The sequence below is a fragment of the Moraxella catarrhalis genome, assembly GCF_001632285.1.
Lineage (GTDB): Bacteria > Pseudomonadota > Gammaproteobacteria > Pseudomonadales > Moraxellaceae > Moraxella > Moraxella catarrhalis.
This window is the reverse complement of sequence record NZ_LWAH01000013.1, coordinates 288,357-346,027: the sequence shown is the minus strand read 5'-3', so window position 1 is coordinate 346,027 and position 57,671 is coordinate 288,357. Positions and strand designations below refer to the sequence as shown.

50 protein-coding genes and 3 tRNA genes (1 of these 53 only partly in view) are annotated in these 57,671 nt (G+C 41.5%); 26 read left to right on the top strand and 27 right to left on the bottom strand.

The features are described from left to right. From A4U55_RS04715 to serB, 4 genes are all read right to left on the bottom strand, one after another. Positions 1-1,039: the 5' portion of an autotransporter outer membrane beta-barrel domain-containing protein gene (locus A4U55_RS04715; RefSeq protein WP_003672907.1), read on the bottom strand. The gene continues 914 nt to the left of window position 1, outside the view; 1,039 of the gene's 1,953 nt are visible here — the first part of the coding sequence; the start codon lies at positions 1,037-1,039; its stop codon lies off the left edge, out of view. 108 nt (positions 1,040-1,147) lie between these two features. Continuing rightward, complete coding sequence (gene bioB, locus A4U55_RS04710) at positions 1,148-2,188, bottom strand: biotin synthase BioB (RefSeq protein ID WP_003659038.1); 1,041 nt, start codon at positions 2,186-2,188, stop codon at positions 1,148-1,150. A gap of 113 nt (positions 2,189-2,301) precedes the next feature. Beyond that, complete coding sequence (locus tag A4U55_RS04705; RefSeq protein ID WP_063454067.1) at positions 2,302-2,790, bottom strand: hypothetical protein; 489 nt, start codon at positions 2,788-2,790, stop codon at positions 2,302-2,304. Between the two features lie 66 nt (positions 2,791-2,856). Continuing rightward, on the bottom strand, positions 2,857-3,972 hold the full coding sequence (gene serB, locus A4U55_RS04700; protein ID WP_063454066.1) for a phosphoserine phosphatase SerB: 1,116 nt from the start codon (positions 3,970-3,972) through the stop codon (positions 2,857-2,859). Positions 3,973-4,244: 272 nt separating this feature from the next. On the opposite strand from serB, the gene A4U55_RS04695 reads away from it, so the two are divergent. From A4U55_RS04695 to A4U55_RS04675, 5 genes are all read left to right on the top strand, one after another. Then, positions 4,245-5,501 (top strand): hypothetical protein, encoded by a 1,257-nt coding sequence (locus tag A4U55_RS04695; protein WP_003659042.1) that lies wholly within the window; start codon positions 4,245-4,247, stop codon positions 5,499-5,501. A 94-nt stretch (positions 5,502-5,595) separates the two neighbouring features. Next, positions 5,596-5,814, top strand: a complete 219-nt coding sequence (locus tag A4U55_RS04690; protein ID WP_003659044.1) for a PA3496 family putative envelope integrity protein — start codon at positions 5,596-5,598, stop codon at positions 5,812-5,814. Between the two features lie 102 nt (positions 5,815-5,916). Further along, positions 5,917-6,438 carry a UPF0149 family protein gene (locus A4U55_RS04685; protein ID WP_003659046.1) on the top strand — a complete coding sequence of 174 codons (522 nt, stop codon included), beginning with the start codon at positions 5,917-5,919 and terminating at the stop codon, positions 6,436-6,438. Positions 6,439-6,547: 109 nt separating this feature from the next. After that, the gene (locus A4U55_RS04680; RefSeq protein WP_003660823.1) at positions 6,548-6,910 is read left to right on the top strand and encodes a YbjQ family protein; all 363 of its coding nucleotides are present in this window, start codon (positions 6,548-6,550) and stop codon (positions 6,908-6,910) included. A gap of 25 nt (positions 6,911-6,935) precedes the next feature. Then, complete coding sequence (locus tag A4U55_RS04675; RefSeq protein ID WP_003659048.1) at positions 6,936-7,352, top strand: YbjQ family protein; 417 nt, start codon at positions 6,936-6,938, stop codon at positions 7,350-7,352. Between the two features lie 186 nt (positions 7,353-7,538). On the opposite strand, the gene A4U55_RS04670 is transcribed toward A4U55_RS04675, so the two are convergent. Together A4U55_RS04670 and epmB are read right to left on the bottom strand one after the other, a co-directional pair. Then, a tRNA-Val gene (locus A4U55_RS04670) sits at positions 7,539-7,615 on the bottom strand. A 30-nt stretch (positions 7,616-7,645) separates the two neighbouring features. Next, a complete protein-coding gene (gene epmB, locus A4U55_RS04665; protein ID WP_049166866.1) occupies positions 7,646-8,716 on the bottom strand; it encodes an EF-P beta-lysylation protein EpmB in 1,071 nt (356 codons plus the stop codon). Between the two features lie 129 nt (positions 8,717-8,845). On the opposite strand from epmB, the gene efp reads away from it, so the two are divergent. Further along, positions 8,846-9,421, top strand: coding sequence for an elongation factor P (gene efp / locus A4U55_RS04660; RefSeq protein WP_003659052.1), 576 nt, complete (start codon positions 8,846-8,848; stop codon positions 9,419-9,421). A gap of 276 nt (positions 9,422-9,697) precedes the next feature. Continuing rightward, positions 9,698-10,603, top strand: a complete 906-nt coding sequence (gene lpxC, locus A4U55_RS04655; RefSeq protein WP_003659054.1) for a UDP-3-O-acyl-N-acetylglucosamine deacetylase — start codon at positions 9,698-9,700, stop codon at positions 10,601-10,603. Positions 10,604-10,980: 377 nt separating this feature from the next. Here lpxC and A4U55_RS04650 read toward each other — a convergent pair whose 3' ends face one another. Then, positions 10,981-11,529, bottom strand: a complete 549-nt coding sequence (locus A4U55_RS04650) for a hypothetical protein (RefSeq protein ID WP_003659055.1) — start codon at positions 11,527-11,529, stop codon at positions 10,981-10,983. A 273-nt stretch (positions 11,530-11,802) separates the two neighbouring features. Between A4U55_RS04650 and A4U55_RS04645 the strand changes: the two genes are divergently transcribed. Further along, positions 11,803-12,480, top strand: coding sequence for a CHAP domain-containing protein (locus tag A4U55_RS04645; protein WP_003660818.1), 678 nt, complete (start codon positions 11,803-11,805; stop codon positions 12,478-12,480). Positions 12,481-12,570: 90 nt separating this feature from the next. Here A4U55_RS04645 and A4U55_RS04640 read toward each other — a convergent pair whose 3' ends face one another. Continuing rightward, positions 12,571-13,227 carry a DOMON domain-containing protein gene (locus A4U55_RS04640; protein WP_003659059.1) on the bottom strand — a complete coding sequence of 219 codons (657 nt, stop codon included), beginning with the start codon at positions 13,225-13,227 and terminating at the stop codon, positions 12,571-12,573. Positions 13,228-13,235: 8 nt separating this feature from the next. Continuing rightward, positions 13,236-13,553 (bottom strand): YhbY family RNA-binding protein, encoded by a 318-nt coding sequence (locus tag A4U55_RS04635; protein WP_003659060.1) that lies wholly within the window; start codon positions 13,551-13,553, stop codon positions 13,236-13,238. Between the two features lie 142 nt (positions 13,554-13,695). Here A4U55_RS04635 and A4U55_RS04630 point away from each other — a divergent pair, with 142 nt between their 5' ends. The 3 genes from A4U55_RS04630 (at position 13,696) to A4U55_RS04620 (ending at position 17,285) form a co-directional block, all read left to right on the top strand. Then, on the top strand, positions 13,696-14,328 hold the full coding sequence (locus A4U55_RS04630; RefSeq protein WP_063454065.1) for an RlmE family RNA methyltransferase: 633 nt from the start codon (positions 13,696-13,698) through the stop codon (positions 14,326-14,328). Positions 14,329-14,448: 120 nt separating this feature from the next. Beyond that, the gene (gene ftsH, locus A4U55_RS04625) at positions 14,449-16,344 is read left to right on the top strand and encodes an ATP-dependent zinc metalloprotease FtsH (RefSeq protein WP_003665239.1); all 1,896 of its coding nucleotides are present in this window, start codon (positions 14,449-14,451) and stop codon (positions 16,342-16,344) included. Between the two features lie 164 nt (positions 16,345-16,508). Further along, positions 16,509-17,285, top strand: coding sequence for a lysophospholipid acyltransferase family protein (locus A4U55_RS04620; RefSeq protein ID WP_003659065.1), 777 nt, complete (start codon positions 16,509-16,511; stop codon positions 17,283-17,285). A gap of 51 nt (positions 17,286-17,336) precedes the next feature. On the opposite strand, the gene A4U55_RS04615 is transcribed toward A4U55_RS04620, so the two are convergent. Beyond that, positions 17,337-19,697, bottom strand: a complete 2,361-nt coding sequence (locus A4U55_RS04615; protein ID WP_003659066.1) for a penicillin-binding protein 1A — start codon at positions 19,695-19,697, stop codon at positions 17,337-17,339. Between the two features lie 364 nt (positions 19,698-20,061). On the opposite strand from A4U55_RS04615, the gene htpG reads away from it, so the two are divergent. The 5 genes from htpG (at position 20,062) to fghA (ending at position 27,498) form a co-directional block, all read left to right on the top strand. Continuing rightward, positions 20,062-21,996, top strand: a complete 1,935-nt coding sequence (htpG, locus tag A4U55_RS04610) for a molecular chaperone HtpG (RefSeq protein ID WP_063454064.1) — start codon at positions 20,062-20,064, stop codon at positions 21,994-21,996. A gap of 160 nt (positions 21,997-22,156) precedes the next feature. Then, on the top strand, positions 22,157-23,671 hold the full coding sequence (locus tag A4U55_RS04605) for a C13 family peptidase (protein ID WP_003659070.1): 1,515 nt from the start codon (positions 22,157-22,159) through the stop codon (positions 23,669-23,671). Positions 23,672-23,981: 310 nt separating this feature from the next. After that, positions 23,982-25,322 (top strand): NADP-specific glutamate dehydrogenase, encoded by a 1,341-nt coding sequence (gene gdhA / locus A4U55_RS04600; RefSeq protein WP_049156084.1) that lies wholly within the window; start codon positions 23,982-23,984, stop codon positions 25,320-25,322. 223 nt (positions 25,323-25,545) lie between these two features. Further along, positions 25,546-26,655, top strand: coding sequence for an S-(hydroxymethyl)glutathione dehydrogenase/class III alcohol dehydrogenase (locus A4U55_RS04595; RefSeq protein ID WP_438616474.1), 1,110 nt, complete (start codon positions 25,546-25,548; stop codon positions 26,653-26,655). A gap of 12 nt (positions 26,656-26,667) precedes the next feature. After that, positions 26,668-27,498 (top strand): S-formylglutathione hydrolase, encoded by an 831-nt coding sequence (fghA, locus tag A4U55_RS04590; protein WP_003663309.1) that lies wholly within the window; start codon positions 26,668-26,670, stop codon positions 27,496-27,498. A 40-nt stretch (positions 27,499-27,538) separates the two neighbouring features. Here fghA and A4U55_RS04585 read toward each other — a convergent pair whose 3' ends face one another. The 4 genes from A4U55_RS04585 to A4U55_RS04570 all read right to left on the bottom strand — a co-directional run bounded on the left by A4U55_RS04585 (position 27,539) and on the right by A4U55_RS04570 (position 31,497). Beyond that, positions 27,539-28,399 (bottom strand): sulfite exporter TauE/SafE family protein, encoded by an 861-nt coding sequence (locus A4U55_RS04585; RefSeq protein WP_063454063.1) that lies wholly within the window; start codon positions 28,397-28,399, stop codon positions 27,539-27,541. Then, a complete protein-coding gene (gene ccoS, locus A4U55_RS04580; protein ID WP_003666384.1) occupies positions 28,396-28,578 on the bottom strand; it encodes a cbb3-type cytochrome oxidase assembly protein CcoS in 183 nt (60 codons plus the stop codon). Before ccoS ends, A4U55_RS04585 begins: the two co-directional genes overlap by 4 nt. A 150-nt stretch (positions 28,579-28,728) precedes the next feature. Beyond that, complete coding sequence (locus tag A4U55_RS04575; protein WP_003660803.1) at positions 28,729-30,225, bottom strand: protein adenylyltransferase SelO; 1,497 nt, start codon at positions 30,223-30,225, stop codon at positions 28,729-28,731. Positions 30,226-30,318: 93 nt separating this feature from the next. Next, complete coding sequence (locus A4U55_RS04570; RefSeq protein ID WP_003659082.1) at positions 30,319-31,497, bottom strand: fatty acid desaturase; 1,179 nt, start codon at positions 31,495-31,497, stop codon at positions 30,319-30,321. A 510-nt stretch (positions 31,498-32,007) separates the two neighbouring features. On the opposite strand from A4U55_RS04570, the gene A4U55_RS04565 reads away from it, so the two are divergent. After that, on the top strand, positions 32,008-32,598 hold the full coding sequence (locus tag A4U55_RS04565) for a TetR/AcrR family transcriptional regulator (RefSeq protein WP_227534380.1): 591 nt from the start codon (positions 32,008-32,010) through the stop codon (positions 32,596-32,598). A 116-nt stretch (positions 32,599-32,714) separates the two neighbouring features. Here A4U55_RS04565 and A4U55_RS04560 read toward each other — a convergent pair whose 3' ends face one another. The 6 genes from A4U55_RS04560 to A4U55_RS04535 form a co-directional block, all read right to left on the bottom strand. Next, entirely contained in the window at positions 32,715-34,103 is a 1,389-nt protein-coding gene (locus A4U55_RS04560; protein WP_003666391.1) for an APC family permease, read from the bottom strand. Positions 34,104-34,402: 299 nt separating this feature from the next. Next, positions 34,403-35,170: a pteridine reductase gene (locus A4U55_RS04555; RefSeq protein ID WP_003659088.1), complete on the bottom strand. Its 768-nt coding sequence runs from the start codon at positions 35,168-35,170 to the stop codon at positions 34,403-34,405. Between the two features lie 16 nt (positions 35,171-35,186). After that, entirely contained in the window at positions 35,187-36,356 is a 1,170-nt protein-coding gene (locus tag A4U55_RS04550; protein ID WP_003659089.1) for a tRNA nucleotidyltransferase, read from the bottom strand. Positions 36,357-36,460: 104 nt separating this feature from the next. Beyond that, the gene (locus A4U55_RS04545) at positions 36,461-38,791 is read right to left on the bottom strand and encodes an NADP-dependent malic enzyme (protein WP_063454061.1); all 2,331 of its coding nucleotides are present in this window, start codon (positions 38,789-38,791) and stop codon (positions 36,461-36,463) included. Positions 38,792-39,058: 267 nt separating this feature from the next. Continuing rightward, positions 39,059-40,057, bottom strand: coding sequence for a porphobilinogen synthase (hemB, locus tag A4U55_RS04540; RefSeq protein WP_003659091.1), 999 nt, complete (start codon positions 40,055-40,057; stop codon positions 39,059-39,061). 112 nt (positions 40,058-40,169) lie between these two features. After that, on the bottom strand, positions 40,170-40,682 hold the full coding sequence (locus tag A4U55_RS04535; RefSeq protein WP_003659093.1) for an MCR_0457 family protein: 513 nt from the start codon (positions 40,680-40,682) through the stop codon (positions 40,170-40,172). A 307-nt stretch (positions 40,683-40,989) separates the two neighbouring features. Between A4U55_RS04535 and ruvB the strand changes: the two genes are divergently transcribed. Beyond that, positions 40,990-41,979, top strand: a complete 990-nt coding sequence (ruvB, locus tag A4U55_RS04530) for a Holliday junction branch migration DNA helicase RuvB (RefSeq protein WP_003659095.1) — start codon at positions 40,990-40,992, stop codon at positions 41,977-41,979. Between the two features lie 104 nt (positions 41,980-42,083). Here the strand turns inward: ruvB and A4U55_RS04525 are convergent, their stop codons facing one another. Then, positions 42,084-43,367 (bottom strand): acetyl-CoA C-acetyltransferase, encoded by a 1,284-nt coding sequence (locus A4U55_RS04525; RefSeq protein WP_003663304.1) that lies wholly within the window; start codon positions 43,365-43,367, stop codon positions 42,084-42,086. Between the two features lie 321 nt (positions 43,368-43,688). On the opposite strand from A4U55_RS04525, the gene A4U55_RS04520 reads away from it, so the two are divergent. The 4 genes from A4U55_RS04520 (at position 43,689) to hpt (ending at position 47,986) form a co-directional block, all read left to right on the top strand. Further along, positions 43,689-45,056, top strand: coding sequence for a 3-oxoacyl-ACP reductase (locus tag A4U55_RS04520; RefSeq protein ID WP_003659098.1), 1,368 nt, complete (start codon positions 43,689-43,691; stop codon positions 45,054-45,056). A gap of 65 nt (positions 45,057-45,121) precedes the next feature. Beyond that, positions 45,122-46,018 carry a MaoC family dehydratase gene (locus A4U55_RS04515; protein ID WP_003673640.1) on the top strand — a complete coding sequence of 299 codons (897 nt, stop codon included), beginning with the start codon at positions 45,122-45,124 and terminating at the stop codon, positions 46,016-46,018. Positions 46,019-46,096: 78 nt separating this feature from the next. After that, positions 46,097-47,356, top strand: a complete 1,260-nt coding sequence (locus A4U55_RS04510; protein ID WP_003659102.1) for an EstA family serine hydrolase — start codon at positions 46,097-46,099, stop codon at positions 47,354-47,356. 93 nt (positions 47,357-47,449) lie between these two features. Then, positions 47,450-47,986, top strand: coding sequence for a hypoxanthine phosphoribosyltransferase (gene hpt, locus A4U55_RS04505; RefSeq protein WP_003659103.1), 537 nt, complete (start codon positions 47,450-47,452; stop codon positions 47,984-47,986). A 75-nt stretch (positions 47,987-48,061) separates the two neighbouring features. Here the strand turns inward: hpt and A4U55_RS04500 are convergent, their stop codons facing one another. Together A4U55_RS04500 and ilvD are read right to left on the bottom strand one after the other, a co-directional pair. After that, positions 48,062-48,466, bottom strand: a complete 405-nt coding sequence (locus tag A4U55_RS04500) for a hypothetical protein (RefSeq protein ID WP_227513426.1) — start codon at positions 48,464-48,466, stop codon at positions 48,062-48,064. A 125-nt stretch (positions 48,467-48,591) separates the two neighbouring features. Next, a complete protein-coding gene (ilvD, locus tag A4U55_RS04495) occupies positions 48,592-50,490 on the bottom strand; it encodes a dihydroxy-acid dehydratase (protein WP_003660784.1) in 1,899 nt (632 codons plus the stop codon). Positions 50,491-51,001: 511 nt separating this feature from the next. Between ilvD and A4U55_RS04490 the strand changes: the two genes are divergently transcribed. Together A4U55_RS04490 and A4U55_RS04485 are read left to right on the top strand one after the other, a co-directional pair. Next, the gene (locus tag A4U55_RS04490; protein WP_063454060.1) at positions 51,002-52,702 is read left to right on the top strand and encodes a BCCT family transporter; all 1,701 of its coding nucleotides are present in this window, start codon (positions 51,002-51,004) and stop codon (positions 52,700-52,702) included. 136 nt (positions 52,703-52,838) lie between these two features. Then, positions 52,839-54,086 carry an AI-2E family transporter gene (locus A4U55_RS04485; protein WP_003659110.1) on the top strand — a complete coding sequence of 416 codons (1,248 nt, stop codon included), beginning with the start codon at positions 52,839-52,841 and terminating at the stop codon, positions 54,084-54,086. 71 nt (positions 54,087-54,157) lie between these two features. Here the strand turns inward: A4U55_RS04485 and A4U55_RS04480 are convergent, their stop codons facing one another. After that, a complete protein-coding gene (locus A4U55_RS04480; RefSeq protein WP_003660780.1) occupies positions 54,158-54,808 on the bottom strand; it encodes a hypothetical protein in 651 nt (216 codons plus the stop codon). A 116-nt stretch (positions 54,809-54,924) separates the two neighbouring features. Between A4U55_RS04480 and A4U55_RS04475 the strand changes: the two genes are divergently transcribed. After that, positions 54,925-55,359 carry an HIT family protein gene (locus A4U55_RS04475; RefSeq protein ID WP_003671427.1) on the top strand — a complete coding sequence of 145 codons (435 nt, stop codon included), beginning with the start codon at positions 54,925-54,927 and terminating at the stop codon, positions 55,357-55,359. A gap of 49 nt (positions 55,360-55,408) precedes the next feature. Here the strand turns inward: A4U55_RS04475 and A4U55_RS04470 are convergent, their stop codons facing one another. Further along, complete coding sequence (locus A4U55_RS04470) at positions 55,409-56,182, bottom strand: ferredoxin--NADP reductase (protein WP_003659117.1); 774 nt, start codon at positions 56,180-56,182, stop codon at positions 55,409-55,411. A gap of 193 nt (positions 56,183-56,375) precedes the next feature. Here A4U55_RS04470 and tsaA point away from each other — a divergent pair, with 193 nt between their 5' ends. Then, positions 56,376-57,092 (top strand): tRNA (N6-threonylcarbamoyladenosine(37)-N6)-methyltransferase TrmO, encoded by a 717-nt coding sequence (gene tsaA / locus A4U55_RS04465; RefSeq protein ID WP_003659120.1) that lies wholly within the window; start codon positions 56,376-56,378, stop codon positions 57,090-57,092. Between the two features lie 103 nt (positions 57,093-57,195). Here the strand turns inward: tsaA and A4U55_RS04460 are convergent. Together A4U55_RS04460 and A4U55_RS04455 are read right to left on the bottom strand one after the other, a co-directional pair. Next, positions 57,196-57,282 (bottom strand) — tRNA-Leu (locus A4U55_RS04460). A 45-nt stretch (positions 57,283-57,327) separates the two neighbouring features. After that, positions 57,328-57,401, bottom strand: a tRNA-Cys gene (locus tag A4U55_RS04455). Between the last annotated feature and the right edge of the window lie 270 nt (positions 57,402-57,671).

Genomic DNA, 57,671 nt, shown 5'->3' with positions numbered 1-57,671 from the left:
TAATAGAGCGATAATATTGTGCCAAAATGCGATGCGTACGCCCTGAAGGGTGAATTTTATCAGCAAACGCATAAGTTTCATTAGCATTCGCAGCGGTTTGTTGCCAGTCGCTTGGTTTACATGCTAACGATGATAAATTGGCATCTAGGTTTTGGCAAGCAGGTTCGGTCACATTACTAAACCCAAATCCTGCTGGATTACTAACCGCCTCTTTGAGTAGGGCAAAGGTATTGGCAGCAATGACATTGGTGGTTTGGTTGTTTAAACTTTGATATAAAGTTTGGTTGTAGATATGAGCAGACAATGATGCTGTGGCAGATTTGGTCGGATCTTGGGCGTATTCTGGCGTGACGCCAACATCAGGAAGACTGGGTACTAAAATGTGTTTTGCACCTGCTTGCCCAAGCTGCCCAACCAAATTGGCTTGGTCATTGGCAGCGGTGGTAATGATTTCGGCTGCTTGCAACTGGGTTGGTGCTTTGGCTGCCTCAAACAAATCATTGGCACCTGTCCAAACAGTATACAATGCTTTGGGGTCGGCTTGATGATTATTTAAGGTCAGGTAGCGATTGATTTGGGTTTGTGCTGATGGGATGGTAAATAAAGGAATGGTGAAAAAAGGAACAGGTGCATTTTTGACCACATCTTCTTTAGTTCTTGCACCACCAACGGCATAGTTTGTACCAGTTAAGGTTGTTCCATCATTGGCATCGGCGGTATGTCCATAAGATTTTGCCAATATGCTTGACCAAACTGGATCGGTATTGGTCGTAAACGATGGTTGGGCTTGATTAAAAACAGAAGACGCCAGACTGTTTTTGCCAATCTGCACCAAGCGTCCTGTGTCAGTTAGGCTATCACCAAAAAATACGGTTTGGCTAAATTCTTGGGCGGTGGCGATGCTGCTTAAGCCCATCAGTGCAATCGCCATTGATAAAGGGCGGTATGTATGAGCCACCGCTTTGAGCGTTCTTTGGGTGATATTTTGAGTATGAATACTTTTGACCTCAGTCATTTTGGGAGAAAGATGATGAATCATCACGGTTTCCTTATTGGCTACATTAAATAAAATCTATCACAATCAAGCATGGTGATCTTTATTGCTATTTTTTATGATTTGGTTGCTGTTAAAGATAAACCATTAAAGCTATGCTGACAGTGGGCAATTATGGGGCATCTCGGCAGTCATCACCGCACCACTCATAGCATCAATAATTTTGGGCTTTGGGGCAGGTTTAGAGGGCGTTAACCCAAGCTCAGCCATCAGACGGTCATCGTGTGATGTGGACTGATTGCCTGTGGTGAGTAATTTATCACCATAAAAAAATGAGTTTGCACCTGCCATAAACGCCAATGCTTGCTCACCATCACTTAAACTTTCACGCCCAGCAGATAGGCGGACATAGCTTGTTGGGCAACAGATACGAGTTACCGCAATGGTACGAATCCATTCAATGACCGATAATCGACCTTCGGCAATGACTTTATCACCAAGTGGCGTACCAGCAATCGGTACAAGTAAATTAACAGGAATGGACTGCGGTGGAATGGGCATTTGGGTCAGCTCATACACCCAATCAATACGGTCTTCACGACTCTCACCCATACCAACAATAGACCCTGAACAAACATTAATACCTGCATCACGCACATGGCTAATGGTTGCCAACCGTTCATCATAAGTGCGTGTGCTTGTTACCGTATCATAGTAATTGCGAGAGGTATCAAGATTGTGGTTATAATAATCAAGGCCTGCATCTGCCAAAGTTTTGGCTTGTTCTGGCTTTAGCATACCTAAAGTCATGCAAGTCTCAAGTCCCATGGCCTTAACTTCACTGATTAAATCCACCAAATAAGGCATGTCTTTTTCGCTGGGGTGTTTCCAAGCTGCACCCATACAAAAGCGTGATGAACCTTGTGATTTGGCACGGCGAGCAGCGGCAAGCACTTTTTTGATTTCTAAACGCTTTTCGGCGGTCAGACCTGTTTTATCTCGGTAATGACCTGATTGAGAACAGTAGCCACAGTCTTCAGGGCAATTACCCGTTTTGATAGATAATAGCGTACTAATTTGTACTTCATTGGCGTTGAAATGCTCACGGTGTACCGTTTGTGCTTGCATCAGCAAATCCATCAAAGGTAGCTCGAATAAGCGTGCGATTTCTTCCTTTGAAATAAGTATCTTCATTAATCAATCTCGCTTAAATTTGGTAAACAATTGTACTCAAAAATTTGCCAAATAGCAACCGCATTTCATGGGCATGTCTCATGCACCTCAAAGCTGATGGTTTTTTAAGTCAATTATTTGGTCATTTTTTGCTTGATGCCGTCAAAAAAACCTTTGGTGCGTTTGGCGTATGGCTTAATGGCATCAATATATCCTTGATATTCTTTGGGAATGCTGGCGGCTTGTTTACCAATACCTGCAAGCCAAAGTACCAATTTGTAATCACCCATGATTTTAACATCACCATCTTGAATGGCGGTCATTAATGCTGCAACATCGCCTTTGGTGAATAATTTTGCACCTGTTAGTGAGTCTTTAAAGTCAATCGTCAAATCAGGATGACCAGCTTTACCTAAAGCCTGTCCAAAATACCCTTGCTCAAAGCGAAAATAACGCTCAACATTGGGTGCGGTAAATTGAATGCACAGCGATTTATCTTTGATAAGCTGGTTGAATGCTTCATTATTGCGTGATTTGGCAAGGTTTTGTAATCGCAAACCCATGATTGCCAATAATGCATCTAAAGGGTCAGTTTTTACATGAATGATAGGCAAGGTAAACATGATATTTCCTTAAATTTTTAAATTAAATTAATTAAATTAATTAAATTAAATTGTATAAAACACAAATCAAGATTGGTAATCTAGCCTGTGACCTAAGGCATAAATGACACCTTCAAGCCCTGTGATATTAACCGCAGCCGATGCCTTGGCTTGCACAATCGGCTTGGCATGATAGGCAATGCCAAGGTCGCTATTTGCCATCATGGGTAAATCATTGGCACCATCGCCAATGCAGATGACTTGTTGCATGGGCAACCCTAAGCGTTCAGCTACTTTTTTGACGATAAGGGCTTTTTGATGACCGTCTAAAATATTATCATCTACCATGCCTGTTAAGGCATTGCCATCGTGAAGTAAAGGATTGGCATAATATTCATCCATGCCAAGAACTTGGCTGATGTGTTTGGCAAAGGGTTCAAAGCCACCTGAAATGAGTACTGTATGATAGCCAATGGCCTTAAGTGCACGCATGGCAGCAACAGCACCTGGCTGAATGTGAATGTGTTTGGCGATAATCTCATCAATACTATCTAAAGGTATGCCCTCTAAAAGTGCAACACGGCGGGCAAAACTTGTGGCAAAATCAATCTCACCACGCATGGCTTGTTCAGTAATGATAGAAACTTGCTCTTCCATACCACAAAATTTTGCCAATTCAACAATCACCTCTTCTTCAATGAGCGTTGAATCCATATCAAAACATGCCAAGCGATGGCGTGTGAGCATTTTGTCTACTGATAAAATATGGACATCAGCACGAATAACATTTGATAAATAACTGGTGATTTGGTCATCAATGATATGTGCCGCCGCAGTTTTGCTGATTTGACCCATGTCATGCTTTGGTGCTAATAGATAACGATGAATATTCACTTTGGCTAATGGGTAATCGACACTGATCAGATGTGCGTGAGCCTTGGCAATATTATCATCTTCAACGACAGACAGTTGCCAATGAGCTTCGGTATCTACCCAGTTTTGCATCAAAGTATCAATATCGGCTTCTTGGCTTGATGGTGTCACCACAATGATAGCAAATAAAGGCAGTTGTGATAGTTTTGCTGTGATGTCATTGGCGGTAAAATCATAACCAATCACCTCATTTGGCAAATGATGAGCAACGGTATTTAAAGCGGTTTGCCATGCTTGGCTATTTTTTGGTAGAGCATAAGTAAAAGACATATCAAACCTTTGGGGTAGCTATTATGATTGAATAGAATTTTACATATTAGCAGTTAATCAGGTATTTTAAAAGACTTAAAGCGAATTTTCTAGGTGCAAGATGGGTTTAATCCATCAAACTGATTTTTTAATTTTTAAAAAATACTGAGATAGCCACGATGGTATTGCTCAAATTTTCATTGATAAGCTGATAAAATCCTGTCAAGCCCATAGCTATTGAAATAATTAATGCTATAATACTAGGATTTAATTTTTATGATTTGGCAACTCTCATGACATACTTAGCACCCAGACAGGGTATTTTTGCGGCAATCGTTTTGGCGAGCTTGGTTTTGCATTTATTATTTTTTGTCATCAGCACCGAGCGAGGCATCAGCACACAAAATCAACAGGCGGTTGAACGCAGTGTTATGATGCTAAGTCAGGAAATCGCAGCACCACTGGCAGCTTATGATCGTGTTAGTATGAGCGTCATTGCAGGGCCTTATGTTGATGAGCCTATGATTGCTTATGTGGGTATTTATGACAGCCAAGGCGGCGTATTGGTACCGCTTGGAGAATCGGCAGAAGGCTATCGTGCCGAAGAGGTGGTGATATCAGGGGATCAGGTGCTTGGCAAAGTGGTTGTACAAGCCAAAACAGTCAGCCGTGCCAAGATTTTGTCAGGCAATTGGGTATTTTTATTGAGCGTGATTGGGCTACATATCATCTTGTGGCTGATTTATGGCTATGTGGCGCGTCCAACCGAGGCACTTAAATCCCAAATTGCCAAAGAAGTGCGTACCGAGCTACTTTCTAAAGGTATTTTGCCCGAGCAAATTACAGACGAACCTGCGACACACATTCAATCAACTGAAGATGACGATGTGGTATCTGATGACGAGATAACCGCATCAACATCAACCGAAAACCAAAGCAATCCAAGTCATACCAAGCTTGAACTTGCTGCTGCTTATACCGTTCAAGTTCAGTTCCAAGATCCGTACAGCTTATTGACAACGGTCAGCATTGAGTCTAAAGATGCATATTTTGCTTTATGTGATCAGTTATTTGAAAGAGCGTGTCATGCATTGCTTGAGTTGCCTTTATTTGCAGGCGTGGCAATGATTGACCAAAACCCATTCACCGAGCAAGGAGCATCAGTGACACTTTATGCCACGGATGATCATGCCAAAACAGCGGCAGCGGCGGCGCTACTTTCTCAGCTTTTATTGATGGTCAATGAAGTGGTATATCAAAAGCACCGTGAACTAAAACGCTTTGCCTTACCCATCAAGACCGTTACCAGTGATTCAGAATTGTCAGATGTTGCCAAATCCATCTTAACCATCCGCAAAGAAAAGTCACTGATTATTTTTGCAGAGGCTGGGCGTAATCAAGCCGCCATGTATATGACTTTATCCGCCATCACGCACCCAAGTACGGTACATGAACGAGATAGCCGAGAAGTTGTTGGAATGACGAGCGCCACTGCTGATCGACTAAAAATTGCACGAGATAAAACGCTACTTGGTGATGATAATGCTTGACAAAATATTCAATTCGCTTTATAAGGCTACAGTAAAGACCTGATTTTTATAAAGCGTCAGGTCGTATACAAATTTCAACGCACTGGGAGTCATTATGAGTAATATTAATGATGATTTTGATGATGATAATTTTGATGAAGATGCTGATGCCATTTTGGTTGATGAAAGTAAGACAAAACCCCTTGAAAAACGCCTAAAAATTGATGCTTTGCTTGAAGAGCAGCGTCTAAATAAGTTAAAGCGTGCGCTTGAGGATGGTGATGACTTTACCGAATTTGACGATTTAGATGATGATTTAGATGATGATTTTTAAACTCTAATTTTTTAAAATCTAAAGATTGTTTTGGATATAAATTAAGCTGTCATAATCACCTTTGGGCGACAATATTTGACCCACAATAGTAATGAGTTTGTTATGAATAAACAAGAATTGTTTGAGTATTTAGAATCATCAGCTAACGAAATGGGCTTAGATCCAATCGCAGCCCATGGATTTTTGACAGCGACTGTGGTGGGCAAGCCACTACCAAATTGGATATCGGCATTTTTTGAAGGTGCAGATGCGCAAGTGCCAGATGAGGTCAAATCAGCACTAAAGGCATGGCAACAAGCGTTGGTTGATACTCTAAAATCAGAGCAACCTATCGAGTTGCCCTTTGATGCCAGTGAAGAGGCGGAAGATTTTAGTGAAGATGGCGACTTGGCAGCATGGGCAATTGGTTTTGTTGATGCGATGTACTCGGATGAAAATGTGGATTGGTTTGATGATGCAGCGACCGAAGAAGATGTGGCGATGCTAACTTTACCGATGGTGTTATTATCAGGCATTGATGAAGAAATGGATGAAATGCGTGATGATGAAACCCTAGCCCAAATGGCAAATGCACTTGAAGATAATATCACAGAGCTGTTTTTATTATTTCATACCGATGACTAAGAACTCTTAGATCAGTTAGGCAGGGTGGGGACAGCTGTCTTTGCCCTGTTTTATTATCTTAAGATGATGAAATTACTATGATAAATCTAAGTCAATGCAGAGAATGGTCATGCAATTATCAAATTTAGAATACCTACCCAACCATATCATCACCGAAAGATTGGATGTGGTTTACGGCAACACTGTGCGTAGTAAACATGTGGGCAAAGATTTTTTGTCAGGACTAAAAAACATCGTTGGTAGCGAGCTGACTGCTTACACAGAGCTTCTTGAAGAAGCACGCCAAGAAGCGATGAATCGTATGATTACCAAAGCACAAGTATTAGGCGCTGATGCGATTGTCGGTATTCGTTTTTCAACATCAAATATCACCGCAGGCGCATCAGAGCTTTTTGTTTATGGTACGGCGGTCAAAGTACAAAAGAAGTTTGATCCTTTTGGGCAAAGCTTAGATGAGTTGCCAGTAGGTTGATTTCTGATGAGCCTTGAAGAGTTTTTTGATAAAAAGCCTGATTTGGCTTGTTTTGGTTACCACTGGTTGGTATTTTGGTGCCCGTGCCGAGCGTGGTCATCTAAAAAGCTTGATGGCAGATGAGCAAAAATACCAGCACATCCAAGTCTCAAGTGAGCGTTTTTATGAACCCAAAGGTATCAATGAATCAATCTTGGTGGTTGGCAGTGTCGTAATTGCTCAGGATAAATTCAAACAGGTTGTAGCGGCGATGTTAAGCTTATTTGGCAAAAATTTAACCGTCTATGAGACGCTGCTTGACCGTGCTCGCCGAGAAGTGGTGCTGCGTGCTAAGCGTCAGGCGAATGATGCAGGCTGTCATGCGTTATATGGGTTAAGATTTGAGATGACCGAGGTGCAAGGTGGTGTTGAGATATTGGCTTATGGTGTGGCAGTTAAGTGATGCGTAAGTTCGCTTAAATTATCAGAACACTCTGCCAAACAATTTTTTATAATATCAAGTGGCAGGCTTTTGAAATTTTGTAGATGATATTGGGTCTGAGCGTGGGTAAATTTTCTTTGGTTTAGTGTTATCGTTTGATTGAGAATTGAAAACCCCTTGAAATTCTAATTTCAAGGGGTTTATATTTGGTAGGCGTAAACGGACTCGAACCATCGACCCCCACCATGTCAAGGTGGTGCTCTAACCAACTGAGCTATACGCCTGTATAATAGGACGCTATTTTACCAAATTTTTTATAGATTGCAAGCATTTTTTATCATTAATTTCATTTTTTTATTTGAATACTGATAAATATCAATCGGTGTCTTAAATGGATGGTTTGGTCGCTCTTGAACCAATTTAGGAACCAAATAACCTGGTAAGGCTTCAAGCAACTGCCAATATAGCCCAACAGCGTCATGAATATCGATGTCAAAGTGCGCCGCCCCTTGAACCTTGTCAAGTATGTGCAGATAGTATGGTAGGATTCCAGCACCAAACAGATCTTGATTAAGCTTACTTAAAGTCTGAATGTCATCATTGATGCTGGCAAGTAGCACACTTTGATTTAATAAAGTTGCACCTGCATCTTTGAGCTGTTTGGTTTTAGCGATCAATTGATCATCAATTTCATTGGGGTGATTGATGTGCAGCACAATCACGATATTTTTTTGATAATGACGAATCAGTGCAATGAGCTCATGATCCACACGGTTAGGTAATACCACAGGCAGGCGAGTGTGAAGTCGCACCGTACGAATGTGACCAATGGCAGTAATCTTATCCAACCAAAGCTTAAGTCGCTTGTTGTTTAGGCTCAAAGGATCGCCACCGCTTAAGATTACCTCATTAACTTCTGTGTGCTTGGTGATGTAATCCATCACTTCATCCATTTCATGCGTGCTTGGTTGATTGGCATGATAATCAAAATGCTGGCGAAAACAGTAGCGACAATGTACCGCACATGCACCCGTCACGGTCAGCAGGACACGAGATTGATATTTGTGCAATAAACCTTTGATGGGGTTGTGATTATTTTCATCCAAAGGATCGGTACTATAGCCATCAACGGTCATCCTTTCTCGTCCATCGGGAAGTACTTGGCGTAAGAGTGGGTCATGAATATCGCCTTTTTTCATTTTTTTGATAAAGGCGTGCGGTACTCGTAAACCAAACTGCTTGGGCGTATGTGCATGAGCCTGTTTTGGTAAATCAAGCAGCGTAAATAAAGTATCCAAATCGCTGACCGCTGCTGATAGCTCGGCTTGCCAATCTTGAAAATCATCAGATGAGTCAGCGTGATAAATTTTTTTTGTAGAAATCATGGTTTTATTTTGACAAAAATTACTAAAACTTTATATAATGAAGTGTTACGCTGCATTATAGCGTATTTTTTAGATGATGATTTAAATTTTAACTGAGCGATGCTCTGATTGACAACTGGCAGGTAAATAATGGCAAGTTTTTCTACAAATGATTTTAAAGCAGGCTTGAAAGTGATGTTGGATGGGAATCCATGTTCCATCCTTGAAAATGAATATGTGAAACCAGGTAAAGGTCAAGCTTTTAACCGTGTTAAGTTGCGTAATCTACGCACAGGCAAAGTGCTTGAGCAGACTTTTAAGTCAGGCGATTCACTTGAAGGTGCTGATGTGGTGGATGTGGAAATGAACTATCTATACAACGATGGCGAATTTTGGCATTTTATGCACCCTGAGACTTTTGAGCAATTGCAAGCAGATAAAACCGCAATGGGTGATGCTGCACAGTGGCTAAAAGAAAATTCAAATGCGTTATGCACTTTGACGCTATTTAATGGTGCGCCGCTGTCGGTCACACCACCAAACTTTGTAGAGCTTGAAATCGTTGAAACTGACCCGGGTGTTCGTGGTGATACCTCAGGTGGTGGTGGTAAGCCTGCACGCCTTGAAACAGGTGCAACCGTGCGTGTCCCATTGTTTGTTCAGCAAAATGAAGTGGTGCGTGTAGATACGCGTACTGGCGAATATCAAACACGCGTAACCGCCTGATTGATCGCCATCTGATTAAGCAGTGTTCTTTTGAGCACTGCTTTTTTATTGAAACAGTCTTGAGATTTAAGCTTGGTACGCTTATTTTGTGCAACATACTTTGTGTAATATCATAAAAATTTAATATCGCTGACAAATCATCAGATAAACCAAACAGAATGATTGATAATCTACTTATGACAAGAGATGACAAAAAACCTGCATAATGTTAAACTACTATGACACATTTTGAAATAATTTTGTCGGTTTTGACTGAGAATTATAACGAGAATAATTATGACAAAACTCTACCAAAGAACGGTAGCCAAAGCAATCACAGCAACAGGTATCGGACTACATAGCGGCAAAAAAGTGACACTCACTTTGTCGCCTGCCAAGCCTAATACAGGTATCATATTTGAACGCACCGATATTGGTGCAACAGTTCCAATGGCAGCCGAGCTTGTACAAGATACCATGATGTCATCTAATTTGGTTTTGGGAGATGCTAGAATTGGTACGGTTGAGCATTTATTATCAGCCATTGCGGCTTATGGGCTTGATAATTTAATCATTCAAGTGGATGCAGCAGAGATTCCGATTATGGATGGTTCGGCGGCACCTTTTTTGTATCTGATTGATCAAGCAGGTATCACTGAGCAAGATGAACTCAAAAAATTCATTAAAATAATTTCACCGATTGAAGTAAATGATGGTGACAAATGGGCACGCCTTGAGCCTTATGATAAGGGCTTTTTGCTAGATTTTGAGATTGATTTTAATCATGCCGCCATCGCTGCTACTGAACAAACAACACAGCTTGATTTTAATACTGCAAATTTCGCCGCAGAAGTGGGGCAGGCGCGTACTTTTGGCTTTCTAAAAGACATAGAATATCTGCAAAAAAATAATTTGGCACTGGGCGGTAGCTTGGATAATGCTGTCGTACTTGATGAGAATTCTGTGGTCAATCAAGATGGCTTACGCTATCCCAATGAATTTGTCCGCCATAAAATGCTAGATGCTGTGGGTGATTTATTTGTGATTGGACACCCTTTACTTGCGAAGTTTTCTGCTTATAAATCAGGGCATGCACTGAATAATGCACTGATCCGAGAGGTATTAGTGGATAAAAGTTGCTATGAAATTGTAACATTTTATGACAAAAAATCTTGTCCAATTAATTATGTAGCTGCTGTTTAGCTAAAGTGTCATTGAGTAAGCAAAGGTCAGAATATTTTAATTATTTGGCAAGGTTTTTGTAAGGTAATAGACACAGTTTGGTTTTTTGTATCATATTGATGTTAACCTCACCCAACACCCAATCGTAAGTTACGGATTGGGTGTATTTTTGAGTTTATAAAAAACCAAACTCCTAAAAATACTTATTAAGATGGCAGATACATTGATGATTTTATAAGGATTGGTAACCAAAATTTTATTAAATAAAACCAGCTATCTACACAAAGTTAATGGATTTAATTTACAAAAAATTACAAAAATAGTTGGCTATTTGCGATTTAAAACCTAAGTTTATACAAAATTTTTTCAGATAAACTCTTTAAATTTAATTAATAAAATTATTTTTTAGAATCGGTATTTGTCCTTGCAAGTTGCGTCAAAGCTTGATTTAAGCGTTCATTTTGTGTGACAAATTGTGCGGTCTGTGTTATCATTTGTCTTGTGTTTTCGCTTAGGATCTTTTTTAAATTATTTGGGCGAGCGTCTGATTGCACCAATTTTGGCGAAGTTGTCTTTGATGAGACAATCAGCTTGATTGATTGTAACTGGCAAAAACGCTGATCATAAGTGCGTAAAGCTTGAATACAACTTTCCATCATATATCGTGCGTGATTGGCAGCGGTTGGCGAACTCATTGCTAGAGCAATCTCCACCGATGAGACATTAACCACTTGGCAGGCTGACAGTATCTCATTGGGCAATAAACCTGCCCATGCTTGACGAATTAGCTGTGTGTGGTGTTGCAGATGATGATACCGATGCAACAAATGTTTTGGAATAGCAGCACCAGCAGCCGCTTGTTTTTCGATACGGCTGGCAAGATGATTGGGTCGACGAATTTTAGTGACCAAGTCATTGATGGGAATGGTTTTTGTATAATCAGACATAGCTTACCTAAATAATAAAAAGATCTATGGACATGGTGTCCGCAGAGTAAGTGTATCACGCCTTTTGAGGAAATGGTAATCTCACCTTAATAAGATATCATTTTTCTAGCGTACTAAGGATGTATGCTGTGTGCCACAAGCTTTAATCAAAACCAATCAAATGTATGCCGATGAAGTGATGCAATGGGGCTAATCATCCACCAACTAACCCATGGGATGAACGCTGTCTGTGATAGTAATGCCAAGCAAGCTTTTGAAGTATGAGGAATCTAAATGAAACGAGTATTTTGGCTACTGTCAGCTGTCAGTCTGACCGTTGCACAATCAAGTGCGGCACAAAGTGCGTATTCAAATAGCTCTACCCAAACCTCTTATGTGGCCAGTATCCCAGACGATATTGACAGTGTCATTAATGATTTGATAGCAAACAGCCAAAATGCTCAAGCTCATGCTTATCATCAACCTACCAGCACAGCCACTATCCAAAACTTCAGCACCAATTTTCAATCACCAGTTTCTGCGGTTGAACGCTTGACGGCAAGCAGTGCTCCAAGTGTCGCTGCTGCTGTGGCATCTCGTGCTGCACTGGGTCGGTCGGTGGGGCGGTGTGCGTTATATGTGCGTAAAGCATTACAATCTGCAGGTTATGAATTTACACCGCAGCCTTCCGCTTATCAATATGCACATGGCACACTGGCAAGTGCAGGATTTACAAAATTGAATAATAGCAATTATGTACCACAAGTTGGTGATATTGCTGTATTTAATCGTACTGCAAAAAACCCACACGGTCACATTCAGATTTATGACGGCAGCCAATGGGTATCAGATTTCCGCCAGCCAAAATTTAGCCCATATAGCCAGCATAATGGCTACAGTGTATGGCGTGATGCTCGTTATAATGATGCTTCTGCAAATACAGGTATTATGCTTGCTCTAAACGAACAATAGTCTGTTTATTTTGGATATGACAAAAGCCCAGTTAAGTTAAACTGGGCTTAGTTTTTTATTTAAAATAATGTTAAATCATTAATCAATAGCTTACAACCAACATGAACGCTCATGAAAATTAGGCGGGTTGGTATGCTTAATGGCGTAATAAACCGCAACAGATGCTTTGTGGATGATTGGGTATAAAATGGCCGTTAAATTAAATTGACATTCACCAAGCTTAAGGGCTTGGTTGTGATGACGAATATGAAATGTTAAAACATAACCATCATCAAGTACAGCGATGTGTCGTATGGATAAAGTATGCTGAGTGTCTGCCAAAGGAGGCATCTGATTGGGCGTGCGATAGCCATCAAATCGGTAGATATTATAGCATCCATTGATGGCAAGATTTGTCTCAATATAGTGGCTTGAGTACTTTTGTGCCAAAAAACATTCAAAGCATTCAGACTGCCATAAATAATCAGCACGCTGCATTAAGACATTTTTGGTTTGCTTGTCAAAAATGTCTTGGGTGTAGGCAGTTTTTTCAACAAAAAATCCTACTTCAACAGCATCAGTGATTTGGGCGATATAGGCGTATATTTTAGGCGGTACTAATCGATTATCTGGTCTATTATCTAATCTGACAGTATCATCATAAGCGCTACTATCGGTGATGGCTGTTAGCTGATAAATAAAAAAATCATTTGGCAAAAACCGTTTGACTGTCGCCGCCATCGCCTGATGTAATGTTTTAAGACTCACCGAACCGTTTATAATCCAAATCGTGCTAAATTAGATAGCTTGGGATTGGGTTTGGCGTTGGTACGCAGAAGCAGCACCATGCGTCCGATATGGTGAATGACCTCAGACTCAGTAGCATCGGCAATGGCAGCTACATATGCTTTTCTGTCATCAGCTGTACCAGCAGGGATTTTGATTTTGATGAGTTCATGATCGGTTAATGCACGAGCGACTTCTTCGATGACGCTGGGAGTAACACCATTACCACCAATGGTGACAACTGGATTTAGATGATGGCCAATGCCTCGCAGGGCTTTAATGTCTTGTAATTTTGCGTTTTTATTCATAAGTATTCCAAAATTACCAATGATAAATGGTAGTGATGAATGAGTGAGAAATAATTACGCTATTATAGCAGAATTTCACCAAATTTGTTGTCAATAATGGTAAACTAGTCGATTGGATTATAAATGAATATGATTAATTTTTATGGCAACACGAATTAAAAATAAAAAATTGTCTAAATCTAGCCGTGCTTGGATGAAAGAGCATATTGATGACTTTTATGTGCAAAAAGCTCAAAAAGAAGGCTATCGAGCCCGAGCTGCTTATAAGCTTCTTGAAATTAACGAAAAAACAGGTCTGATTAAAAAAGGTATGACAGTTGTGGACTTAGGTTCAGCACCAGGCAGCTGGTCACAAGTGGCAGGTCAGCTTGTTGGTGATGCAGGCACACTGATTGCATCAGATATTTTGCCAATGGATACCCTTGAAAATGTCATTTTTATTCAAGGCGATTTTCGTGAAGAAGCCGTTTTTAACCAAATTACGAACGAAGTTGGTGGGCGTGCTGTGGATGTGGTATTATCGGATATGGCACCAAATACCTCTGGCATGGCTGCGGTGGATCAGCCTCGTATGATGTATTTGTGCGAACTTGCGGTGGATTTTGCGTTGAAAGTGTTGCCAGTAGGGGGTGCATTAATTATGAAGGTGTTTCAAGGCGAAGGCTCTCAAGAGCTGCGTGCTCAGATGCAAAAGCAATTTAGCAAAATTAAAAGCATTAAGCCTGCCGCCTCTCGCCCACGCTCAAAAGAGATGTTTTGGGTGGCAATTAAATAAATCAATCATAGAGTTTACTTGAAATAGATAAATTCATCAATATATTATATACAATTAATCAGCATTGGGTGGATTAATCCCCAATATCCATAAGCTAAGGATGAGAAAAGTTTGAGCGACATGGTGAAGAATACCTTATTGTGGCTGGCGATCATCGGTATCGTGGTTGTGATTTTTAGCAATCTTGATAGCGGTAAAGCTGATGCCGATATGATGAATTATTCGGCATTTGTGACCGCAGTGTCACAAGGCGAAATTAAAGATGTAAAAATCAGTGGCGAAGAGATTACTGGCACTAAAGTCAATGGTTCTGAATTTGAGACAGTACGCCCTGAAATTACTGACAATGAATTGATGCCACTACTGCGTGAGCATAATGTTGAAGTTCAAGGTACACTACCTGAACGCCAAGGCATTGGCATGCAGCTTCTGATGGCAGCATTCCCAATTCTCTTAATTGTCGGTTTGTTTTGGCTTATCATGCGAGGCATGAGCGGCGGCGGTGCTGGTGGCGGCATGGGTGGTCGTAACCCAATGAGTTTTGGTAAATCCAAAGCCAAAATGCTGTCAGAAGATCAAGTCAAGGTGACTTTTGCTGATGTGGCTGGCGTTGAAGAATCCAAGCAGGAAGTTGCCGAGATTGTTGATTTCTTAAGAGATCCAAGCAAATTTACTAAGTTGGGTGCAACCATTCCTCGTGGTGTTTTAATGGTTGGCCCTCCAGGGACGGGTAAAACTTTGCTAGCCAAGGCAATCGCAGGTGAAGCCAAAGTACCGTTTTTTAGTATCTCAGGTTCAGACTTCGTTGAGATGTTTGTTGGGGTGGGTGCAAGCCGTGTGCGTGATATGTTTGAACAAGCCAAAAAAAATGCACCTTGCATCATCTTTATTGATGAGATTGATGCTGTGGGTCGTCATCGTGGTTCAGGCATGGGCGGTGGTCATGATGAGCGTGAACAAACCCTAAACCAACTGCTGGTTGAGATGGATGGCTTTGAAGGTAATGATGGCGTCATTGTCATTGCTGCTACAAACCGTGTCGATGTTTTAGATAAGGCGTTGCTACGCCCTGGTCGTTTTGACCGTCAAGTCTCAGTTGGCTTGCCTGACATCAAAGGCCGTGAGCAAATTTTGATGGTGCATTTAAAAAAATTACCTGCGACCATCGGCGTGGATATCAATGCTTTGGCACGAGGTACGCCTGGATTTAGCGGTGCTCAGCTTGCCAATTTAGTCAATGAAGCCGCCTTATTTGCTGCCCGCCGAAATAAAGACAGCGTTGATATGCATGACTTTGAGGATGCCAAAGATAAGCTGTTTATGGGACCTGAACGCAAATCGATGGTACTTCGTGAAGAAGAACGCCGTGCAACAGCGTACCATGAAGCAGGGCATGCATTGGTGGCAGAGCTGTTACCTGGTACGGACCCTGTACATAAAGTTACCATCATGCCTCGTGGTTGGGCTTTGGGTGTGACTTGGCAATTGCCTGAACAAGATGCGATCAGCAATTATAAAGATAAAATGCTTAATGAAATCTCCATTTTGTTTGGTGGGCGTATCGCCGAAGAAATCTTTGTAAACCGCAAATCAACTGGCGCATCTAATGACTTTGAGCGCGCTACCAAGCTTGCCCGTGCCATGGTAACTCGCTACGGCATGTCAGATGAGTTGGGGGTGATGGTCTATGAAGCAGAAGAGCATGGCGGTTATTTTGGCGGCAGCACCCGCACAATCTCAGAGGCAACACAGCAAAAAGTTGATGACGAAATTCGTCATATCTTGGAAGCTCAGTATGGTGTTGCTTATCAGCTCATTGATGAAAATCATGACAAAATGCATGCCATGGTTGAAGCACTTATGAAGTGGGAAACCATCGATCGTGAGCAGCTATTACAAATTATGGCAGGTGAGACACCTCGTGAACCCAAGAACTATCAGCACATCGTGCAGACACCTGTGGCAGCCGAAGAACCTGCCGATGACGATGCTTTACCGCCGCCATTGCCAGTGTGATAGCCTGATTAAAATCATGAGCAAAATCTCCAAAGTATCTGCTTTGGAGATTTTTTATACACATTTTTTATTTTGAACTTAGTTTATAAATGTTCACCAAAGTACTTGATTTTTTTTGCGTTTGGGTTTAGTCTGTATGGCAAAGAAATGCATTGAGTTTATTTATGTCAAATTTCATTAGCAATCAATATTATCGTACTAAAGCAGCATTTGGATTGACAAATACTTTATTAAATGGTTTTCAGATGCTTTATGAATCAAAGGCATATCGCTCTGATGTACCACGCAATCGATTGATGCCCTATGTACAAAAATTTTGCCAAAAAATGGCAAATTCATTTGGTGTAACTGTGATTCAAATTGAGCCAGTTCCACAAAGGCACGGGCTTTGGGTCAGTAATCATGTCTCTTGGCTTGATATTCCTGTGGTGGGCAGTGTTGCACCTGTCTTTTTCTTGTCTAAGGCTGAAATTGGTAAATGGCCAATTTTTGGACGCTTGGCAAAAGCAGGTGGCACGCTTTTTATTCAGCGAGGCTCAGGAGATGTGGGTTCGGTGAGTGATCAGATTGCAGAGTTTTTGAGTGAGGGGTCATCGGTCATTTTTTTCCCTGAGGCGACAACGACAGATGGTAAGCAGATTAAGAAAATTTATGGTAAATTATTAAAAGCTGCTATTGATACCAACTTACCAATCTGCCCAATGGTAATTGCATATGTGGATAAAGAAGGTGGGCTGTCCGATAAAGCTGCTTATTATGGCAAACGGACTATGGTGCAAAGTTTAAAATCAGTGGCAGATGCTCGAGGGATTACAGCGTATGTATTACCCCTTGAGCCGATTTATCCTGAAGGTCGAGATCACCGTGAATTAACTGAGGTTTTGCAAGCAGTGATGCAAAAAGGCCTAACAGACTTGCATGGGCGCGTACTAGCAGCCTAAAACTAATTATAAAAAAACAACCCTGATAATGGTCATCAGGGTTGTTTTTTATTAATCTTTCAAATCAATAACTTGTTGGGTCGCTTTGACGGCTTTTGACCGATCTTCTTGACTGATCCATTGCGAAGGCGTGTTGCGAAGTTCATGGCTCATAAAATTCACCCAAATTGGTAATGCAGCCACGCCACCGTACTCACTATTTCCTAAAGTTGATGGCGTATCAAAACCCACCCAAACCACAGCCACATTAGTAGGATGAAAGCCTGCAAACCAAGCATCCTTGGCAAGGTTAGTGGTACCAGTCTTACCACCAACATCACTACGACCCAAAGCACGAGCTCTGCGACCCGTACCGCTAGTAATAACCTCTCGCATCATATTGGAGATGTCATAAGCCGTTTGGTGGGAAAGCACGCGGGGTGCTTGAGTGGCAGCGACATATTGTGGAGCGCTTCTTGGTTGTAGCCTATCGCCAGCTGGTGCGCTAGGCGTGTCTGTAGAAATCTCTGATTTATTGGCTTCAAATAATTCAAGCAATTTGGCATTAGTTGCCGAAAGATTTTCATTAAAGCAAAGTGCACAGGCTTGCTGTGGGTTGGCTTGATAGATGGTTTCATTGTCAAAATTATAGATTCTTTCGATAAAATAAGGCTGGATGCGATGACCGCCATTAATGATGGTAGCAAAACCAGTTGCCATTTGTAAAGGTGTAGCGTCAGCAGCACCCAATGCCAATGCCAATGTAGACGGCATGCGTTCTATCTCAAGTCCACCCATGGCATTCATTAGGTGGCGAGATTCATCAACACCTGCTGAACGCAGCAGGCGAATGGCTGGGGTATTGCGTGATAAAGTAAGTGCACGGCGTAGTGTCATATCGCCTGTGTAGCGTCCATCGGCATTTTTTGGTTGCCACCTACCAACACGAATGGCAGCATCAGAGATTAAGCTATCTGGCGTATATTGACCAGACTCAAGTGCTGCAGCAAAAATAAAAGGCTTAATGATCGATCCTGGTTGGCGATAGCCTTGGATAGCACGATTAAATTTGCTGTGATTAAAATGAAAACCACCAACAACGGCACGCAAAGCACCATTTTCAGGGTCTAAAGAGACCAATGCACCTTGAACTTTGGGAATAGATTCCATACGCCAAGCTGTTTTTGCTTCATTGATCGGAGAGATTCGCACAATATTACCAACCTTGACCATCTGATGAGCATTACTGTAGCCACCACCGACACGGTTAGCATCATAGTAGCGACGCGCCCAATTCATACCTGACCAACCGATGGTTACGGTTTCTCCAGATTGAAGCTTAGCTTCAAAGCTTTGGTTATGAACCTTAGTAACTTTGGCAGGATAAATATGATCAAAATTTTTACGACCTTCAAGCGACCCTGATTCTGCTTCAACACCTCGCCAACCATGACGACGGTCATAATCACGCAAACCCCCCACTAAGGCAGCATTGGCCGCAAGTTGTGAGCTACTATTGATTGTGGTTTGAACACGCCAACCTGAATCCATCACCGCCTCGCCATAGCGGTCAACCAAAGTGGAGCGTACCATCTCTGCAACATAAGGCATATTTAGATCAAGTTTTTCTTGATAGATATTTAGCCCCATTGGTTCAGCAATGGCGGCATCTTTTTCAGAAGCGGTAATAAAGCCTTCTTGGTGCATGCGTCCGATAATCCAGTTGCGTCGCTCCATAGCCCGTTCAGGATTAACGACAGGATTGTAGGCCGAAGGGGCTTTTGGTAAGCCTGCGATCATCGCCATTTGGGCAATGGTCAAGCTTTCTAGATTTTTGGAATAATAGCGGCGTGCTGCAGCTTGAATACCATAAGTGCCTTCACCTAAATAAATTTTATTAACATATAGTGTTAAAATTTCATTTTTTGTGAGTTCATTTTCAATTTTGCGGGCGATAAAAAGTTCGGTCAGCTTACGATTAATGGTACGCTCAGGGCTTAAAAAATAGTTTTTTGCCACTTGCATGGTAATGGTTGAACCACCAGTTTGAGCGTCATTATCACTGATAACTTCGGTCAATGCTCGTCCCATGCCTTTGACACTGATGCCACTGTGTTCAAAAAAAGTATCGTCTTCTGCCGCCAAAAATGCCTGAATCATACGCTCAGGAATTTCGTCAAAGGTGACAGGCAAAGAGTAGCGATTACCATATTGTCCGATCAGTTTGTTGTCGGCAGTATAAATCTGTAGCGGCATCTCAAAGCGGGAATTGTCCAAATTTTTGACATCAGGCAAAGTTGGCTCAAGATACATGACCATGCCATAAAACCCAATGGGAAATGCTAAAATTAAGATTGCAAATAATGCCAATACGCCCAAAATAACTTTTGATAAAATGGCGATGAATGACGCAGAAAAAGTGTTTTTAGACATAAATTCTTTTGCTTGCTATAGACCTAATTTCTTATTTTACTAGGTTGTAGATAGAATAGCTAGTTTTTATTAGTAATTTCGTGTGGTGATGGTTTTTTGTATGTTTAGTAACTGTGATTATTTTATGATGTTATGCTTAATGAATATAGATTCTATGGCTAAACAAAACCACCATTGATTTTATTTGAAAGTTTTAAGCAATAAAATTCATCTATCATTTGGGTAATAAAATATGATGATAAATCAATATTTTATCTAACATTTGCTTGAAAAAATATTCATCATCCCTATCTTGATAAGCGAAAACGAAATCAAGTATTTGATCAAATACTCATTACAATTGTTATGTTATAGGAAGAAAATTATGACCAATCCTACCGCTCATCATTTTGAAGCTGAAGTGTCACAGCTATTGCATTTGGTGACACATTCACTGTACTCAAATGCTGATATTTTTGTGCGAGAACTGGTGTCAAATGCCTCTGATGCTTGTGATAAGCTGAGATTTTTGGCAACCTCTGATGATGGCTTGTATGAAAATGATGGCGAGCTTGCGATTCGTATCGACATTGATAATACTGCCAAAACCATTACCTTTAGCGATAATGGCATCGGTATGAACGAAGAGGATGCCATTGAGCATTTGGGTACGATTGCAAAATCTGGCACTAAGGCATTTTTGGATAAATTGGCTGATAGCGATAAAAAAGATGGTCATCTGATTGGACAGTTTGGCGTCGGTTTTTATTCAGGATTTATTGTTGCTGATAAGATTGTTGTAGAAAGCCGTAAAGCAGGCGAATCTGCTGATAAAGGCGTGCGTTGGGTGTCTGATGGTACGGGGCAATTTACCACCGAGAGCATTCATAAACCCAATCGTGGAACATCAATTACGCTATATCTTAAAGATGAGTATGCTGGCGGCGGCGAGAGTGAGACAAATTATTTAAACGACCAGCACATAAAATCACTGGTAAATAAATACTCTGACCATATCAGCCTGCCGATTCAAATGCATAAGCAAATTTGGCAAGATGAGCTGGGTGAAGATGGTGAACCGACAGGCAAAGGTGAATACATTACTACCGATGACTATGAAACAGTCAACCAAGCCAATGCGTTGTGGACAAAAAGCCCAAGCGATATTAGCGACGATGAGTATCATGAATTTTATAAAAACTTAAGCTATGATTATGCCAAGCCCCTAGCCTATACGCATAATCGTGTTGAAGGACGAGTGCAATACACGCAGCTTTTATTTATTCCAAGTAAAGCACCCATGGACTTGTACGCTCGTGAACAGCAACATGGGCTAAAATTGTATGTCAAACGAGTATTTATCATGGAAGATGCTGAGCAGTTATTACCCATGTATTTACGCTTTGTCAAAGGGGTGATTGATACTGCTGATTTGCCACTTAATGTCAGTCGTGAAATCTTGCAAGAATCACGAGATGTTAAGGCAATTCGTGAGGGTAATGCTCGCCGTGTATTGACGCTACTATCAAGTCTTGCCAACTCTGAAGATGCTGATAAGCAACAAAAATTTGCCGATTTTTATCAAGAATTTGGCGATGTACTCAAAGAAGGTTTGGGTGAAGATCAGACCAATCAAGAACGCATTGCCAAGCTATTGCGTTATGCAACCAGTACCGATGATAAGATTGCAACAGGTTTTGGTGATTATAAAGCCCGCATGAAAGATGGTCAAAAAGCCATTTATTATCTCACCGCAGATAACTTGGCGGCCGCCAAAAACAGTCCACAGCTTGAATTATTCAAGAAAAAAGGCATTGAAGTTATCTTAATGACTGCTCGTGTGGATGAGTGGGCAATGAACTTTTTACATGAATTTGATGGTACGCCATTGCAAAATATTGCCAAAGGTGCTGTTGACTTGGGTGAATTTACCGATGAAAATGAAAAGCAGGAAGCCAAGCAGGCTGAAGAAAAAATGCAGCCTGTGGTTGAAAAATTAAAAACAACATTGGGCAAGCGTACTAAAGATGTGCGTGTCTCAAGCCGTCTGGTAGATAGCCCAGCCTGTTTGGTTGTTGGTGAAGGTGAGCTTACGCCACAGATGGCACAGATGCTCAAAGCCATGGGGCAAAGTGTACCAGAGATTAAACCTGTGCTTGAGATTAACCCAAACCATCCTTTGATTGATAAACTGCAAAATAGCCATGATTTTGATGACTTGGCACAAGTCATTTTTGATCAAGCTTTATTGGCAGATGGTGGTCAGCTTGATGACCCAGCAGGCTATCTAAAGCGTGTTAATAAGCTTTTGATGGGCTAATTTTTGCCATATTAAAACCGCCAATGATAACTGTTGATTCATGGCGGTTTTTTTTATCTACTGATTTTGGGTGTATATGATTAAACGGATTAAAAAATGATATTGTATTAATAGCTATCTGTTAAATTGTGAAAGTATTTAAAGCGTTAAAGCATTTTGGATGCTTGATGTAAAATTATGCTTTGAGTTATTTTGCAATATGTTACAATGGTCAAACTTTTTGAACCTAACTTTCGAGCATTCAATGGGTTTTTTGTCAAATTTCTTCTCAAATCTGGGTGCGTCTTTATGGATGCTTGTCGGTAGTGAGCGTGCTTTTAGGCTTACGAAGCCGACTTTTGCTCAAGCAGTCGCTTTTATGGTGGTCGCATTATCAGCAAATATTTTATTTGCTTGGCTTGCTGCACCCAATGACAGTTATTTTAATGAGCAAGGATTAATCAGCTATTTGGTTTGGCCAACCATCATTGTTGCTGCAGGTATCATCATTGCACAGCGGTCATTAAATTACGCCTTGTTATTTGTACCAGCAATATTATGGCTGGCGGCAGATACTTTGCTTGTTTTATTTCAAAGTGGCATACAATTTCTTGAAAATGAAAGCCTATTGCCGTTTTGGCTTCATAGCATTTTGCCCACATTGTTTTTATTATTATTTGTATGGCAGACAGCGGCATTATTACTGATTTTTGCTAAGCGTTTTAATTGGCCTTGGTATGAAACCGTCTTGATGTTGATTGCAAGCATTGTCTTATTGGTTGTTTGGCAAAAAAACACCATCAATCAGCCTATTTTCAAGATGGATGAGGTTTTGGTGGAGTTGGATGAGTTGGTATTTTATGAGCAAGCAGCACAACTGCCCAAGCAGTTGCAAGCGATGAAGGCAGGTCGCAAGGGTCGGCATGAATGGTATTTTTTGGGGGCAGCCAGCTACAGCGAGCAAGATGTCTTTGCCAGTGAGATCATTCAAGCACGCCAACTATTTGATGTCAAATTTGATACGGCAGGGCGTTCGATTGCTTTGATTAACAACCCAAGCACTTGGGGCGAGTACCCCATTGCCACACGCGCCAGCATTGAGCGAAGCCTTGAGCATATCGGCGGACTGATGAACCCTGATGAAGATGCTTTATTTTTGGTATTAAGCTCACACGGGTCGGTCGATGAACATGGTGAGCCGATTGGTGAATTGGCGGTAACAAATCCCCCGATGAATTTGCGTCAGATTGACCCATTTTGGTTAAAATCCGCTTTGGATAAATCAGGCATTCGTTGGCGTGTCATTGTTGTTTCGGCGTGCTATTCAGGCACTTTTATCAATGCGTTAAAAGATCCTTATACGATGATTATCACAGCGTCTAAGGCGGATAAAGCTTCTTTTGGCTGTACTGATGATGCGGATATGACTTATTTTGGTCGAGCATTTTTTAATGAAAGTCTGCCACGCTCAGATGGGGTAATGACAGCTTTTTATGATGCCCTGCCCAAGATTAAAGAGCGTGAGATTTTGATGGGTTTTGAACCTTCAGAGCCTCAGTTGGTTATTGGTGAAGCCATGCAGCTTGCCCTACCTGAGCTGCAAAAGGCGTTATTTCATCATCAGGACAATCCAAATATCAGCATTCCTTATGGATTGATTGATAAAGTGACGGATACCAAGTCTGTCTTGAATTAATAGTAAATGGGCTATTGTCATGATATCTTAACAACCGCTGTTACACCAAAGTAAGCAGCGGTTTTTTGTGGCATAAAAGTTCATATAAATACGATATTTTAACGGTTATTTTTATTTAAAATGGTGGGTATTTCTCTAAAAATCACTTGTAATCTGCCCAAAATTTCTGTATATTACATTTGCTTATAGTATCATAATTTTTTATGATTTATAATTGATAAAGTGTATTTTACTTATCAATAAAAGCCAAAAACTGTTCGTCAAATCACATTGGCGAACCTTGCTTCCATTAATCTAAGGGATTTATCACATGAGTATCCAATCTGTTGTTAAAAAAATAGAAAAAAATTACGCCCATCAACCCGAATTCATCCAAGCGGTTCAAGAAGTCGCTATGACGATTGAAGAAGCTTATGAGAATAATCCTAAGTTTGCAGAGTTAAAGGTGTTTGAGCGTCTTTGTGAGCCAGACCGCATTATAAGCTTTCGTGTGAATTGGGAAAATGACCAAGGCAAGGTTGAGATCAATCGTGGCTGGCGTGTGCAGTTTAGTAACGCCATTGGGCCTTATAAAGGCGGTTTGCGTTTTCACCCAACCGTAAACGAAAGCGTGCTAAAATTTTTAGGATTTGAGCAGATTTTTAAAAATGCTTTGACAGGCTTACCAATGGGCGGTGGCAAAGGCGGTTCTGACTTTGACCCTAAGGGTAAATCAGATGCTGAAATTCGCCGTTTTTGCTATGCTTTTATGCGTGAATTGCACAAAAACATCGGCAAAGATATGGATGTGCCAGCAGGTGATATCGGTGTTGGCAGCCGTGAGGTAAACTATATGTTTGCGATGTATAAAAATCTGACGCGTAAACATGAAGGTGTGTTGACAGGTAAGGGCGTAGGTTTTGGCGGTAGCTTGATTCGTAATGAAGCAACAGGCTATGGCTTGGTGTATTTTTTGGATAATATGCTCAAAGCCAATGACGATACCTTAGAGGGTAAAACTGTTTTGGTTTCAGGTGCGGGTAATGTTGCCCAACATGCTGCCGAAAAAGCCTTGCATCTTGGCGGTAAAGTCATCACTTTTTCTGACTCTCAAGGCACGCTACATGACGATGAAGGTTTTACTCAAGAAAAAATTGACTGGGTGAAAGCTCAAAAAGATGCACGCAAACCGTTAAGTGATTATGTCGAAAAATTTGGTGGTGAATGGTTGCCAGATACAAAACCTTGGCAGTTTGCTGCTGATATCGCATTGCCATGTGCTACGCAAAATGAAGTCTGTGAACAAGAGGCTAAGCAGCTGGTCGAAAGTGGTGTCAAATATGTTGTAGAAGGGGCGAATATGCCATTAGATGCCCAAGCGATCGATATCGTACGCAGTTATGGCATCACTTATGCACCAGGCAAAGCAGCTAATGCTGGCGGTGTGGCTGTTTCGGGCCTTGAGATGAGCCAAAACTCTGTACGCCAATATAAAAGTTTCTCAGAGTTGGATGAAAAACTACAAGGCATCATGAAAAATATCCATGATGATTTATTGTCTGCAGCAAAAGAGTACGGTAAAACCAAAGATGTGGTTGATTATATGACAGGTGCTAATGTGGCAGGCTTTTTAAAAGTTGCCAATGCGTTAGTCGCTTATGGCATTTTGTGATTGATTATTTTATCATCGATTGTTTTATCATCGCTGATCAAAAAACAACCTGTGTCAATACAGGTTGTTTTTATTTTAATGAATGTAACTGACGGTTTTTATTTTCGGTTTAAACAAGTATAATAGCAACCCCTGAAACGAATATGACCAAGGGCAATCAATTTGTGTGACACATGTGTTTTTGTGTGACATGTATTAACCAAAGGAACCGATGATGGACTTTATTAAAACACGAGCCGCAGTTGCTTGGGCGGCAAATGAGCCGTTGGTAATTGAAGAGCTGGATTTGATGCCACCACAAGCTGGTGAGGTATTGGTTCGCATCGTGGCAACAGGTGTTTGTCATACAGATGCTTATACCTTATCAGGTGCTGATCCTGAGGGTATTTTCCCTTGTGTACTTGGGCATGAAGGTGCAGGTATCGTTGAAGCTGTAGGCGAGGGCGTAACAGATTTTGCGGTTGGTGACCATGTGATTCCGCTATATACGGCCGAATGTGGTCAGTGCAAAATGTGCTTATCTAATAAAACTAACCTTTGTTCGGCAGTGCGTGAAACCCAAGGTAAAGGCTTAATGCCAGACGGTACTGTCCGATTTTTTAAAGAAGGTGAGCCAATTTATCATTATATGGGTACATCGACTTTTTCAGAGTATACCGTGGTATCTCAGTATTCGTTGGCAAAAATTCAAAAAGATGCACCCTTAGAAGAGGTCTGCTTGCTTGGTTGCGGTGTCACCACGGGTATGGGTGCAGTTCTAAAAACAGCCAAAGTAAAGCCCGGTGATACGGTGGCAATTTTTGGTTTGGGTGGTATTGGACTTGCCGCGGTGATCGGTGCTCGCATGGCAGGGGCTGGCCGCATTATTGTTGTTGATATTAATGAAGATAAGTTTGCCAAAGCACAAGAGCTTGGGGCGACAGACTGTGTTAATCCTAATAAATTTGACAAACCCATTCAGCAAGTTATCATCGAGATGACTGATGGCGGTGTGGATTTTTCATTTGAATGTATTGGTAATGTGGATGTCATGCGAGCAGCACTTGAATGCTGTCATAAAGGGTGGGGTGAGAGCGTGATTATCGGTGTCGCACCAGCAGGTGCTGAGATTTCGACACGCCCATTTCAACTGGTAACTGGGCGTGTGTGGCGAGGTTCGGCATTTGGTGATGTGAAAGGTCGTAGTGAGCTGCCTGGTATTGTCAGCCAATATATGCAAGGTGATTTTGCATTGAGTGATTTTATCACCCATACCATGCCACTTGACCAAATCAATGCCGCTTTTGATCTGATGCATGAAGGCAAATCAATTCGCAGTGTAATCCATTTTTAACTTGGGTGACTTATGGAATTAATCAGCTGTCATAAAATGTTTGATGGTGAGCATCGCCGTTATCGCCATGTTTCTAAAGCAGTCCAAAGTGAGATGACCTTTGCGGTCTATCTACCAAAGCAGGCACTCAAAGGTGCCTGTTTACCTGTATTATATTATTTATCAGGGTTAACCTGTAATGATGAGAATTTTTCGACCAAATCAGGCGCTCAGCAGTATGCTGCTAAGTACGGTATAATTTTGGTGATACCTGATACATCACCTCGTGGAGAAACCGTACCTGATGATGAAGCTTATGACTTAGGCCAAGGTGCTGGATTTTATGTCAATGCAACCGCCAGCCCTTGGTCAGTACATTATCAAATGTATGATTATATTGTTGATGAGCTACCTAGGCTGATTGAGAAGAACTTCAATGTCGGACAAAAGGCAATCTGTGGGCATAGCATGGGCGGTCATGGCGCCCTACAAATTGGACTAAAAAACCCTGATGCTTATGCCAGTATTTCTGCTTTTGCTCCCATTGTTAATCCGTCTAAGACGCCTTGGGGTCAAAAAGCATTTACAGCGTATTTGGGTGAAAAAGAGTCTGATTGGTGTGAGTATGACAGCACTTATTTGGTAGCCAAAGCAACCAAAGCTCCACCCATTTACATTGATCAAGGCTTGGCAGATGATTTTTATCCAAATCAGTTGCAACCTGAACAGTTCGTTGCCGCTGCCCAAGAAAATGGTATTAATGTGGAACTAAACTTGCATGATGGCTATGACCACAGTTACTTTTTTGTTGCAAGTTTTATTGAAGTACATATTAAGTTTCATGCAAATCATCTTAATGCCTAAATTGGGATAAGGTGATTTGCATGATAAAGCATCTATTTAATTAATGATGATACGAATGCGAATGGCTTCGATCTGAATGCGATGAGTGATCGTGGTTGTGGGCAGGTGCTTCACCGTGATGTTGATGGCTGTGATGACCTACTTGATCATGAATATGCTCGTCGCTGGTGTGGTAATGGTAATGGTGATGGTGACCATGTTCTGCGTGGTCGCCATGTAATTTGTGCATGATTGGTATGCTAAAGGCAATTGCTAATCCTGATATGAGCATCACCACACCGCTGAATTTGCGTAGATTAAATGCGTGGATTTTGGATTTTAGCCAAGCGATGACTGTGCCTGTGGCAAGTAGCATGGGTAAAGTACCAAGCCAAAAAAATACCATAAAGGTTGTTGCTGTCAATCCTACTTGACTGTCAGAGGCAAGTCCCAATGCCACGCCCAATGCACCATAAACCAGCCCACAGGGTAAAAATCCCCAAAGCAGACCTGCAATCAGTGCCTTAGGCAAGCTATCCATCGGTAGAACTTTGGCACGTAAAGGTGCCAGTGTATTCCAAAATCTTAGACCTGCTTTTTCAAGGCGATTGAGTACTGGTAGCCCCAACATGAGCAGTGCAGCAAAAACCAAAGCACCGCCCAATAAATATTTGGGTAAGGCACTGTTGGCCATTAAAGGTGCTAAAATGTGCTTACCCAAGGCTGCAACCAGTAAGCCTAAAATGGTATAGCTACCCAACCGCCCCATATGATAGCCTAACATCAATAAAGTTCGCTTGGCAGGCGAGGTATTTTTCATAGAGATACCAAAGGCTGCTACGATACCACCACACATACCCAAACAATGTGGTGAGCCAAGCAGACCCATACTAAAAGCAGCAAAAATTAGTGCAAATGTCATCGCTGTTCCTTATGAATACGCTTTGTTTTTCGGCGTGCTTGTCGATCGTCTAAAATGATTTGTTCAGAGGCGTTATCCAAATCTTCAAATTGATTAGACTTAACTGCATAATAAATTGCCCAAATTGCTATAACAAAAAGCATCAGGCTTAATGGGATTAACAGATAAATACTGAGCATGGCGTGCCTCAGTTTATAAAAATTAATCCCATTATAGCATAAATGATTTTATCTGGTATATAAATGACCTCATCATTTTGGTTTTTTACCAATAAATAGCTGATAGGTTTGGCTTTAAAAATTTGATATAGCTAAATTTGGATAAGCTGATTAAGACAAGCAACTGACTGCGACAGCCTCATTGGCAAACGCCATGCGAGTATCATCAACGGTTGCAATGGTTTGCTGTTGATAGGGATTATCTAGCAATGCAAATAATCGTGCCACTTCATCAAAATCGCCTTGATGAGCAGATACAATAGCGCGTTCTGCCATGTGATTTCTAAGAATATAGATGGGGTTGGTTTGTTGTAATGTCTTAATAGCCGTTTGTTTGGTGGACTGTTGCTTGAGACAATCTAAATAATCATTAACCCAATTTTGCCAAATATCATAAGATGTCGCAGATAAGATATTTGTCAAATTAGCCAGCAGCGTGTATTCATGTGTAAATTGGGTACGATTCTCACCGTGATCAGCAACTGCGATTAAAGCACGAAATGTATTGGTATAATCTAAACGCTCGTTTTGCATCAGCATCAGCAGCCGATAGCCCAATTGTATGGCTTGATGACTGGGTTTGATACCAAGTTTTTGGCATAGACCATGATGATAAGTATTTTCAAAAACCTCTTGGTATGTCATTAGCGCATCATCAATATCATCTTGATTGACAAGTCTTTTAAAGTGGTGATATACCACCGCCAAATTCCAATGCCCAATCGTAGGCTGATTTTGATAAACATAACGACCTGTATGATCAGAATGATTGTTAATCCAAGTTGGGTTAAAACCCTCCATGAATGCAAAAGGGCCAAAATCCAGTGTTGTCCCTGTGATATTGAGATTATCAGTATTCATAACACCATGGCAAAAACCAATCAGTTGCCATTTGGCAATCATGCGTGCGGTGTTGGCGGCAATTTCATGTAATAATTGACTAATGTTAGCGGTGTTTTGATGAGTATCATACAGATGTAGATAATAGCTTTGGATAATTTTAATGACAAATGTCTCAAAATAATCAGCAGCATACATCGCAACCCATTCAAAGTGCCCAAGGCGTACATGGCAATCGCTAACACGAAGTAAAGCGGCTGCTTTTTCAATATGACGCCGCTGGATATGGGTATCAGAAACAACAAGACCAATGGCATCAGAAGATGCAATCATTAAACCATTGAGCGCATGACCCCCAAGATATTCACGAATACAGCTTGCTAACATTGCCCGCCCATCACCACGCCGAGAATAAGAGGTCAGACCTGCACCTTTTAGGTGTAAATCAATCAGTTTGCCTGTTTTTTTATTGTGCAATTGGGCAATTAATACGCCTCGCCCATCACCCAGCTGACCTGCCCATTGACCAAACTGATGACCTGCATACGCCATGGCGATGGGTTGTATCTTATGTGGGGCAATCTGAGTTAATGGCGATAGGCGGCCTGAAATGATATCAGTCCAAGCAGTCGCATCAAGTGATGATAAACCTAATTGGTCGATTAATTGAGCATTTAAAGAAACCAGCTTGGGATTATCAAGGGGAGTAGGCAGTGTGTGGCGATATAGTCGCTCGTCATGTTTTAGATAATCATGGATAAATTTCATAAAGTTAAGCTATCATTATAAGGTGATTGATAACCAAAAAGAAACCCTTTATCCAATATATAGATAAAGGGTGGAGAAAACAAGTAATATCAATCAGATGGCTTTACCTTTGAGTTGTAGATATGCCTGTTCAACACGCTTACTTTGCTCTAAGATTTTAGTTTCAATTTGGGCAAGCTGTGCTTTGAGCTTTTCATCTGCTTCATTTAATCGGTCAGCTAATTCTGCACGCTTTAGCTCAATCGCTTTGGCTTTTAGGGTATGCCATTCTTCAACCGTTTTGGTAAATTCATCATACTCGGCACTGATACGCTCTTTAAAGGCGGCCAAACGCTCATCTAAACTTGGTTCGCCCCCTGTTACGATGCGTTCTTGGGCGCGTTTAAACTGCATGGTCAGCTCTGCATGTTTGATGGTCAAATCATCGACACGCTTTAAATTACTGGCCAAGCCTACTTTGGCAAGCAGACCGATGATCCATTTGGTTGGGTCATATTGCCACCATTTGACGCCATTACGGTAGTCATATTGAAAATAGTGATGATAATTATGATAACCTTCACCCCAAGTCACGATGGCAAGTAGGCCATTGTCCCGTGCGGTATTCTCATCGGTATAAGGGCGTGTACCAAACATATGGCACAGCGAGTTGATAAAAAAGGTAAAATGATGCGTCAATACCAAGCGTAGAAGACCTGCAACTAAAAATGTACCCAGCATATCCCCTGTGATCCAGCCAATCATCGCTAGAATAACAACATTAGTGGCAATTACCCAAAAACCATAATACTTGTGTTGTAGGGCAAGTAGCTTATCTTTTTTTAGGTCGGGGATATTTTTGTAATCATATTGACCGCTTGGGTATTTGCGTAGCATCCAGCCCATGTGGCTAAACCAAAAACCACGACGAGAAGAATACGGGTCGTCATATTCATCATCAACATGGCGATGGTGTGAGCGATGCCCTGAACACCAGTCAAATACTGAGCTTTCAACCGCCAAAGTCGCACCAAGTAATAAAATATATTTGACAACAGGATGGGCTTCATAGGATTTATGTGACCACAAACGATGGTAGCCAGCAGTGATAGACAGACCCGTCCAAGCCATTAAAATAGCAAAAGCCACCCAAACGCCCATGCCCACACCATGCGTCCATAGATACCAAGGCACGATAGTAATGGCAAGAAACAAGGTGGATAATAGCACAATGGCAGGTACCCAGTTGATGGGTGCTTGCTCAAACGCTTCAGAATTACGCTCAATACTCATAAAGGTAAGTATCCTATAATAAAGGTAACAAACTGGTATAATTTAGATAAAGTTTGTAAATAATAGAAAATTCATTTTGAATATTTACATAACATTGATGATAATTATATGTTGTCAGGCAAGTATTATCAATATATTCGGAAGAATTTCTATACGAAAATATGCTAACACAAAACCGTCTAAATGTGAACAATTATTCACATCATTTGTGGGTAAAATTGTAACAATCACGGCATCATTTGTTTGAATTTTGTGTTTTATTCATCATCAATAACAATGGTTTAACAATACACGAGGTAAAAAAGTATCACCCATTTTTATTGTGTTTTGCTATAATCTTTGATAGTTATTTTTGTATTAAATATTTGTATTGAATAAAGGACATATCATGACCAATCGCAAGCAACAATTTGAGTTGCGGGAGATGTGTATTTTGCAAACAGCTGAGCAATTATTGCTTGACTCTGGCGAGGGGGATTTGACACTAGATAGCTTACTTTGACATTGGATTTGGCAAAAGGAACGCTTTATAAGCATTTTACCAGTAAAGATGAACTGCTGTTACGGATTTTGATTGATTATGAAAAGCGAAAACTTGATATGATTATTGTTGAAGACGGTGCTGGGACTGGCGTGGCCCGATTGGTACTTCAGTTGGTCAATTTACCGCACCGTGCGATTTTATTTAATCATATTGAAGAACGCCTGTCATCAACAACCTCTGGGTTAAACAAGATGTTTGCCCAATTATACCATGTACGCCGAGAACGAATGGTTCGTATGTCTTGTATTGTTCAAAGATATTTGACCGAACAAAACAGTCAGATGAATATTCGTGACTATATGGCAACCTTGTATGCGGTTGGGCAAGGTGGTGCAAGTTTGTTAAATTCAAGCTTTTATCAGCGTTATTTGGGTCGGCGTGATACCCTAAAGAGTGCTTTGGTGCTGCAGATGCTGGATTTACCAAAATTATATCCCAAGGCGGATAATCAGCCAGCAGATGAGATTTCACAAAGATTATTGGCGACCAGCCAAGATATAAGCGAAGCAGAAATTCTTGAGCTGGCAGAGGTGATTGGGCAGACCATCACACCTTAAGTCTTTATTCAAATCAGTCAAATCTGATTAAATTTAGAAGACTAAATATATTCAGCTTTGACCAATCTATCAATAAAAAATATCCCAAAAGTACTTGGGATATTTTTTGTCAAATATTAAACATCTTCTTCTTTAAACTGTGGGACAGGTGCTTTAAAACCACGAGTTTTGATGCCAAGCCAGATAAAGCCAATGGCAGCCCAAAATAGACCCACTTCAAAGGTTAGTTTGTCAACCTTTAACCACATTAAAAACACACTGATAAAGCCTGCAATTGGTACGATGATATAGCTTAATACATCTTTTGCATTATGCACATATTTATTTCTAAAGACATAATGGAATAACACAGAAATATTGACAAAGCTAAATGCTGTCAAAGCACCAAAACTGATTAGATTTATCACCGATTCAAATGTGACAAAGCCAGCGGTTAGTGCGACAACACCAGCGATGAGAATATTATTGACGGGTGTAAATAAAGTTGGGTGAATTTTACCAAAAATATTTTTGCTAATCACACCATCACGACCCATCACATACATCAAGCGAGAAACGCCTGCATGGGCTGAGATTCCTGATGCCATGACTGTAACGATGGCAAATCCAAGTACCACCGCCTTAAATACCGCACCACCAACAGCCTCTAAAATTTCAGGTTGTGTTTCATCAATGAGTTTAAAATAAGTTTCTGGATGATTTGGGAAATACAGTTGCATAAAATAAGTGCTGATAATAAATACAACGCCAGCAATCAAAGTCGTTAAAATCATTGCTTTTGGTAGAGTGTTTTTGGCGTCTTTGGTTTCTTCAGCTAATGTTGAGAGTGCGTCAAATCCTGTAAATGAGAAGCACAAAATGGTTGCACCTTTAATGAGTGCTGCAACAGAGGTCATGCTGTCCCAAAAGGGTGCCATGCTCCAAAGATGGTAAGCATTTTCAGGGCTAATGATACCATCGGCATTTTGACCTGCTGACAGAGCATTGTAAGTTAAAAAAACAAAGACTGCAATGACAGCCAGCTGTACAAAAACAATCCAGCTGTTAAAATAGGCCACAGCTTTTGAGCCAAAAAGATTAACGCCCGTCATCAGTGCCGTCAAACCAATAACCCAAACCCAATGATTGACCGCAGGGAATAATGCTTCTAAATAAATCACCGCCAAAATGATATTTACTAACGGAGATAATAAATAATCAAGCCAACTTGACCAACCGACCATAAAGCCCATTGATGGGTTAATAGATTTTTGGGTATAAGTATAAGCAGAACCCGATGAAGGATAAGCACGAATCATGTGACCGTAACTCACTGAAGTCAACAAAATCGCAATCAAAGCAAAAATATACGACATGGGTACATGACCGCTACTATCACGAGATACCACACCAAAGGTATCAAGCAAGGTCATGGGCTGAATGTAGGCAAGACCGATAATGATCACATGCCATAAACCAAGGTTTCGCTGTAGACGAGCGACATTTGAAGTGGGAGAAGTATTCAACGATGGTATTTCCTTTTAAGTGTGCATAAATGCAGCGAACACAAAAGAGAACTTAGCTTCATCGTACCAAAAGATTTGGCGATTGTTCGATTAGGCTATCTGCTCCGAAAATTTCAAGGGTTAAACAAAATAAAGAGGCTACCAATTTGACCTAATGTAACGGTAAATTGATAACCATGTAAGCACGTGTAAATTTTAGCCTAAAATCTTTAATTTGTCAGCAATTTTTTGCATTATTTTGGTGGTTTATTGTTAAAAATCTTATCTTAAATTTAAGCCAACTGTCTAATATCTGTGTATCAGCCACCCTTTAAGGTCAGGCTGCGACCGCCATCGATGGCAATAATTTGCCCTGTTATATAGGAGCTTTTTAGTAAAAATAAGACGGCCTGAGCAATCTCCTCTGGGGTGCCAATACGAGCAAGTGGAATAGAGGCGATGAGGTCGGATTTTATTTGATGGCTAAATGAAGAATGATGATTTTCAGGGAAAATATTCACACCAGGTGACACTCCATTAATCCGAATCTCAGGGGCAAGCTCGAGGGCTAGGCTTTGTACCATCATGCGGTGTGCTGCTTTTGCCATATTATAGATGGGATAGCCAATAAAAGGCTTAGCATCAGCATGAATATCCAATAAACTTACGATACAGCCGTGTGATTTTTTGAGGGCAGGCAATAAGGCATGACTAAGCAGTAACGGTGCTTTGGCGTTGGTCAAGAATAAATTATCCCAATGCTTAAGCAGGGTTTGATGTGTATCGTTTAAATCACTTGGATAAAAACTAGACGCATTATGGATGAGTGCATCAATACGACCAAATTGGGCAATGCACAGTTTGCTAAATTCAGACAGTTGTTCTTGGTGATGAATGATGTCTAAATTCGCACAAAGCGTTGTTGCAGAATTTGGTCGAATCTGGTTGAGTGTGTGGCTTAATTTGTCCGCCTCAGCTTGACTGGTATGGTAATGAATGATGACATTAAAGCCATGTTGGTGTAGTAGATTTGTAATGGCAGCACCAATACGCTTGGCACCGCCCGTGATAAGTGCTGTTTTTATCATGATTTTTCCTTTTTTGTCAAAGCCTAGTGACAGATGTTTTTTGAAAATTACTTAAAAGTTTATGTAAGGCTTGGCATCTAAGATATGACAGGGCATCACCAATGGCTTTTTTTGTTAAAGTTGGGTCAATGTCGGCAATACTTATGCTTTGATGGCAAGTAATGGCGTCAAATAGCCACTGCTTGGGATAACTCAGAGGGCTGCCTTGGTAGGCATGACAAGCGTCATAAAGCTGTATCAGTTTCGTGCTGTCTTTATGTGCTTGCGTGCGTTCAAGCAATTCAAGCAAAGCGTTGCCTGAGATGTTGGGTAAAGCGATGAATGTGTCATGGAAATGATTAAAGGTTTGTATAAATTGCCGAATACTTTTTGGAGCATTTAGTCTATTCAGACAGTCGCTTAGGTCATCTTTGGGCAAATCACTTAGCAACATCGCAAAGTGACTAAAAATAGGCAAATTCAGCGTACAGGCTAAAGCCAGTCGTGTGAAGGTGCGTTGGCGGTTTTGTGGTGTGTTAAAATGCTGTGCTAATGTGGGCAAAATGAAGGGCAAAATGTCAAGTTGGTGCAGGCAGGCAATAAATTGATCGCCTTGTGGCTGTCGCATAGCTTTAACAAATTCAGAGTATAAACGCTCACGGCTTAAACTGCTCATCTCACCTGATTTGGCGATGTCTTGCATAAGCTTGGCAGTGCTATCATGAATGCTAAACCCAAGTGGTGCAAAACGGGCAAAAAACCTTGCCACACGCAACACCCTAAGTGGATCTTCACTAAATGCAGGCGAGACATGCCGAAGCGTGCGATTTTGGATATCGGTTAGCCCACCATAAAAATCAATGACCTTGCCTGTCATGGGTGTCTCATCAAATAAGCCTTTAACCTCAATCGCCAGTGCATTGATGGTTAAATCCCGTCGAATGAGATCCTCTTCAAGACGCACGCTTGGATCGGCGTGTACTTGAAAAGCGGTATGGCCGACACCTGATTTTCTTTCAATGCGAGCCAAAGCATACTCTGCCTGTGTCTTGGGATGTAAAAATACTGGAAAATCTACCCCAACTTGGATAAATCCCAAATCAAGCAGCACCTGAGGCGTAGCACCCACAACCATAAAGTCCTTATCGGTAATGGGCAAGCCAAGCACAGCATCACGCACAGCACCGCCAACCAAATATACTTGCATGGATAATCCTTATAAAGATGAATAATTAAATATAACAATAATTTTTCAAAAATCCAATAAAAAATGCCAGCAACCAAGCTGGCATTTAATGTTAGGTGATTTAATTAAACATCTACTTTTTGGGCATCTGTAACAACAATAGCGGTCATATTGACGATACGGCGTGCTGTTGATGCAGGTACTAGGATATGTACAGGCTTATCTGCACCCAATAAAATTGGACCGATGGCCGAGCTGCCACTGCTTGATTTAAGTAGATTAAAGGCAATGTGTGCGGCATCTAATGTAGGCATAATCAGTAGATTGGCTGAACCATGTAGTGTGCTAAATGGATGGCTTTGTTCACGGACACGCACATCTAAGGCGGCATCGCCGTGCATTTCGCCATCAAACTCAAAATCAACATTCATATTGCATAAAATTTGATAAGCTTCACGCATCTTAACTGCTGAGATGCGCTGAGAAGTACCAAAATCAGAATGTGACAACAACGCCACACGAGGCTCAACACCAAATCGGCGTATGCTTTGAGCGGCCAAAACCGTCATCTCAGCAATTTGTGCTGCTGTTGGATTTTCATGAATATAAGGATCAGCAATAAACAGCGTACGATCCTGTAAAATCACACCGCTCATGGCATAGTAATCACTCACACCTTGACGCTTACCGATGACACGGCGGATATAATTTAAGTGTAAATCATAATAACCAAATGTACCGCACAATAGACCGTCAGCGTCGCCTTGTTCAACCATCATTGCCCCTAATAACGAGCTTTTGCGACGCATATCACGGCGAGCAAGCTCAGCTGAGACACCCAAACGGTGGTTGGCTTGATGATAATGTTGCCAGTATTGTTCATGTTTCGGGTTATTATTGATATCAACCACCTCAACATGCTCACCCATTGTTAAACGCAAACCCAACTCTTTGATTTTTGCTTCAATCACATCAGGGCGACCAATGATAATGGGCTGTGCCATATTTTCATCAACCACAACTTGCACCGCACGCAGGACATTGGCATCTTCGCCTTCAGCATAGACAATTCGTTTTGGTGCTTGCTTGGCTTGGGTAAAGACAGGCTTCATTGCCAAGGCTGAATTATAAACAAACTCAGATAATGTTTGGCGATAAGCATCAAAGTCTTCAATGGGTAGAGTTGCCACGCCAGAGTCCATTGCTGCTTTTGCAACAGCAGGGGCGATATTTAAGATGAGATTTGGCTCAAGTGGTCCTGGAATAAGATATTCACGACCAAATTGCTTGCTTTCGGTATTCTTATCGGTTTCGGATAAGGAAACCTCAGTATGTGCCATAGTAGCAATGGCGTGCACGCACGCAATTTTCATTTCTTCATTGACGATGGTTGCACCGACATCTAAAGCACCACGGAAAATATACGGAAAGCACAAAGCATTATTGACTTGGTTAGGGTAATCTGAGCGACCTGTTGCCATGATGACATCTGGGCGAGCGGCATGGGCAAGCTCTGGCATAATCTCGGGATTTGGATTGGCAAGTGCAAAAATGATTGGATTACCCGCCATGCGTTTAACCATATCTTGGGTCAGAATACCTGGACCTGACAGACCTAAGAAAAAGTCAGCATCATCAATCACTTCGCTTAAAGTAGTCGCATTGGTATCTTGGGCAAATAGCTGTTTTGAGGCGTCTAGGTTATCACGGCGTGTTGTGATAACGCCTCGAGAATCAAGCACATAGACATTTGAGCGTTTGGCACCAAGTGCGATGATAAGCTCAAGGCAACTGATTGCAGCAGCACCAGCACCCGAGCAGACAATTTTAATGTCTGCGATATCTTTATTCACCAGTTTTAGAGCATTTAACAAAGCAGCAGCGGCAATGATGGCTGTACCATGCTGGTCATCATGAAATACAGGAATATTCATGCGTTCACGCAATTCACGCTCAATCTTAAAGCACTCTGGTGCTTTGATGTCTTCTAGGTTAATACCCCCAAAGGTCGGCTCAAGGCTTGCGACCGCTTCGATAAACTTATCTGGGTCATTTTGATTAATCTCAATATCAAAAACATCAATACCAGCAAATTTTTTAAATAAAACGCCTTTACCTTCCATAACAGGTTTTGAGGCTAATGCACCGATATTGCCCAAGCCAAGCACAGCAGTACCATTCGTAATGACACCAACTAAATTGTTTCGTGCAGTATATTTGGCGGCAAGTTTGGGGTTTTTTTCAATTTCAAGGCAAGGAACAGCAACACCAGGCGAGTATGCTAATGCCAAATCTCGTTGGTTGGCAATTTTTTTGGTCGGTGTAATAGAGATTTTACCTGGGCGTGGGTGCTCATGATAGTGTAATGCAGCTTGTTCAAATTGTTGTTTTTGTAGGTCGGCATTGGTATTAAAAGTGGTATCATCAACCTTTTGGTCTCTTGTTGCTGAGGTCATAATATATCCATTATAATTGGGTTAATTTAGCAGATTTAAATAGCGTTAGTAGCTGCTATTCTTCGTCGCCAAATATCACGATTTTTTGGTAAACTTTGGTTATTCTAGCATGATTTTTAGACTTGCGGTAGGTGAAACCCAGTTGATTATATGAAAAATTTTCAGGTGATATCAAACTTATCTTTTGCATACTTATGATTAAAAATGCATCACAATAAAAATCGCTTCAGTGTTGCTGAAGCGATTTTAGGTGCGTACTTGAGGGTATCAGTCGTTTAGCATACGGGCAGCATCAAGTGCAAAATATGTCAAAATACCATCGCAACCAGCACGGCGAAAGCCGATTAAACTTTCTAAAATAACTGCATCGGTGAGCCAGCCATTTTGGATAGCTGCCATATGCATGGCATATTCTCCCGAGACTTGATAGGCAAAGGTTGGCACACCAAAAGTATCTTTGACTTCACTCACGATATCTAAGTACGGCTGTCCAGGTTTTACCATCACCATATCCGCCCCTTCTTGGATATCTAGTGCAACCTCATGCAATGCTTCTGCACGGTTGGCAGGATCCATTTGGTATTGTTTTTTATGACCTTTTAAATTACCTGATGAACCGACCGCATCACGAAATGGCCCATAATATGCCGAAGCATATTTGGCAGAATATGCCATGATGGCAGTATTGACATAGCCACCATTTTCAAGTGCTTGTCTCATTGCTTGGATGCGTCCATCCATCATATCGCTTGGGGAGATGATATCAGCACCAGCCTTTGCGTGTGCTAGGGTCTGTTTAATCAGTGCTTCGGTGGTGATGTCATTGATAACATAGCCTGACTCATCAATAATACCATCTTGACCATGCGTGGTATAAGGGTCAAGTGCAACATCTGTCATGACAATCATCTGTGGCACAGCATCTTTGATGGCACGCACCGCACGCACCGCCAGCGTATCGTTGTGATAGGCATCTTGACCGTCAGGCGTTTTTAGCTTGGGGTCAATGACAGGAAAAATATCAATCATACGCACGCCAGTGGCATATAATTCACGCACATAATCAATCAACAAATCAATCGAGTAGCGATGGACATTTGGCATGCTATGAATGGACTGTTTTTGGTTCATACCTTCAATGACAAAGACAGGTGCAATCAAATGACATGGTGCTAACTGTGTCTCACGCACCATCTCACGAATGCCATCAGAGATGCGTAGCCGACGCAAGCGAGTATGGGGAAATTGACGATTAAAAGTATACATAAAAGCCCTTAAATCTTAGCGTGTTTGAGTGATTTATTTTATATTGTCTATTATATTATCAAATATATTGGCAAATATTATTATATCAAATTAAGCAGCGTGGAGCGAACTTTTAAGCGGCGGCAGCAAACTCATAGCAAAGTGCCCGATTTTCACTAGCAGGAAAGCTGGCTGTCCATGCACGCACATTATGCAAAATGATACGATACTCACGCTGAGCGCTAAGCTGTCTTAAGCTTTGATAGGGGTCAGCTGAGTACGGCATAAAAATACGCAATTGTCTGTCATAAGCTCGATTAAAATTGGCTTTTTGGCGAGCATTGAGCATGGGTGGGCAGATTTCAGATAGAACTTGAATTAGTGCTACTTCATACTGTGTCGCTGTCAGATAGATCTCTTGTGTGCTGATGGCTTGGGGGGTTGAGATGCGTTGATAACGAGGCGTCGTAGAATTTGCCAAAGCGACAGTGTAAAGGCTCAAGCTTAGCATAAAAAAGAGTATCATCCCAAGCCGTTGAACAGTGTTTGGCATACGGCATAAAAATAAACGCATGTTGTCTCTTGATGCTATGGCTTCAAGCTGAGGCAATATCGCCATAAGATGGGCTTTAAAAAGCACTTTCATTATCAGATCAATCAATTTTGGGTTGGTTTATGATAAGTGCCTATGATAAGTTTTTTTAGTAAAAAAATCCCACATAATATGTATGTGTATTGTAGCATATCTTCTGATTTGGTAACACATTGGCAAAAGTTGGGGAGATTTCTTTCGCTTGATATACTTATTTTCAATCTTTTGATAATAATGCTTGATTTTTAGCATCGTGGTAAAGCGGTTTTGGATAAGGATTTGTGCTAAAATAAGCCGTTATCTTCTTATTTGACTTTCGCTTACTTTCATTTAAATTTAATTCTCATTTAAAATAAAAATTATGTTAGAAAATCGCTTAATTGACCCAAACCCCAAAAAAGACGATACCGCCGACCGTGCTATTCGTCCCAGCAGTTTGGATGAATATATCGGACAGCCAAAAGTGCGTGAGCAGATGAAAGTTTTTATTCCTGCCGCCAGAGCAAGAGGGGAGGCGTTAGATCATACGCTCATTTTTGGCCCACCGGGATTGGGAAAAACCACACTTGCTAACATCATTGCCAAAGAGATGGGTGGTAATTTGCGTTCAACCTCAGGGCCTGTACTTGAACGAGCGGGAGATTTGGCGGCAATTTTAACCAATCTTGAAGCGGGTGATGTACTATTTATTGATGAAATTCATCGGCTAAGCCCTGTGATTGAGGAGATTTTATACCCTGCAATGGAAGATTTTCAGCTGGATATTATGATTGGTGAAGGTCCTGCAGCACGGTCAATCAAATTGGATTTACCGCCATTTACTTTGGTGGCTGCCACCACACGGGCAGGATTATTATCTGCACCGTTATTTGACCGTTTTGGGATTGTCCAAAGGCTTGAATTTTATAATGTTGAGGATTTGACTACGATTGTCAAGCGTTCAGCCAGACTTTTGGGGGTTTTGATGGATGACGGCGGGGCATTAGAGGTGGCACATCGTAGCCGAGGTACGCCACGCATTGCCAATCGCTTGCTTAGACGGGTGCGTGATTATGCCGAGATCAAGGGTGATGGTGTCGCTACAGCTGATATTGCTTCTGCGGCACTGGATATGTTGGCTGTGGATAAGCAAGGGCTTGATCAGCTGGACCGTCGTTATTTATCGGTGTTGTCCCAAAGATTTCATGGTGGTCCTGCTGGCGTCGAAGCACTGGCAGCAGCGATGGCTGAGGATCGAGGGACGCTTGAAGATGTGATTGAGCCTTATTTATTGCAACAAGGCTACATTCAGCGTACCAGTAAGGGTCGGATTATCTCAGATAAGGTTTTTCAAATGGATGTACTTGAGTAATATATTAACATTGCTGTTAAATCATGGCTTATGATATCAGACTTTATCAAAATAAACCCCATCATCTGGTCGGATAATGAGGGTTTATTTTAAAGGTTAATGAATTATCTCTCTAAGATACACACAACACCCTGACCACCAGCAGCACAAATAGAAACCAATGCACGGCCTGAGCCTTTTTGAGCCAATAGTTTGGCTGCTGTCGCCAAAATTCGTCCACCTGTTGCTGCAAAGGGGTGACCTGCTGCTAAGCTTGAGCCATTGACATTAAGCTTACTGCGATCGATGCTGCCGAGTGGTGCATCTAGTCCCAAGCGAGTTTTACAGAAAGTCTCATCTTCCCAAGCTGCCAAAGTAGAAAGTACCTGAGAGGCAAAAGCTTCATGAATTTCATAAAAATCAAAATCTTGCAAGGTCAAACCTGCACGCTTGAGCATCTTAGGCACGGCATAAGCAGGTGCCATTAAAAGACCTTCGGTTAAACCTTCTTTACCAATAAAATCAACCGCTGCTGTCTGCTGGTGAGTGATATAAGCAAGTGGCTCATGCCCATGCTCTTTTGCCCATGCGTCACTAGACAGTAGCACCACAGAAGCACCATCTGTGAGTGGCGTTGAGTTACCTGCGGTCATGGTTGGATTGGCATTTTTTTTGCCAAAGGCAGGTTTTAGACTGGCTAATTTTTCAAGTGTGGTATCAGGACGCAAATTATTATCTTTGGTCAAGCCTTTATAAGGTGTGATTAAGTCATCAAAAAATCCTGATTCATACGCCTGAGCCAAGTTTTGATGGCTGTTATAGGCAAGTTCATCTTGATCGGTGCGACTGATATTCCACTCAAGTGCGGTGATGGCTTGGTGTTCGCCCATTGAAAGGCGAGTGCGTGGTTCACCATTTTGGGGGAAGGCTAATAAATCTTTGGGGTTGATGGTGCTAAGTGCAGACAGTTTTTGCTTGGCTGTTTTGGCATTGCCTAAACGCAAAAGCGGCTTACGCAGACCATCACCCAATGCAATCGGTGCATCAGAGGTTGTGTCTGTACCGCCTGCAATACCATTATCAATAAGGCCTAGCGCAATTTTATTTGCCACAGCAAAAGCTGCTTGTAGTCCAGTACCACAGGCTTGCGAGATATCATAAGCAGGCGTCGTTGCAGGTAATTGGGTGTTAAGCACTGCCTCACGGGTTAAGTTTAGGTCACGACTGTGTTTTAAGACAGTACCTGCCACAACTTCACCAATTTGTTTATCCGCCAAATCAAAACGAGCAACCAATCCATCTAATGCTGCAGTGAGCATATCAATGTTGTTGGCATCAGCATATACGCCATTACTACGCGCAAAAGGAATGCGATTACCGCCTAAGATGGCAACCTTATTTAAGCTCATAAAATATCCTTCTTAATATTGTGAGTAAAAATGAAAAGCCGAATCCTATCAAAGCTTGAGCGATTCATGACTTAGCTTAGCATTATTATCGCACTCTGTGGGAAATTTTGGGGTTTTGATTACAATTTATTATACAAAAAATATTTTGTATAACTAAATATAAATAAATGATGATTTTTGAGTATTAAGTTTGCACCATTTTCTTCAAATTCATGATTTTATGGTACAATAAATTATTATATTTTATCGTTTTGTTACGCTGCGACCACCGTTTGTTATCGTACAGAGCGATCGCATCATTCATTAAATTAGGAGTTAGTCATGAGCGACCATTATGGAGAATTGGTTCAGTCACCTTTGGGTAAAAAAGTTGCCAAAAACTTAGGATTGCCGATGCCGATGAAGCTTGACCGCTATGAAACAGGTCAGCCTGTCGTACGAGGTGAGGTTGCTTTGGGCATAGCAAGCGGTGAAGATGCCGCTGTGCAGAGTGCTTTGGTAGAGATTTTGGGGGGCTATGAAGCCAAAGTCAATACCGATGCCACTTTAAATCACCTAAAAACAACTTCGCTCAATGACCGTCTAAAAGATGATAATGCTCGTTTTAAGGTGGCTATTTTTGATGCAACAAACATCAAAAATACGGATGAGCTTAAGCAGGTGTATGACTTTTTTCATCCGATTGCTCGGCGTCTGAAAGCATCAGGCAGGGTACTAGTCATTGCACGCCCTGAATGTTGTACGGGTGATGATATTGGTTTTAGTTTGGCACAGCGTGCGGTACTGGGTTTTGTTAAATCGATTGCCAAAGAGTTTAAGCGGGGGATTTCTGCCCAAGTGATTTATGTTCAAAAGGGTGCTGAAAGTGAGCTTGCCCATACGCTTGAATTTTTCATGTCAGCTAAGTCGGCTTATGTATCAGGTCAGCCAATTTATTTGACCAAAGCCGCCACTCAGACCCACGCAACCCTTCAGGGTAAAAAAATCCTAGTCACGGGTGCAAGTCGAGGCATTGGTCAAGCGATTGCTGAGGTGTTGGCTCGTGATGGTGCTAAGGTGTATTGCCTAGATGTGCCTGACAGCCTGCCAAATCTACAAAAAGTGGCGGGGCAAATCGGTGGTTATGCACTACCGCTGGACATCACTGCCAAAGATGCAGGCGAGCAAATTGTACGCGCCTGCGGTACGCTTGATGGGGTGGTACATAATGCAGGCGTCACCCGTGATAAAACTTTGGCTAAGATGAGTGAAGATAAATGGAATCTTGTCATGAATATTAACTTGGGTGCCATCCATCGTGTGAATGATTATTTGATTAATCATCACGGACTTGGTGAGGCTGCGCGTATTGTTTGTGTTTCATCCATTTCAGGCATTGCAGGTAATTTGGGGCAATCAAATTATGCCACAAGTAAAGCAGGTGTGATAGGCTTGGTTGAAGCAACAGCTAAGGTATTTAAAGATTCAGCTCGCACCATTAATGCTGTGGCACCTGGATTTATTGAAACCAAAATGACCGGTCAAATCCCCTTTGCCATTCGTGAGGCAGGTCGCCGCATGAACTCTATGAGTCAAGGTGGTGAACCTGTAGATGTCGCAGAAACAATCGCTTGGCTATTATCACCCAAAGCAGGCGGTCTTAATGGTAATGTGGTTCGTGTCTGTGGTCAAAGTTTACTTGGTGCATAAATTGCCTTAACTTGCTAATTTATATAAAATTTATGAAGCCATCATTGGCTATCAAGGAAAAAATTATGTCGGATAAACATTTTAGCGAATTGCCAAAAATGCACACGACCTACGCCAATGTCATCAAAAGCTTATTACCATCTTCAAACACTAAGGCAAAAGACTTACCAAGCTCAGTCTATACGGTGGATAAGCTTGTCATTGAACAAAGCAACCTTCGTGAGTATCGTAAGATTTGCGGATTTGTGGATGATGGGCGGGTACCAGCGACTTATTTTGCGGTGCTATCGCAAACTTTACAAATGAACATGATGGCAAAACCAGACTTTCCTTTTGCCATGCTTGGACTGGTGCATGTTGAAAACAGCGTTACCCAGCATCGTGTGATTTTTGATACCGAAACAGTACGCCTATCGGTGCGTCTTAATAATCTTCGCACTCATGATAAGGGTCAGCAGTTTGATTTTGTAACCAGCGTTTGGGTGGCAGATGAAATGGTATGGGAAGGGGTGTCCACCTATCTATCTCGCCAAAAAAAATCCAAAGTACAAAGACAAGCCACTCATCAAGGTACAACCAAACCTGTATTTTCAAGACCTGATAAATCAGATGACAGCTTATTTTTGGTGATGAACGTTGAAGAGGATATTGGTCGTAGATATGCGTTTGTGTCAGGTGATTTTAATTTGATTCATCTGCATCCACTGTCAGCAAGAGTGTTTGGTTTCCCGAAAGCAATTGCACATGGTATGTGGACAAAGGCACGCTCATTGGCTATGATTGCTCGTCATTTTGAGCTACCAGCGGCGTATCGTATGGATGTCTCATTTAAATTGCCTGTATTTTTGCCATCAAAGATTGAGCTAATGACCGATACACCCGATGAGCTTGGTATTGAGTTTGGATTGTATGCCAAAGACAGCGAAAAAGCTCACTTAATTGGTACACTTGCCTATTTATGATGAATGTGTCATTGGGGTGTTTGATTTTATCGTTCAATGCAGCACTTGGGTTCATAAAAATTAACAACGATGATAGCGATGCTTGAAGAAGACTTTACACAGGTGCTACAAGCACTACAATTTGATGATGCACCTGCTGGCGGGGCATTGGTCATTTATAAAGATGGTCAAGAGGTGGTTAATACCGCCACAGGGCTTGCATTACCAAATTTGCCATGGTCATCACAAACTTTATCGGTGAATTTTTCAATCGGTAAAGGGGTGATGGCAACTTTAATTGCCGTGCTTGTCTCTGAAGGCTTATTGGATTATGAAGCACGCATAAGCCAATACTGGCATGAATTTGCTCAAAATGGCAAAACCGACATTCGCTTAAAAGATGTTTTATCGCATACTGCAGGATTATTTAATATCAGCGTGGTTACAACTGATGCTGAGGTACTGCTGGATTGGGATGAGATGCTAAAGCGTATCGCTGCCATGCCCACCTCTACCCCAAAATCTCAGGAAGAGTATCATTATGCCAGTGCTTATAGTGCCTTAGTTTCAGGCTGGGTGCTTGGTGGATTGGTGGAGCGTGTTACTGATATGACGCTTAATCAGGCACTCAATCAGTATTTGGCCAAACCGTTGGGGGTAATCGATGAGCTGTATTTTGGAGTAGATGCTGATTTAATTGATAAAATTGCCAAGCCTGAGCGTTATTTTGGTGAAATTCCCAAGAAAAATACACCCAGACGCAAACCGATACTTAAGCCTGATAGTGAGACTTTATTACAAACCTTAACTCATCTACCTACCAGTCCGCTTTGGCGTGCATCATTGGGCGATAAACCAATAACAACCGCTCATGTCAATCGTTTGTACTTTGACACGGCTCGTATGAATTTGACCAATTATAAAAATGCTCTGATGCCAAATGCCAAAGATGGGCTAGAATATCATCGCTCTGATGTGTTGATGGCAACCATACCAGCTGCCAACGGTGTCTCTTCAGCCAATGCACTGGCACGGATTTATGCCATGCACGCCAATGATGGTATTTGGCAAGGGCGAACCGTTATTTCAAAGGATGTGGTATCACGCATGAGAGCAATACAAACCGATGGGTTTGATGCGGTGATGCCTGCAAATATGCGTTGGCGAATGGGTTTTCATCGATTGTTTAGCCTGCAAGATGTGCCTGATGGCTATGGGCACATGGGTTATAATGGGTCGGTTGCTTTTTGTGAGCCAAGCCGTCGCTTATCTTTTGCATTTATTCATAATTTTGATACCACCATGCTCAATGATGTGCGACAATTTGCGTTATCTGAGATGGCGTTACAGTATTTTTAAGAAAATCATCTTTTGGCGTGATGAATGTGCTTGCATGTGTATTGCTCGATTTGTCTGAATTGATTTTTCTGAATATTTTTATTAGGAGTGATTATGAGTACACCACTTGATTTAACAATCATGATATCAAGTGAGCAAATTGCCACAAAAGTCAAAGAATTGGGTGTACAAATTAGTACACATTATCAAGACAGCAATAAAGAGCTGGTGTTGGTTGGTTTATTGCGAGGCTCAGTCATTTTCATGGCAGATTTATGCCGTCAGATTGACAAAACTCATGAGATTGATTTTATGACCGTCTCAAGTTATATCAATAAAACAACCGTTTCTAGTGGCGATGTCAAGATTATTAAAGATTTAGACAGTGAAATCCAAGGTAAAGATGTTCTGATTGTGGAGGATATTATCGATTCGGGTCGTACTTTATCAAAGGTTGTTGAGATTTTACAAACTCGTGAGCCTAATTCTATTGAAATTTGTACGCTGGTTAGTAAGCCATCACGCCGTGAGATACCAATGACGGTTAAGTTTTGTGGCTTTGAGGTAGAAGATAAATTTATTGTTGGTTATGGGTTAGATTATGACCAAAAATACCGCCATTTACCATTCATCGGTGAAATCGGTCTTTAAGTCAATTACGATAAATGAAAAAGTCGATAAATGAAAAAGCCAAAACCATCTTCGTGTAAGATGGTTTTTTATTGATTAGCGTGTGGTAGTTGGCACAATAAAAGCATTGACGGTCTCTAGCATGCAAGGTTTAAGCGAGTGTCGCACAATTTTTTGGGCAACTTCAGTGCGTGCATTTGGATTAATGGCAGCTGTGGTAAGCTCGGTCAAGCTGACGGCTTCAGGTGCTTTATCAGCCACACAGCCGCATGCCGTTTCTGAAATCTTGGCTTTGGATTCTGAAGACAATTTCATGGTGGCAATTTTCCAGTACTGATGACCAGTCAGCTGGGTTTGGCAAGTTTGTTTGACTGCATGTTTGATTAAGCTGGTGGTTAAATTAGCAGAACTGTTTTTTGGATTGCTTTCAGGGGTACTTGCATAGCTTGCTAGGGTAAAGGCAGTCATTAGTGTGGCGGTAACATATAAAATTTTCATCATTATCTCTCATAAATAAGCTTATCTGAACAGGTTTTTGGCAAAAAATGGTATCTTAACATAAAACCAAATCCAGCAAGAATTTGGTTTTAATGATTGACCGCAGTCAGTGTTTAAATAAGTTATGCTTATTCCACCTGACTGACATCTCTGACCGCCCCTGTGTCAGCACTGGTGGTCATGGCTGCGTAAGCACGCAAGGCTTGGGACACATGGCGAATGCGATTGGCAGGCTTCCACGCATGTTTACCACGCACTTGCATCGCTTCACGGCGTTTTTGAAGTTCTGTGGGGTCAACCGCCAAGTTGATGGTGCGGTTGGGAATGTCAATATGAATGGTGTCGCCATCTTCGACCAAACCAATCGCACCTCCTTCAGCGGCCTCTGGGCTGGCATGTCCAATGGATAAGCCTGATGTGCCACCTGAAAAACGCCCATCGGTCAATAATGCACACGCTTTACCCAGCCCTTTAGACTTTAGGTAGCTGGTGGGGTAGAGCATCTCTTGCATGCCCGGCCCGCCTTTTGGACCTTCATAACGAATGATGACAATATCACCTGCAATGATTTGGTCTGCCAAAATGGCTTCAACGGCATCATCTTGGCTTTCAAACACACGCGCCTTGCCTGTGAATGTCAAAATACTGTCATCGACACCTGCGGTTTTTACCACACAACCACGCTCAGCAATGTTGCCAAATAACACCGCCAAACCGCCATCTTGTGAATAGGCATGTTTCACATCACGGATACAGCCACTTTCACGGTTTAAGTCAAGATTTGGATACTCTTTGTTTTGGCTAAAGGCTTGGGTGGTGCGTACGCCACCTGGGGCGGCAATGTATAAAGCACGAGCTTGCGTATTATCAGGATTCATTACATCCCAAGTTGCCAATGCGTCTTTTAGGGTGGGGCTATGTACGGTGGGCAGGCTGGTATCTAATAATCCTGCACGGTCAAGCTCTGCCAATATGCCCATCACACCGCCAGCACGATGCACATCTTCCATGTGGTATTTTTGGGTGGCAGGGGCAACTTTTGATAAGCAAGGCACCAAGCGAGACAGACGGTCAATGTCTGCCATCTTAAATGCCACGCCCGCTTCATTGGCTGCTGCCAGCAGATGCAAAATGGTATTGGTTGACCCGCCCATGGCGATGTCTAAGCTCATGGCGTTTTCAAAGGCGGATTTGGTGGCAATTGAGCGTGGCAAAACACTGTCATCACCCTGTTCATAATGACGCTTAGTAATCTCAACAATCATTCGCCCCGCCTTTAAAAACAGCTCTTTACGCTTGGTATGGGTTGCCAGCAGTGAGCCATTACCAGGCAATGACAACCCCAACGCTTCGGTCAAACAGTTCATGGAATTGGCGGTAAACATGCCTGAGCAAGAGCCACAAGTGGGGCAAGCCGAGTTTTCTACCGTTTGCACATCACTATCACTGACCAAATCATCTGCTGCGTCAATCATGGCATCAACAAGGTCAAGTTTGCGAATGGATTGCCCTTGGTCATTGACCACCGTTTCATGCACATTACTGCCATCAACCAAAGTGCTGGCGAGTACTTTGCCAGCTTCCATCGGTCCACCTGAGACAAAAATCGTCGGAATATTCAGACGCATCGCCGCCATCAACATACCGGGGGTGATTTTATCGCAATTACTGATACACACCAAAGCATCAGCACAATGGGCATTGACCATATATTCTACGCTGTCAGCAATCAAGTCACGGCTTGGTAGGCTATAGAGCATGCCACTATGACCCATGGCAATGCCATCGTCAACAGCGATGGTATTAAACTCTTTTGCCACCCCGCCTGCCTTTTCAATCTCACGAGCGACCAATTGCCCCATGTCTTTAAGATGCACATGCCCCGGAACAAATTGGGTAAAGGAATTGGCAATGGCGATGATGGGTTTTTGAAAATCGGCATCGGTCATGCCAGTGGCACGCCACAAAGCCCTAGCCCCTGCCATGTTGCGACCTGCGGTGGAAGTTTTTGAGCGATAAATTGGCATACATATTCCTTATTTGATGGCTTTGGGTTGCTTGATTGTCAGCGTTGACCTTTTATGCAGCCCATAATTTGGCTAATTTTTGCTATTTTAGCATTGTTTGACACCAAAAAGTTGTTTGACTTTTTGTAATAAACATAACTATTAGTTATTAATAGCAGCTTATTCACTTTGCCTTGCTTTTTTGGCTGATTTATCAAATGATATTTATGAGATTATATCATAAAATTACAAAAGCCAAACATGTAAACCGAATACACACGCCCAACTTAAAAAATTGTTATAAAAACAAAATTTTATTGATTTTATTTGGTAAGGATTTGCTCAAAATTAGGTAATAAATTTGGGTAATAATATCTCACAAAATTTGCAATAAAACGGTATTCTTGTTAGGCTTATGTCCCAAAATATCAATGATTTATCATTGATACATTTTATTAAACTGAATAATCACAGTATATTAATTAAATTAATTTAATAAATTAATTAAAATTTTATAAAAATTGAGGGGCTTATGAGTGCATCACAACCACCTTCTCATCAAAAAAATCATAAAGACATACAAATTATGAATCAAGGCGTTAAGATAAGTCGGTTTGGTGTTTTTCCAAAGGTTAGCGTCCCTGTCTTTGCCGTTTCTGCTTTTTTGGTCATAGCATTTATGCTGTATGGTGCGATATTTAGTGAACAAGCAGGGCAAGTATTTGGACAAATGCAGCAATTTATCAGCCAAAATTTTGGTTTTGGGCTGGTGATTTTGATGAATCTTGCTTTGGCATTTTGTGTATATTTGGCATTAAGTCGCTATGGTGATATTCGGCTCGGGCATCAAACCGAAGTGCCAGCGTACAGTTTTGGTTCATGGATTGGCATGCTATTTTCAGCAGGTATTGGCATTGGGCTTTTATATTGGGGTACTGCTGAGCCTTTATATCACTTTGCCGCACCGCCTAGAGCCGAACCTGAGACGGTTAATGCAGCCGTTGAAGCGATGCAAATTTCATTTTTGCATTGGGGGCTACATGCGTGGGCAGTGTATGCGGTGGTTGCATTATCTTTGGCATATTTTCACTATCGCCGAGGATTGCCGCTGTCTGTGCGTTCGGTATTATTTCCATTGATTGGTAAACGCATTTATGGTGGCTGGGGTCATACGGTTGATATCTTGGCGGTATTTGGCACGATGTTTGGTGTGGTGACCTCTTTGGGTCTTGGCGTAATGCAGCTTGAGACAGGATTGGCGCAACTATGGGGCGTGACACCAAGTTTAACACTAAAACTAGGATTAATCGCTGGGATTACGGTATGTGCGGCACTGTCGGTGATGGCGGGGCTTGATAAGGGCGTAAAACGCTTAAGTGATATTACCATCTTAGCTACCTTGGCGATGCTTGCTTTTATGATTTTGGCAGGTCCAACACGGTTTATTTTTGACAGCTTTATTGAAAATATTGGCAACTATGCAGGCAATCTGATTACGCTTGGGCTTTGGAATGAAGCTTATGTTGATACAGATTGGCAATCATCTTGGACCATCTTTTATTGGGCATGGTGGGTAAGTTGGTCGCCATTTGTGGGGATTTTTATTGCGCGCATTTCTCGAGGTCGTACCATTCGTGAGTTTTTATTTGGGGTGCTGTTTGTGCCGATGCTACTTTTATTTTTATGGTTTACAACTTTTGGCGGCGTAGCGGTTCATATGGAGATGCTTGGGTCGTATGGTTTTGTTGAAGCGGTTCAAGCTGATTACGGCAGTGCTATTTTTAGATTCATTGAACATTACCCATTCACCAAAGGCTTGATGGTTGTGATTATGATTATGATTGTGTTATGGTTTGTCACATCAGCAGACAGTGCAAGCTTGGTGGTGGATATGTTGACGGCTGGCGGTGAAACAGATCCACCAAAAATTCAAAGGTTATTTTGGGTAACCTCTGAAGGTATTATTGCAGCGGTTTTATTGGCAGCTGGTGGACTTGGTGTATTGCAGGCGGCGGCGATTGTGGCAGGATTGCCGTTTGCGATTGTGGTTTTTGTGATGATGTATTGTCTGTGGCGTGGTTTGGGTCGTGATCGCTTGACGCTGTACCGCAATAGCCAGTGGTACATCACCGAAGAATCCGCTGAGCATAATTCTCAAAATGAAATGATCGATGAGTATCTTTTAAAAGGGCCGTTACCCTTGCCTAAATCAGACCAATCAACTCAATCATAATCACTATAACAGTCATTGATAAAGGCGGCTTGATAAAGACATCAAGCCGCCTTTTTTATGTTGATGAATGATGATATGATAAACACAATTTTAAAGATGAATAAAACTTTAGTAAATAAAGTCTAATGGCAAATCTATGAATACACAAGAACAAAAGTCGTTTATTTTTATGACGGTAGCGGTCGTCTTGATGCTACTGAGTTTTTATTATTTAATACATGTTTGGCTGATTGTTTTTGCTTCAATTTTAATGGCGGTTTGGCTGTTAAGTTTGGTTGAATATCTAACTTTGATACCTTGGGTTGGTCAATATCTCAAAAAACTACCACATGGTATTTTATTAACAATGGTTTTGATGGGGCTTGTGGGGGTTTTGTCCACCTTGGCGGCACTGTTTGGGCATGAGTTGGCACTTCAACTAGAAAACTTAAAATTATTGGTGCCACAAGCATTTGAATATATGAACCAATATTTAACCCAGTATTTACAAACCCATCCTGCTGTTTATGAATGGCTGGCAGGCTTGGAATGGGCAAGAGAGCTAAGAGATAATCCGCAGCAATTTTTGACACGGTTTAGTGATGGTGCGATGGCGTATCTACCAACTTATTTGGGCGGTATGGTCAGCGGTATGGGAACTTTGGTCGTAATTACAATTATTGGACTATTTTTGGCAATTTCTCCATCTGTTTATCGCCGAAGCTTTGTGGCGATGGTACCAAAAGACAGCCGAGATAAGGCAGAATATTTGTTAGACCGTAGCTATCGTTCTATGCAGCAGTGGTTATTAGGGCAGCTGGTTGTGATGGCGTTTGTTGGCATTGCCACAGGGATAGCACTTTGGTTGATGGGCATTCCTTTTGCCTTAGCCTTGGGATTTATTGCCTTTTTACTGGACTTTGTGCCTGTTTTGGGCCCTTGGTTATCAGCCATACCGATTTTATTATTAACTTTAATTGTCTCACCAAAAATGTTGTTATGGGTGGCATTGATGATTGTTGTGGTGCAGCAGCTTGAAAGCTATGTCATCTCACCGATTGTCCAAAATCGTATGGTAGATTTGCCACCAGTGGCATTGCTGTTATCTCAGGTTATTATGGGTTCAATCACAGGCATTTTGGGCATTGCTTTGGCAACACCATTGATGGTTATGGTAATTGTTTGGGTTCAGGTGTTGTACATTAAATTTACTTTAGGCGATTATGCAGTGCGTATTTTGGATCAAAATGAAAGCCAAATGCAGGCTGACCCCTTTGGTGATTGGGAAGCTTATCAAAAAAAGCAATCTATTGAAGAAAACCCATCGCTTAAGCGTCGCTTACAGTTAATGCGTCAAAAAAGACAAGCCAAAGCCGCTCAAATCAAAGATAATCTCTCAGAATAATCAATGAATAATTAGGCATATCTATGCTGGTTATTAAAAATTCATTGTCAGCTAGGGCTTATAAAAATGGCTTATCGTTGGGCTGCGGTGATGGTTTCGATGATTGCATCATTTAAATAACCAATGGCATCAAGATTGGTATGCTTTAGGGTATTGATTGCATGGGTTGTGGCTAATGAATGGCTATTTGGTAGGCGTATATAACCGCCTTGTGCATGCATTGTCAGTATGTTATCTTCCAAATCAATGCTCACCAAATCGTAATTTGTATGTTTAAATAAGACATTCACATTACCTGTCATCTGCCAGCGGGCCGCTTCTTGATGGATGAGTGTTTGTTTATCACCATAGGCAACTTGGGCGGGTTTGGCAGTATTGGTAAAGTGAGTATGAATTGCCAACGATAATGCATCACATGCAATCACTGCCGTACCTTTTAGTTTGATATGCCAAGCTTTGGCGATGCTTGCATGTGGCAGCCCAAGCAATTTTTCTGCTTCATCGGCGGTCATCGGTGTATTCATGTGCTTTAAAAGCTGGGGGGTGAGAGGTATGCGTGCTTTTAACTCATCAGCCAATTGGTCATAATGTGCTAAAAACATTTGCGGTAAATCAAAATCAATGGTTAACTGAGCCAGTTTAACATTATGGATACGAAAGGTAAAACCTGTATCATTAAAAATATTTTGTAGTAAAATTAAAGTTTTATCGGTCTTGTTCATCTTAGTGCATCATCTTAAAACCCATACTATAGCATAAATTTACGACAAAATCCGAGCAAATACCAGCCAAGCTGTGCTAAAATAAGGTGACCATATCACTAACTCAGGAGGATATTATGACAACGCATTATGACGATAGTAATATTTTTGCTAAGATTTTAAGGGGCGAGTTGCCTTGCCATCGGGTCTATGAAGATGATCAGACTTTGGCATTCATGGATATCATGCCAGTGGCTGTTGGGCATGTGTTGGTCATTCCAAAGTATCCAGCAGTTGAGTTGTCGGATTTGCCATTACAATATGCTCAAGCGGTCATTGCCACCGCTCAAAAAGTCATGAAAGCGCAAAGGCAAGTTCTACAAACACAAGGCATCACTCAAGTGCAGATAAATCACCCCGAAGCAGGTCAGTCAGTGCTGCATTATCATATGCATCTTGTGCCAGCACACTTTAGTGACATTGCCAAACATGAAGCCAAACATGAATCGGTATCTGCCAATCCAGATGAGTTGGCACAATTAGCTGCACAATTATCCGAGGCAATTAATTAAAAAATAAAAAGCCAAATCCTTGGGATTTGGCTTTTTTGATGAAAGTTAATTAACCAACAAACGCGCGTTCAACGACATAATCGGCAGGCTCACCCATACGGGGCGACACCGTCAGACCAAGCTCATCTAAGATGGCAGCAGTATCGGCATTCATCGCCATACTGCCACAAATCATCACACGGTCATCGTCTTTATTCATCACTGGTAAACCAATGTCATCAAACAGTTTGCCTGATTTTATCAAATCAGTGACACGACCAGTATGATGAAATTCATCACGAGTGACGGTAGGGTAGTAGATGAATTTTTCACGAATCCATTCGCCAAAAATCTCATCATTTGGTAGCTGATTTTCAAAAAAATCACGATAAGCCAAATCATTGACATGACGCACGCCATGTACCAAAATCACCTTTTCAAAACGCTCATATACCTCAGGGTCACGGCACAATGATAAAAATGGTGCAAGTCCTGTGCCTGTGGCAAGCATATACAAATGTTTACCAGGTAATAAGTCATCAAGCACCAAAGTACCAGTCGGTTTTTTACTGATTAATAATTCATCACCAACTTGAATGTGTTGCAGGCGAGAAGTCAGCGGACCATCGGGCACTTTAATTGAAAAAAATTCAAGCTCCTCTGCCCAGTTTGGGCTGGCAATCGAGTAAGCACGCGCCAAGGGTTTGCCATCAACCATGATACCAATCATGGCAAATTCACCATTACGAAAACGCAAGCTATCGCCACGGGTGGTCTTGATGGTAAATAAACTGTCATTCCAATGATGTACATAAGTGACGGTTTCTGTGATAAACTTTGACATAAAATTTCTCTGATTGTGATGATGTTTTGGTATCGGCAGATGATTACAGCAGCCGATGGGATAATTATTTTTTGTATGATAATGAATTTTACCCAGTTGTTTTAGGGTAATTTTGGAATAAGCAGCCTTTATTTTAGCATAAACCAGTTTTACATAAACGAAAAAATTTTAGCACAAATAAGAAAAATTCTCTATGACTATGATAACTTTTCCCATTATTGGTTACCATCATTCACCCCTAACGCAAAAATTTGGCATACCAAGACAGCCCAATCTTGTTCAAGTATCCAGTCATATTGAATTTGTGCCACCTTATGATAATGTGGCTGCTTTTGAGGGCATTGAAAATTATAGCCACTTGTGGATTATTTGGCAGTTTCATCATAATCGACCCCAAGCTAACTTTCGTCCACAAGTGAGGCCACCAAGATTTGGCGGTAATGCTAAAATGGGCGTCTTTGCAACCCGCAGCATGTATCGACCTTCACCTTTGGGGTTGTCGGTAGTCCGTCTAGAGCGTCTTGAGGTGATTAATCATAAAGTTAGGCTGTATATCATTGGCGCAGATATGGCGGATGGTACGCCAATTTTTGATATCAAGCCTTATTTGGCTTTTTCTGATAGTATCACCGATGCCATCAGTCAGCAGATAGACACGCCATCCATGCGTAAAACTGCCATAGATACCAAGGCTAAACAGGTGTTTGATGGGCTTATTAGGCAAGGTGTGTTAGAGGATGCTGATGTTCAGATTATCCAAGGTCTTATCGCTCAAGACCCAAGGCCTGCTTACCGTCAAGATGAGGTGGGCACCATTTTTGCTTTGCGTTATGATGGCGTGGATGTGGATTTTTTGATGAATGAGACAGGCGTGCTTATGATTGTTGGGGTTCGCTTGATTGGGTCTTAAAATGCATTCATCACCCTAAATAATTGCACAATTCAAAAAAACCGCTAAAACCCAATCAGATTTAGCGGTTATTTGTTGAATTTGGTAATACCAAAGATAATGATGGTGCCCGAGGCCGGACTCGAACCGGCACACTCGTAAGAGCGAGGGATTTTAAATCCCTTGTGTCTACCAATTTCACCACTCGGGCAAAGCATTTTGCAAAAGTATGCTTTAGGTCTTTGCTGAATTACTTTGGAGGCTGGAGTCGGAATCGAACCGGCGTACACGGAGTTGCAGTCCGCTGCATGACCACTCTGCCATCCAGCCATTCAAGTGATGCTATCTTACCAAAAATTTTTAAAATTACAAGCAAAATTTTTAAAAATTTTCAAAAATGTGCCAAGTCTATGTCATTGCTCATAAAAAAGTATCAATTGCAAGACACAAATTTGACAACTTACCCAAAATATCTCAAAAAAATCTCACTGTTTTGGCGTTAAAATCAGCTATAATAAGAAATTTGGTTATTTTATATTTGTCCTTAAATGTTAGGAAAATCCTAGCCAAGATAGGGTGGTTTTTAAGGGTTTGCTTGAT

Bases quoted from the DNA above. Each gene is read 5' to 3' on its own strand.
- A4U55_RS04650 (WP_003659055.1), bottom strand. From the start codon at position 11,529: ATGTCTGATTATACAAAAACCATTCCCATCAATGACTTGGTCACTAAA.
- htpG (WP_063454064.1), top strand. From the start codon at position 20,062: ATGACCAATCCTACCGCTCATCATTTTGAAGCTGAAGTGTCACAGCTA.
- ftsH (WP_003665239.1), top strand. From the start codon at position 14,449: ATGGTGAAGAATACCTTATTGTGGCTGGCGATCATCGGTATCGTGGTT.
- A4U55_RS04615 (WP_003659066.1), bottom strand. From the start codon at position 19,697: ATGTCTAAAAACACTTTTTCTGCGTCATTCATCGCCATTTTATCAAAA.
- A4U55_RS04480 (WP_003660780.1), bottom strand. From the start codon at position 54,808: ATGAACAAGACCGATAAAACTTTAATTTTACTACAAAATATTTTTAAT.
- A4U55_RS04605 (WP_003659070.1), top strand. From the start codon at position 22,157: ATGCTTGATGTAAAATTATGCTTTGAGTTATTTTGCAATATGTTACAA.
- A4U55_RS04470 (WP_003659117.1), bottom strand. From the start codon at position 56,182: ATGTCAAAGTTTATCACAGAAACCGTCACTTATGTACATCATTGGAAT.
- A4U55_RS04510 (WP_003659102.1), top strand. From the start codon at position 46,097: ATGCTTGAAGAAGACTTTACACAGGTGCTACAAGCACTACAATTTGAT.
- A4U55_RS04690 (WP_003659044.1), top strand. From the start codon at position 5,596: ATGAGTAATATTAATGATGATTTTGATGATGATAATTTTGATGAAGAT.
- efp (WP_003659052.1), top strand. From the start codon at position 8,846: ATGGCAAGTTTTTCTACAAATGATTTTAAAGCAGGCTTGAAAGTGATG.
- A4U55_RS04535 (WP_003659093.1), bottom strand. From the start codon at position 40,682: ATGAAAGTGCTTTTTAAAGCCCATCTTATGGCGATATTGCCTCAGCTT.
- ccoS (WP_003666384.1), bottom strand. From the start codon at position 28,578: ATGCTCAGTATTTATCTGTTAATCCCATTAAGCCTGATGCTTTTTGTT.
- serB (WP_063454066.1), bottom strand. From the start codon at position 3,972: ATGTCTTTTACTTATGCTCTACCAAAAAATAGCCAAGCATGGCAAACC.
- tsaA (WP_003659120.1), top strand. From the start codon at position 56,376: ATGACTATGATAACTTTTCCCATTATTGGTTACCATCATTCACCCCTA.
- A4U55_RS04485 (WP_003659110.1), top strand. From the start codon at position 52,839: ATGAATACACAAGAACAAAAGTCGTTTATTTTTATGACGGTAGCGGTC.
- lpxC (WP_003659054.1), top strand. From the start codon at position 9,698: ATGACAAAACTCTACCAAAGAACGGTAGCCAAAGCAATCACAGCAACA.
- A4U55_RS04520 (WP_003659098.1), top strand. From the start codon at position 43,689: ATGAGCGACCATTATGGAGAATTGGTTCAGTCACCTTTGGGTAAAAAA.
- A4U55_RS04680 (WP_003660823.1), top strand. From the start codon at position 6,548: ATGCAATTATCAAATTTAGAATACCTACCCAACCATATCATCACCGAA.
- A4U55_RS04620 (WP_003659065.1), top strand. From the start codon at position 16,509: ATGTCAAATTTCATTAGCAATCAATATTATCGTACTAAAGCAGCATTT.
- A4U55_RS04500 (WP_227513426.1), bottom strand. From the start codon at position 48,466: ATGATGAAAATTTTATATGTTACCGCCACACTAATGACTGCCTTTACC.
- fghA (WP_003663309.1), top strand. From the start codon at position 26,668: ATGGAATTAATCAGCTGTCATAAAATGTTTGATGGTGAGCATCGCCGT.
- A4U55_RS04585 (WP_063454063.1), bottom strand. From the start codon at position 28,399: ATGACATTTGCACTAATTTTTGCTGCTTTTAGTATGGGTCTGCTTGGC.
- A4U55_RS04555 (WP_003659088.1), bottom strand. From the start codon at position 35,170: ATGATAAAAACAGCACTTATCACGGGCGGTGCCAAGCGTATTGGTGCT.
- A4U55_RS04630 (WP_063454065.1), top strand. From the start codon at position 13,696: ATGGCAACACGAATTAAAAATAAAAAATTGTCTAAATCTAGCCGTGCT.
- ilvD (WP_003660784.1), bottom strand. From the start codon at position 50,490: ATGCCAATTTATCGCTCAAAAACTTCCACCGCAGGTCGCAACATGGCA.
- hemB (WP_003659091.1), bottom strand. From the start codon at position 40,057: ATGTATACTTTTAATCGTCAATTTCCCCATACTCGCTTGCGTCGGCTA.
- bioB (WP_003659038.1), bottom strand. From the start codon at position 2,188: ATGAAGATACTTATTTCAAAGGAAGAAATCGCACGCTTATTCGAGCTA.
- A4U55_RS04570 (WP_003659082.1), bottom strand. From the start codon at position 31,497: ATGAGTATTGAGCGTAATTCTGAAGCGTTTGAGCAAGCACCCATCAAC.
- A4U55_RS04490 (WP_063454060.1), top strand. From the start codon at position 51,002: ATGAGTGCATCACAACCACCTTCTCATCAAAAAAATCATAAAGACATA.
- A4U55_RS04575 (WP_003660803.1), bottom strand. From the start codon at position 30,225: ATGAAATTTATCCATGATTATCTAAAACATGACGAGCGACTATATCGC.
- A4U55_RS04515 (WP_003673640.1), top strand. From the start codon at position 45,122: ATGTCGGATAAACATTTTAGCGAATTGCCAAAAATGCACACGACCTAC.
- epmB (WP_049166866.1), bottom strand. From the start codon at position 8,716: ATGATTTCTACAAAAAAAATTTATCACGCTGACTCATCTGATGATTTT.
- A4U55_RS04635 (WP_003659060.1), bottom strand. From the start codon at position 13,553: ATGAATAAAAACGCAAAATTACAAGACATTAAAGCCCTGCGAGGCATT.
- A4U55_RS04705 (WP_063454067.1), bottom strand. From the start codon at position 2,790: ATGTTTACCTTGCCTATCATTCATGTAAAAACTGACCCTTTAGATGCA.
- A4U55_RS04695 (WP_003659042.1), top strand. From the start codon at position 4,245: ATGACATACTTAGCACCCAGACAGGGTATTTTTGCGGCAATCGTTTTG.
- ruvB (WP_003659095.1), top strand. From the start codon at position 40,990: ATGTTAGAAAATCGCTTAATTGACCCAAACCCCAAAAAAGACGATACC.
- A4U55_RS04685 (WP_003659046.1), top strand. From the start codon at position 5,917: ATGAATAAACAAGAATTGTTTGAGTATTTAGAATCATCAGCTAACGAA.
- gdhA (WP_049156084.1), top strand. From the start codon at position 23,982: ATGAGTATCCAATCTGTTGTTAAAAAAATAGAAAAAAATTACGCCCAT.
- A4U55_RS04475 (WP_003671427.1), top strand. From the start codon at position 54,925: ATGACAACGCATTATGACGATAGTAATATTTTTGCTAAGATTTTAAGG.
- hpt (WP_003659103.1), top strand. From the start codon at position 47,450: ATGAGTACACCACTTGATTTAACAATCATGATATCAAGTGAGCAAATT.
- A4U55_RS04545 (WP_063454061.1), bottom strand. From the start codon at position 38,791: ATGACCTCAGCAACAAGAGACCAAAAGGTTGATGATACCACTTTTAAT.
- A4U55_RS04525 (WP_003663304.1), bottom strand. From the start codon at position 43,367: ATGAGCTTAAATAAGGTTGCCATCTTAGGCGGTAATCGCATTCCTTTT.
- A4U55_RS04645 (WP_003660818.1), top strand. From the start codon at position 11,803: ATGAAACGAGTATTTTGGCTACTGTCAGCTGTCAGTCTGACCGTTGCA.
- A4U55_RS04550 (WP_003659089.1), bottom strand. From the start codon at position 36,356: ATGCAAGTATATTTGGTTGGCGGTGCTGTGCGTGATGCTGTGCTTGGC.